This window comes from Larkinella punicea, from assembly GCF_003334855.1.
GTDB lineage: Bacteria > Bacteroidota > Bacteroidia > Cytophagales > Spirosomataceae > Larkinella > Larkinella punicea.
In genome coordinates this window covers 173,014-230,684 of the sequence record NZ_QOWE01000004.1, presented here as the reverse complement: position 1 = coordinate 230,684, position 57,671 = coordinate 173,014, and the positions used below count along the sequence as shown (strand labels likewise).

Annotated in this window: 47 protein-coding genes, 1 tRNA gene and 1 pseudogene (2 of these 49 only partly in view); 30 read left to right on the top strand and 19 right to left on the bottom strand. The window is 50.6% G+C overall.

Features of this window, described 5'->3' with window-relative positions:
- The 4 genes in view from cas3 to DUE52_RS06220 are tightly spaced (at most 21 nt apart) and all read right to left on the bottom strand, a layout consistent with a single transcriptional unit that may run on beyond the window.
- Positions 1–1,382: the 5' portion of a CRISPR-associated helicase Cas3' gene (cas3, locus tag DUE52_RS06235; protein ID WP_114405114.1), read on the bottom strand. The gene continues 1,075 nt to the left of window position 1, outside the view; the window shows 1,382 of its 2,457 coding nt (coding positions 1–1,382); the start codon lies at positions 1,380–1,382; its stop codon lies off the left edge, out of view.
- Entirely contained in the window at positions 1,379–2,149 is a 771-nt protein-coding gene (gene cas5 / locus DUE52_RS06230; RefSeq protein ID WP_114405113.1) for a CRISPR-associated protein Cas5, read from the bottom strand. Before cas5 ends, cas3 begins: the two co-directional genes overlap by 4 nt.
- A gap of 8 nt (positions 2,150–2,157) precedes the next feature.
- Positions 2,158–3,162: a type I-B CRISPR-associated protein Cas7/Csh2 gene (gene cas7b / locus DUE52_RS06225; protein ID WP_114405112.1), complete on the bottom strand. Its 1,005-nt coding sequence runs from the start codon at positions 3,160–3,162 to the stop codon at positions 2,158–2,160.
- A gap of 21 nt (positions 3,163–3,183) precedes the next feature.
- Entirely contained in the window at positions 3,184–5,199 is a 2,016-nt protein-coding gene (locus DUE52_RS06220) for a TM1802 family CRISPR-associated protein (protein WP_165840872.1), read from the bottom strand.
- Between the two features lie 264 nt (positions 5,200–5,463).
- On the opposite strand from DUE52_RS06220, the gene DUE52_RS32325 reads away from it, so the two are divergent.
- Both DUE52_RS32325 and DUE52_RS06215 read left to right on the top strand, forming a co-directional pair.
- The gene (locus tag DUE52_RS32325) at positions 5,464–5,634 is read left to right on the top strand and encodes a hypothetical protein (protein ID WP_165840871.1); all 171 of its coding nucleotides are present in this window, start codon (positions 5,464–5,466) and stop codon (positions 5,632–5,634) included.
- Between the two features lie 38 nt (positions 5,635–5,672).
- The gene (locus tag DUE52_RS06215; RefSeq protein WP_133299776.1) at positions 5,673–5,990 is read left to right on the top strand and encodes a hypothetical protein; all 318 of its coding nucleotides are present in this window, start codon (positions 5,673–5,675) and stop codon (positions 5,988–5,990) included.
- 8 nt (positions 5,991–5,998) lie between these two features.
- Here DUE52_RS06215 and DUE52_RS06210 read toward each other — a convergent pair whose 3' ends face one another.
- Entirely contained in the window at positions 5,999–6,889 is an 891-nt protein-coding gene (locus tag DUE52_RS06210) for a helix-turn-helix transcriptional regulator (RefSeq protein WP_114405109.1), read from the bottom strand.
- 473 nt (positions 6,890–7,362) lie between these two features.
- Positions 7,363–8,082, bottom strand: coding sequence for a beta propeller repeat protein (locus DUE52_RS06205; RefSeq protein WP_114405108.1), 720 nt, complete (start codon positions 8,080–8,082; stop codon positions 7,363–7,365).
- Positions 8,083–8,452: 370 nt separating this feature from the next.
- Between DUE52_RS06205 and DUE52_RS06200 the strand changes: the two genes are divergently transcribed.
- The 6 genes from DUE52_RS06200 to DUE52_RS32745 all read left to right on the top strand — a co-directional run bounded on the left by DUE52_RS06200 (position 8,453) and on the right by DUE52_RS32745 (position 12,606).
- On the top strand, positions 8,453–8,719 hold the full coding sequence (locus DUE52_RS06200; RefSeq protein ID WP_114405107.1) for a DUF892 family protein: 267 nt from the start codon (positions 8,453–8,455) through the stop codon (positions 8,717–8,719).
- A 90-nt stretch (positions 8,720–8,809) separates the two neighbouring features.
- Positions 8,810–9,451, top strand: coding sequence for a cysteine hydrolase family protein (locus DUE52_RS06195; protein ID WP_229312081.1), 642 nt, complete (start codon positions 8,810–8,812; stop codon positions 9,449–9,451).
- Positions 9,444–10,205 (top strand): OBAP family protein, encoded by a 762-nt coding sequence (locus DUE52_RS06190; RefSeq protein WP_114405105.1) that lies wholly within the window; start codon positions 9,444–9,446, stop codon positions 10,203–10,205. The genes DUE52_RS06195 and DUE52_RS06190 overlap by 8 nt, the downstream gene beginning before the upstream one ends.
- 141 nt (positions 10,206–10,346) lie before the next feature.
- Positions 10,347–10,706: a four-helix bundle copper-binding protein gene (locus tag DUE52_RS06185; protein ID WP_114405104.1), complete on the top strand. Its 360-nt coding sequence runs from the start codon at positions 10,347–10,349 to the stop codon at positions 10,704–10,706.
- 453 nt (positions 10,707–11,159) lie between these two features.
- Positions 11,160–12,167 carry a hypothetical protein gene (locus DUE52_RS32750; protein WP_114405103.1) on the top strand — a complete coding sequence of 336 codons (1,008 nt, stop codon included), beginning with the start codon at positions 11,160–11,162 and terminating at the stop codon, positions 12,165–12,167.
- Positions 12,160–12,606: a glycosyltransferase family protein gene (locus DUE52_RS32745; RefSeq protein ID WP_310587787.1), complete on the top strand. Its 447-nt coding sequence runs from the start codon at positions 12,160–12,162 to the stop codon at positions 12,604–12,606. The genes DUE52_RS32750 and DUE52_RS32745 overlap by 8 nt, the downstream gene beginning before the upstream one ends.
- Positions 12,607–12,915: 309 nt before the next feature.
- On the opposite strand, the gene DUE52_RS06170 is transcribed toward DUE52_RS32745, so the two are convergent.
- Together DUE52_RS06170 and DUE52_RS06165 are read right to left on the bottom strand one after the other, a co-directional pair.
- Positions 12,916–13,419, bottom strand: a complete 504-nt coding sequence (locus DUE52_RS06170) for a hypothetical protein (protein WP_114405102.1) — start codon at positions 13,417–13,419, stop codon at positions 12,916–12,918.
- 7 nt (positions 13,420–13,426) lie between these two features.
- Positions 13,427–14,581 (bottom strand): zinc-dependent alcohol dehydrogenase, encoded by a 1,155-nt coding sequence (locus DUE52_RS06165; RefSeq protein ID WP_114405101.1) that lies wholly within the window; start codon positions 14,579–14,581, stop codon positions 13,427–13,429.
- 144 nt (positions 14,582–14,725) lie between these two features.
- Between DUE52_RS06165 and DUE52_RS33050 the strand changes: the two are divergent.
- Positions 14,726–14,824 (top strand): annotated as a pseudogene (locus tag DUE52_RS33050) (integrase core domain-containing protein); the annotation flags it as partial.
- A gap of 373 nt (positions 14,825–15,197) precedes the next feature.
- On the opposite strand, the gene DUE52_RS06155 reads toward DUE52_RS33050, so the two are convergent.
- Positions 15,198–15,518, bottom strand: coding sequence for a thioredoxin (locus DUE52_RS06155; protein ID WP_114405100.1), 321 nt, complete (start codon positions 15,516–15,518; stop codon positions 15,198–15,200).
- A 754-nt stretch (positions 15,519–16,272) separates the two neighbouring features.
- Here DUE52_RS06155 and DUE52_RS06150 point away from each other — a divergent pair.
- From DUE52_RS06150 to DUE52_RS32315, 3 genes are all read left to right on the top strand, one after another.
- Complete coding sequence (locus tag DUE52_RS06150) at positions 16,273–16,956, top strand: hypothetical protein (protein ID WP_165840870.1); 684 nt, start codon at positions 16,273–16,275, stop codon at positions 16,954–16,956.
- Positions 16,957–17,089: 133 nt separating this feature from the next.
- On the top strand, positions 17,090–19,552 hold the full coding sequence (locus tag DUE52_RS06145) for an autotransporter outer membrane beta-barrel domain-containing protein (RefSeq protein ID WP_114405098.1): 2,463 nt from the start codon (positions 17,090–17,092) through the stop codon (positions 19,550–19,552).
- A gap of 317 nt (positions 19,553–19,869) precedes the next feature.
- Positions 19,870–20,013 (top strand): hypothetical protein, encoded by a 144-nt coding sequence (locus DUE52_RS32315; protein ID WP_165840869.1) that lies wholly within the window; start codon positions 19,870–19,872, stop codon positions 20,011–20,013.
- 64 nt (positions 20,014–20,077) lie between these two features.
- Here DUE52_RS32315 and DUE52_RS06140 read toward each other — a convergent pair whose 3' ends face one another.
- Together DUE52_RS06140 and DUE52_RS06135 are read right to left on the bottom strand one after the other, a co-directional pair.
- Positions 20,078–20,779, bottom strand: a complete 702-nt coding sequence (locus DUE52_RS06140; RefSeq protein WP_114405097.1) for a P-loop nucleotide/nucleoside kinase family protein — start codon at positions 20,777–20,779, stop codon at positions 20,078–20,080.
- Between the two features lie 64 nt (positions 20,780–20,843).
- Positions 20,844–21,698, bottom strand: coding sequence for a universal stress protein (locus DUE52_RS06135; RefSeq protein ID WP_114405096.1), 855 nt, complete (start codon positions 21,696–21,698; stop codon positions 20,844–20,846).
- A 470-nt stretch (positions 21,699–22,168) separates the two neighbouring features.
- On the opposite strand from DUE52_RS06135, the gene DUE52_RS06130 reads away from it, so the two are divergent.
- Both DUE52_RS06130 and DUE52_RS06125 read left to right on the top strand, forming a co-directional pair.
- Positions 22,169–23,224, top strand: coding sequence for a response regulator (locus DUE52_RS06130; RefSeq protein ID WP_114405095.1), 1,056 nt, complete (start codon positions 22,169–22,171; stop codon positions 23,222–23,224).
- A gap of 435 nt (positions 23,225–23,659) precedes the next feature.
- Positions 23,660–26,845, top strand: a complete 3,186-nt coding sequence (locus DUE52_RS06125; RefSeq protein WP_114405094.1) for a PQQ-binding-like beta-propeller repeat protein — start codon at positions 23,660–23,662, stop codon at positions 26,843–26,845.
- A 189-nt stretch (positions 26,846–27,034) separates the two neighbouring features.
- Here DUE52_RS06125 and DUE52_RS06120 read toward each other — a convergent pair whose 3' ends face one another.
- Entirely contained in the window at positions 27,035–27,301 is a 267-nt protein-coding gene (locus tag DUE52_RS06120; RefSeq protein WP_114405093.1) for a hypothetical protein, read from the bottom strand.
- Positions 27,302–27,369: 68 nt separating this feature from the next.
- Positions 27,370–27,612 (bottom strand): hypothetical protein, encoded by a 243-nt coding sequence (locus tag DUE52_RS06115; protein WP_114405092.1) that lies wholly within the window; start codon positions 27,610–27,612, stop codon positions 27,370–27,372.
- 385 nt (positions 27,613–27,997) lie between these two features.
- Here DUE52_RS06115 and DUE52_RS32050 point away from each other — a divergent pair, with 385 nt between their 5' ends.
- On the top strand, positions 27,998–28,438 hold the full coding sequence (locus DUE52_RS32050) for a hypothetical protein (protein ID WP_133299775.1): 441 nt from the start codon (positions 27,998–28,000) through the stop codon (positions 28,436–28,438).
- A 647-nt stretch (positions 28,439–29,085) separates the two neighbouring features.
- Positions 29,086–30,279 carry an ATP-binding protein gene (locus tag DUE52_RS06110; RefSeq protein WP_229312080.1) on the top strand — a complete coding sequence of 398 codons (1,194 nt, stop codon included), beginning with the start codon at positions 29,086–29,088 and terminating at the stop codon, positions 30,277–30,279.
- A gap of 175 nt (positions 30,280–30,454) precedes the next feature.
- Here the strand turns inward: DUE52_RS06110 and DUE52_RS06105 are convergent.
- The 4 genes from DUE52_RS06105 to rpoN all read right to left on the bottom strand — a co-directional run bounded on the left by DUE52_RS06105 (position 30,455) and on the right by rpoN (position 33,630).
- Positions 30,455–30,528: transfer RNA gene (locus DUE52_RS06105), tRNA-Arg, on the bottom strand.
- A gap of 72 nt (positions 30,529–30,600) precedes the next feature.
- Entirely contained in the window at positions 30,601–31,395 is a 795-nt protein-coding gene (locus DUE52_RS06100) for an enoyl-CoA hydratase/isomerase family protein (RefSeq protein WP_114405091.1), read from the bottom strand.
- A 22-nt stretch (positions 31,396–31,417) separates the two neighbouring features.
- Entirely contained in the window at positions 31,418–32,107 is a 690-nt protein-coding gene (locus DUE52_RS06095; RefSeq protein ID WP_229312079.1) for a hypothetical protein, read from the bottom strand.
- Between the two features lie 68 nt (positions 32,108–32,175).
- Positions 32,176–33,630 (bottom strand): RNA polymerase factor sigma-54, encoded by a 1,455-nt coding sequence (rpoN, locus tag DUE52_RS06090; protein WP_114405090.1) that lies wholly within the window; start codon positions 33,628–33,630, stop codon positions 32,176–32,178.
- Positions 33,631–33,885: 255 nt separating this feature from the next.
- Here rpoN and asnS point away from each other — a divergent pair, with 255 nt between their 5' ends.
- The 5 genes from asnS (at position 33,886) to DUE52_RS06065 (ending at position 43,335) form a co-directional block, all read left to right on the top strand.
- Positions 33,886–35,340, top strand: coding sequence for an asparagine--tRNA ligase (gene asnS, locus DUE52_RS06085; RefSeq protein ID WP_114405089.1), 1,455 nt, complete (start codon positions 33,886–33,888; stop codon positions 35,338–35,340).
- Positions 35,341–36,121: 781 nt separating this feature from the next.
- Complete coding sequence (locus DUE52_RS06080) at positions 36,122–39,328, top strand: SusC/RagA family TonB-linked outer membrane protein (protein WP_114405088.1); 3,207 nt, start codon at positions 36,122–36,124, stop codon at positions 39,326–39,328.
- A 78-nt stretch (positions 39,329–39,406) separates the two neighbouring features.
- Positions 39,407–41,053: a SusD/RagB family nutrient-binding outer membrane lipoprotein gene (locus DUE52_RS06075; RefSeq protein ID WP_114405087.1), complete on the top strand. Its 1,647-nt coding sequence runs from the start codon at positions 39,407–39,409 to the stop codon at positions 41,051–41,053.
- Between the two features lie 54 nt (positions 41,054–41,107).
- Entirely contained in the window at positions 41,108–41,674 is a 567-nt protein-coding gene (locus tag DUE52_RS06070) for a hypothetical protein (RefSeq protein WP_114405086.1), read from the top strand.
- A 461-nt stretch (positions 41,675–42,135) separates the two neighbouring features.
- Positions 42,136–43,335 (top strand): cytochrome-c peroxidase, encoded by a 1,200-nt coding sequence (locus tag DUE52_RS06065; protein WP_114405085.1) that lies wholly within the window; start codon positions 42,136–42,138, stop codon positions 43,333–43,335.
- Between the two features lie 6 nt (positions 43,336–43,341).
- Here the strand turns inward: DUE52_RS06065 and DUE52_RS06060 are convergent, their stop codons facing one another.
- On the bottom strand, positions 43,342–45,255 hold the full coding sequence (locus DUE52_RS06060) for a S9 family peptidase (protein WP_114405084.1): 1,914 nt from the start codon (positions 45,253–45,255) through the stop codon (positions 43,342–43,344).
- Positions 45,256–45,544: 289 nt separating this feature from the next.
- Here DUE52_RS06060 and DUE52_RS06055 point away from each other — a divergent pair, with 289 nt between their 5' ends.
- From DUE52_RS06055 to DUE52_RS06040, 4 genes are all read left to right on the top strand, one after another.
- On the top strand, positions 45,545–46,762 hold the full coding sequence (locus DUE52_RS06055; protein ID WP_133299774.1) for a carboxypeptidase-like regulatory domain-containing protein: 1,218 nt from the start codon (positions 45,545–45,547) through the stop codon (positions 46,760–46,762).
- Between the two features lie 169 nt (positions 46,763–46,931).
- Complete coding sequence (gene recQ, locus DUE52_RS06050; RefSeq protein ID WP_114405082.1) at positions 46,932–49,064, top strand: DNA helicase RecQ; 2,133 nt, start codon at positions 46,932–46,934, stop codon at positions 49,062–49,064.
- A gap of 146 nt (positions 49,065–49,210) precedes the next feature.
- Positions 49,211–50,293 carry a lytic transglycosylase domain-containing protein gene (locus tag DUE52_RS06045; RefSeq protein ID WP_133299773.1) on the top strand — a complete coding sequence of 361 codons (1,083 nt, stop codon included), beginning with the start codon at positions 49,211–49,213 and terminating at the stop codon, positions 50,291–50,293.
- 447 nt (positions 50,294–50,740) lie between these two features.
- Complete coding sequence (locus DUE52_RS06040; protein ID WP_229312078.1) at positions 50,741–51,943, top strand: lytic transglycosylase domain-containing protein; 1,203 nt, start codon at positions 50,741–50,743, stop codon at positions 51,941–51,943.
- Positions 51,944–51,965: 22 nt separating this feature from the next.
- On the opposite strand, the gene DUE52_RS06035 is transcribed toward DUE52_RS06040, so the two are convergent.
- Positions 51,966–53,558 carry a sensor histidine kinase gene (locus DUE52_RS06035; protein WP_114405080.1) on the bottom strand — a complete coding sequence of 531 codons (1,593 nt, stop codon included), beginning with the start codon at positions 53,556–53,558 and terminating at the stop codon, positions 51,966–51,968.
- 146 nt (positions 53,559–53,704) lie between these two features.
- Here DUE52_RS06035 and DUE52_RS32575 point away from each other — a divergent pair, with 146 nt between their 5' ends.
- The 5 genes from DUE52_RS32575 to DUE52_RS06010 form a co-directional block, all read left to right on the top strand.
- Entirely contained in the window at positions 53,705–54,559 is an 855-nt protein-coding gene (locus DUE52_RS32575) for a hypothetical protein (RefSeq protein WP_179954868.1), read from the top strand.
- Positions 54,560–54,667: 108 nt separating this feature from the next.
- Positions 54,668–55,219, top strand: a complete 552-nt coding sequence (locus DUE52_RS06025; protein ID WP_114405079.1) for a hypothetical protein — start codon at positions 54,668–54,670, stop codon at positions 55,217–55,219.
- A gap of 241 nt (positions 55,220–55,460) precedes the next feature.
- On the top strand, positions 55,461–56,582 hold the full coding sequence (locus DUE52_RS06020) for a hypothetical protein (RefSeq protein WP_114405078.1): 1,122 nt from the start codon (positions 55,461–55,463) through the stop codon (positions 56,580–56,582).
- A 45-nt stretch (positions 56,583–56,627) separates the two neighbouring features.
- Positions 56,628–57,518 (top strand): hypothetical protein, encoded by an 891-nt coding sequence (locus tag DUE52_RS06015; protein ID WP_114405077.1) that lies wholly within the window; start codon positions 56,628–56,630, stop codon positions 57,516–57,518.
- 58 nt (positions 57,519–57,576) lie between these two features.
- Positions 57,577–57,671 carry the start of a vanadium-dependent haloperoxidase gene (locus tag DUE52_RS06010; RefSeq protein ID WP_114405076.1) on the top strand. 1,453 nt of this gene lie beyond the right edge of the window, so only the first 95 of its 1,548 coding nucleotides appear in the window; its start codon is at positions 57,577–57,579; its stop codon lies off the right edge, out of view.

Here is a 57,671-nt window from a genome sequence, read left to right as displayed (position 1 = left end):
ACGTCACCTTCCTTCGCAATGATTTCACGGTTAGCTAATTCAAACGTTTTAGGCTTAGTGGCTGTCATTAGGATAATTCGTGTGTTCAGAAACTTGGCGGCATAAAACAGCGCAGCTCCAATTAATGGTAACTGTTCCAGCCTGATTGTTTGCACTTCGTCCAGAATGACAATGGCACCAGCGTAGTGGTGAAACTTCTTCAATAATTTATTCCGATTGCCAATCAATGTCTGTAGAAACTGCACAAATGTCGTAATGACTACATCGCTTTGCCACGTATCGAGCAGCATCGTTTTCTGATTCCAGCTCTGATTCTCTTCATCATCCTTTTTACTTGATAATTGCTCAAGGGCATCCGCAAATTGATAATGAGCCAATACTTGCCCGTGATCGCCGATTACTCGCTTGTATTCAATAATGGCTTGCTCAATGATGTTGATAAAGGGCAGAGCATAAATAATTTGGGCTTCATACTGTTCCTGGGTACGTATTTTCGCTTTAAGCCGGAGTGCAAAATCGAGGGCTGTTAGCGTCTTACCTATACCGGTTGGGGCAGTCAGAGTGAACAACCGCTTTTCGAGAATATCCGACTTTTCCAAATGCTGCATTACCGCCCCGCGTACATAACTGCGCAACTCGTTTTGGCCCAGGGTTGTCAGTTCTTCCGGGGTATACGGCTGGAACAACACTGGTTGTAGCCGCAGATCGACTAAGGTTGAAGAGAGCGGTTTGCGGGTGTAGATTGTTGTGTCAGAAGCATCTAACTTGTCGGATTCAATGAGTAGTGAAAACAAGTAGCTTATCAGAAAGTAATTCTGAATATTCGGTTTTCGCTCTAAATCCCGAACGGTTTTGATCAGTTTTTTATCGGGGTATTTAAGATAACTTTCTAAAGCGGGCTCATTCAACTCAACCGCAATCTGCTCCAATGCGGATTGAATCGTTTTAGCTTGCTGATTAAAAATGTATTCTTCAGTACTGTCCTCCACTGCATAACCTTTTAAATCATTGATATCTGTCAGACTTTTATGGTGGTGAATAATCAGGTAAGCCGCCCACAGAGCTACATTATCGAGACCCAGCGAATGGTACTTCTGGTAAAGTGCAAAACCGCCAAACTTGGCGTGTTGCTTCAACTCCTGATTGAATTCCCCCGATTTGAGCAGATAGTTTTGGAAGTGAGTGGTATACTTACCGAGGTCATGATACAAACCAACCAGCCGTAACACATCGGTCAGTGGCAGGTTCGTTTGCATCGTTACGTGTGTGTGAAATGACCGTAAGGCCTTGTCGGTTACGGCCATTGTGTGGTCGACAAGATGCTTGGAGCCATACGTTGTACCGTCTGGATTCTGCTTGCTATGGGAGTAGAAGATAGTCATTCCATAAACAGAATATGCTGGATTTCGCCAGCCTGAATCAATCTGTAATGCGGTTTGTTTAGCCGCACTCGTATACCCGATGCCGTTGTCGAAAATAGCACCCGATCCATCCGCCGGAGTTCGCGGTCGAAATTTGCCACAAAGTCACCGGGTAGCAATTCTTCTTCAATTGATTGAAGCGTATCTTCCGTTCGTTGCCGGTCAAAATCCAGTTCATCAACCGCTTCTGAAGGCATGGCCGAATGCATGTGTACCCAATCGTCCGAGTCTGTCAGTTGGACATCCGTAATAAGAGTTGCTGAAAGTAGGGATGCCGTAAAATTCGCAGTGCCAAATGTGAGGGCATACTGAAACTGACGTTCTAATACGGCCTGTTTCAACGACTGGAAAGTCTCATCACCCATTTCGTGGCAGGCAACATATAGCCGGTATATCACCATGTCGCGGCTGATACTCAATCCACTCACGATTTCAAACGGGGTTTGAATCCGGCCATTTGAACCGTCAAAATCACCTTTACCGACAATCTTCAGGAGATTAAGCCGGTGAAACGTTTTCTTAATTGGCTGCATCACGCGGACACCGATTCGGATTCGCTCCGAAGCCAGTTCGTCGTAGTAGCTATCGCGGGATCGCCCCAACATACTGGCCAGCATACCCATCAGGGTCGTACGGGGCGGTATGCTGAAACTCATGGCGGTATTGTTCGCATAGTATTTGCGAAAGTGAGCGAGTTTACCACCTACATCGATTTGCAGTACTTCCATACGACCGGTTAGTTTGCGGATAGCTTAATACCGGTAGCTGCTTTGATATAGGCCGATTTAATGGATTTCCCCTCGCCCGTATTTTCAGTTAACAAACTTTGGAGAGCTGATACATCCAGCGTCAAATCTTCAAAACGTCGGATTTGCTTTTCTTCTAATTGGCCGGTTGGAGATACCTTGACATAATTGCGCAAGTCGCCGAAATTACCGTTGAAAAACCCGTCGTTGTACGTGATTTCGACGTAGAGTTTGGGATACTGATTCAGTTTTGACCGTGTCGGCATGGCCGGTACACTTTGCCAAACCGCATCTCGGAACATCTCGATATCTGCATCAGTCAGGCCGGTACTTTGAGCCGCAAACTTGTTAATGGTCCCATTGAAAGCCAACAGGCTATAATGAACCCGATAATCTTTACCAAAGGTGCTGCTATCATCGTTCATTGTCGTCACAATCGAACTCGACTCCATCAATTGAACTTTATGCAGTGAATACCCCCAGTTGATTTGAACGGGTCCCGTATAAGCTCGGGTAAAGCCTTCAACGGCAAAAGCGCTACCGAATAATCTAATGTCTACAAATTTCTGCTTAACCATCTGCGCCAATAAATAGACGCTCAATGACCGGTTTGCCTTGTCCTGTAGTTTCTTAAAAATCTTCTCAGGTGTTTTCTCGGTTTCAACGATTTTCGCCAGAGCGTCGCCCATTGGGGCGTTTTCGACAAACAGTTCACCTATGGTTTCGTCGTTAGCCAAGGCTCTTTTAACAACGGCTTCTAGTTTTTGCTCGGGAGAAACTTTTCGTCCGTCTTCCATATCGACAAAAATTTCGGTACCCGTCATTTTTAGGTAATCACGGATATAACGCTTCAGGCGGGTATCAGTCACCAGATTTGTGTCAGTATCATAATCCATGCGGGGCTTGTTTTCCTGATCAGGATCCCCATTGGGATTACACTGCGTCGCATCATACAGAAACAAAAAATCGGCATTGTTCGTAATCGTAGTTGCCATTGGCTTGTGGAGAGGTTTAGGTTATTCGTTGGTTGTGATTTTCTTTTTAGAACCGGCAAAAAAAGAGTAGCCTGACAGAATGAAAAATAGAGCCTCGTCGGGTTTCATCGTCCAGTTTTGATGGTTAAATAGCATCATGAACCGGCTTAACGTGCTTTCAGTCAGACGATGAATGCTATATTGTTGGGTCTTCTCGACCAGATCACGATGCAACCGCCGAATGTCATCCCGATCCATGCCGTTGTAATTCAGTTTTTTAAGAACCGGCTTTGTTTTGTGTTCTTTTTTGTACTGCGTTTGCGCCACTGTGTTGAGTACCCGCCCCAAGTAAAAAAGAGCCTTGTGTTCCGGTTTGTAGCTCATGCGCAAAAAAAACTCCTCTATTTTTTGTTGATAGTCGGGCAAAATCTGCTCTTCCGGCGCAGCGTCAAGGGTAATCTCTTCAAGGTCATCAAGTTGATCCACTTCCATAGGATTGATTAGGTTAAACTGTTTAAGAATCTGGATAAAGGCGAGGTACTGAAATACCGCATTACGAATGGCAAAATCGAACTCGGTATTTTCACGAATATTGGTGTAACCGGCGTATCTCCCGTAGTAATGGCATAGGATCAATTCTTTAAAATAGCCAAAGAGTTTTGCTCGCTCAACTGGACGTTTTTCGAGTACCTGTTTGAACAAATTGAGTGCTTCATTTTTCTTTTCTTTGTCTCTCCGAACCGGGATCATGGCATACACCGTGAACAGATTGAACACAAGCGGAGTTTGCTCTTTGCCCATGCTCATAATACTTGTCCAATTAATGCCCGATACGGCTTTCCACTCATTATTGAGCTTGCGGAAAGCGCCGATCAACCGCTCGAAGTGCGTTCGGCTAACGTCTTTGATGACGTTGATCGTTTTGAAAAACTCACCTTTCCCTGATTCAAAGGCCAAAAAGGAAATCCAATATGGGTTAGCTGTTTCTATCTCTAAATCACCAACGATCTCTTGATAGGTTTTGAATTGGAAGAGTAAATCAGACTCACGGCTCAGTGTGCGAAGCGTAGTTTCTACATCGGCATCGTCCCAACTTAGTAAGTGAGGTATTATGCAATGTTTGATTCCTGCAATTCTTGTAGTGTAATTCTCAATTAAGTATTTTGAACTACGTTCAAGATACAACTGAGTTTCTGCACCAACTTGGTAAGCCTTGACAAATGCAGTTTCAGTTGTTCCTAAAGAAGAAGCATAATTTTTAGTCTCTGTTACAAACATATCTGTGATGGTAGCCCGTCCTCTAATAACTCGTTTGAACAAGCCAACATTTGAAGCATGTTCTCCAGTAGCGTAGCATAATTTCTCATCAGTATTCGTTTTTTCCAGTTTATCTTTTCGCGGAAACTTCTTTTTTAAAAAGTGTTGATAACCATCAATCTGACTAAATAGCGTTGGTTTTGCAAACCCTTTTTCTGACCAAACTACCTGCGCCACAACCAATGCAAACCGCTCTGATGGACGCAATGCAATTGCTTTCAAAAACCGCTTTTCATCGTCCGATAACTGTTCTTTATCGGTATCCGTAAGTTTGGTATTGTTCAATAAATTAAACCGGTTTTCGAATTCATTACGAAGCGTGAAAATTTCGTTGAGTGTTTCATAAAGCGGTGTAGTCCGTAAATCAGCAAAACTCGTTTCAATAGCATCCGTAAATTGTCCCCGATCTGGTTCTGTACCTCTCTTATCGGGAATCCCAAAGAATGTCTTGCGCAGTTGTTCCAATTTTTTCCATTCCGCACACGTATAAATAGCCTTATTATTACCGCCCTGAATTTTAATATTGAAAAACCGTTCAGGTGATTCGTCAGGATCATACTCTAATAGACCACCAAATTCGACCCGGCGTTCATCCAGATTGAAAATGAGCGGTATTACATAGTTGGTAATAGGATCGCCTTTCTTGGTTTCCGTTTCAATCTTTGGGCTATCCAGAATATCATCCCAGTCACCCCGATTCTGACTGAGTTGCTGGCCTATACGAATCAGGGTTTGTAGCATATGTTTTGCCTTATAGAAAAAGATGAATGAACATGGCAGTAAGATCATGGTGAGAAGACCGAATGCCCATGTCAACTGGGCAAAAGTGCATTCTTGTTCGAAAATTAACTGTCAAATTTGGGATAAATTTCGTCGAATTTGGGACATCTGACTGTAGAACTCAAGGAAAGGAGTGAATGTATTTTACTAGAACAACAATTCCCGGTTTTTGCTAATATCTTTGAATTACAACCCCTTACATTTACCACCAACTAAAAATCGCCGATGAACAAGAAATCAAAAGATTTTGGTGCGGTTAAAAACACCATTACCGGAAAAACCATCCGGGAAATGACCTGGGAGGAAATCCTAAGCTTGCCCACCGAACGGCTGTCGCAAGAGGAAGCCATGCGTCAAATTGCTGAAGCAAGACTTGCCGCAAAAAGCAAAACGTAACCTCTCATTCTATTCTTTGCGTTTTTCCTCTGCCTACTTTGTCTGTCATTGTGTTCGGTTTAAAACCTTTCTATGCCTATTTTCGTATTTTTGGTAGTTCAACCGATTCCAAATATGATATGACTCCTCAACAACCAACCATCATCGAAACCCCTGACGCCTTCATTGTCAACGGAATCCTCGTTGCTAAAATGAAGAGAGGCCAGTCGAATAGTTATGATCCGGCTATTATCAAAGCCGTTGGTGCTGACTTATTCTTTGAGTTGGTTGGCCCCAAAGAACCGCTTCCAATACCTGACCTCGGTTTCACCGATGCCGAATGGGACGAAATGGAAAGGCAAGTTCGCGAGGATTAATAGCTCCTTCACATCCCAAACTCCCCAATCCGCCCCCGCAAATACCCGCGAAACTCCTCCGGTTCATCAATTCGGACCTCTCCCGGAATCCCGAGTACAAACCGCCCGATCCCCCGGAAATCCCGGACTTCACCTTTGAAAAAATAGGGGAAACCGGTATCGTTACGCTTACCTGTATACGCACGTGCCAACGGGTAGTCTTCAATTAACAGGCGATAGGCCCGATGGGTGAGTGACAATTCCACGATTTTTTTCTGCGGCCCCGCCCAGCCGAACAAATCCAGCGGCTCACCGGCACCCCGGTATTGGCAAACCGTGTCCAACACCGCCACGGCCTCGATGCGCCGGGTTTTGAACGTCTTTTCCTGACCCGCAGCCGGTTCCCAGGCATTCAGCGTACTGAAGTCATCCGTAAACGACACGGGCTCCACCAGCCGGTCGGTAACGGTATTCGAGTTGGGCGATTGATAACCGACCAGCCGCACCTGTCGGCCATCGCGCAGGGCTTCGGCCAGGCGCTCCACGATCTGGCCCTGATGAATGTCTACCAGCCCATCCGCCAGCGGGAGCAGGGTGGACGACAGAAACAGTTTCTGCCGGATACCGGCCAGCAGGGGATGAGTCGCTGAAACGCCCGCCAGTGCCTGCCGCACCACCTGCGCTTCCTCTTCCGTAAATGGCGGTTGTTGCCGGGTCTCGTTCTCAAACAGATAATACCGGGGCGGGCTGCCCAGACTATCCACTTCATACCCCACCTCCTGTAGCAATTCGAGGTACCGGTACACCGAGCGTTTGTCTTTTTCCAGAAACTGAGCCAGTTGATCGACGGTTTTGCCGGGGCGTTGCTTGAGCAGGCGGATCAATTTGAACACCCGAAGCATTTTTTGTTGGGGAGCCATGCCATCTCATCAATTAAATAGGAACCTATTTACAACTTTACAGGCAATAACCAACTGCCTTTTGAGTATGCGGTCAAAGGATCTTTGAGTTTACCTCATTCATGTATATTTAAATTTATTCTGACAATATGCATGAATAAAGTGATTGATCGTGGAACCATACGCTACCCATACCGTCATACGCACTTAAGCGACCAGGTCGACTACTAGGTCATGTGGCGGCTCAAAGGTGATCGGTCGATGACTTCGACCTGGGATTTATCTAAACGCTTTACAGCTATTCGCCATTTTTTAAAACTGGAAATTTCCAAACCGCTACAGGGCGGGCTTGATTGACTGAAATTGGGAGAGGGTTGAGGTATGGTAACGCACTGATTTACAGTGTATTGTTAAGAGGAAATGGTGCAGCTTTTTTTGTTTGATCAGGAAAGTAAGCTTCTCCATAGCATCCAAAGTCGGGCGTAACACTAATTCTAAGGTATTCGACGTTTTGACACATAGATAATACCCGGTAAATTTTCCGGACAACAATAAAACGTGTTTCTTTCTGGTTGATAGGAACCTCCCGAAGCAGCAACATAAAGGCGCCCTTGGGTATCGAGGTGCAAATTCATCAAATTGAGTTTGTAGGGAAAACGGACTAAGGACTGACTCAAGCCATTCTGCTTAACAATTTCACCAGGGTTTATATAATAGGACGACGAACCTGGGGCAGTGGGTGTTTTATTTTCTTTTATTGTATAAATAATCCCTTCCGCTGATTTTACCATACCCACTGGCTTGATGGTGTCCATATATTCCTTGTAGAATTTGAAATAACTTTTCCAATTTTTTCCGTAATCCGTTGTAAAATAATGAATTAGGCTTGAGCCTAAAAGCTTGCCTTGTTGATCAAAAGAGCGTGCCTCCATCGAGAAAGTTGTATCGTTACGAACCAACAAACCCGGAACAGGGCCATTGAAATCTTTTGATTCTTGCCAGGTTTTACCTTTGTCTACTGAATAGTATGCCTTAGTCCAGGTGGTAACCAGCAGCGTTTTGTCTAGGTCTCCAGCAATTGCATATACTTCACGACCATTTGGAACTTCAATTTTTATCCAGTCTGGATCTTCTGCGGGAGTAACCGATGAGGTATTTTGGTCACATGATAGAATGGTAACCAATGTGACCAGGAAAATAATTGCCTTTTTCATAAGAAATTATGATTATTCTATGTATTTGTATTACTATTTTGTAATTAAATTATCGTCCTATTAAGATAGCTTTGCAAAGTAAATATTCTCTCCATTTTTTTTAGCCTGAAAACAGCCAGTGGATCTGTGCCCTAAGATGATTCGCTCTGCCCGGAGCTTGGCGAGTTTCTTTTCCTCCCGAAAAAGACGGATGTTATTGATTCGTGTCCTGTAATTATTCAGCGTCCCTTCGTCATCATAGGAGGAGCAGGATCTCTGAGTTAGTCGAATCACGAATCAACCACGTTTCGCCCCTCCTGAATGGTTACGGAATTCTCGTCAGGATTGTGCCGGTTTTGTGTGCAGGAACCGATCCTAAATTTTAGAAACAATGCTGACCTTTCCGGGTTCAAAGGCTAAATCGCCAGCGCAGATACAGTTTAGCGAACGACGATTTTGGTATGTTTCATTCAAACAACATTTAAAAATGGCAGTTTCAAAAGGTGAATATGGGACCCTGCGGATGTTGGCCGGCGGATTGGGCTATTCGAAAGCCGCTGAATTACTGGAACAAACGCTGGCTGAAGAAAACAAAACGGATGCGCATTTGACGGAAATCGCCGAAGATTCCGTCAATGAATCTGCTAAGCAGGAATAATTGACTTTTGGGTATCGGATTTCGTAGCCAATCGAGTTGGTTTTGAGGCAATTCCTTCGGGCTAATCGAAGCCGTTTTTGAATGCATACCATGAAGAAGAGTGAAGATTTACACGGCAATGTCCCGGATCAGTTCCCCATAGCACTGTTGATTATCGACATGATCAATGACCTGGAATTTCCGAATGGGGAGCAGCTTTTAAAACCGTCTGTAAAGGCGGCCAAACAGATTGCGGCCCTGAAACAGCGATCCCGGGATTTGACGATTCCGGTTATTTACGTCAATGACAATTTTGGCCGCTGGCGATCCGATTTTAAAGAAGTGGTGGAGCATTGCCTGAAAGACGGCGTGCGGGGTCAGCCGCTGGTCGAACTGCTGTATCCGGCCTCCGATGACTATTTTGTACTGAAGCCCAAGCATTCCGCTTTTTTTGCCACTACACTGGACACCTTACTGGAGTACCTAAACGTCAAGCACTTGATCTTGACCGGTATCAGTGCGGATATCTGCGTCCTTTTTTCGGCCAAAGATGCCTACATGCGGGAGTACAGTCTGAGCATTCCGGGCGATTGCCTGGCGGCCGATACAACGGCCCACACCAAAATGGCCCTGACGTATATGGAACGGGTTCTGGGAGCCGATACCACGCCTTCATCCAGGCTCGACTTGGAATTCTTAAGTAGAAATGTCTTGTCCGCAGTGGGGCCCAAATTAACTTCTACCAATGATTAAACTTGGATATTCAACCCTGAGCTGGATGAGCATCCTCCTTTTGACGGGCTGCGGGGGGGGAAATACATCTTCCAATGTCGAGTCGCCGGGGGGTGACAAAACCACCAAAACCGAAGCACTTGAAACCGGAGCGGATTTTTTGCAAAACAAAGCTCCGCTCAAGGCCATGAGCATGTATCTGGATGGTTTTCATTTTTATAATGGCAACATGGCGGGACAGATGGAAGCCCATCATTACTGCACCCAACTGAATGAAGACGTCGTTCAGTGTATGATTTTCGACGGCAACGGCAAGGACGCCAAAATCATGGGCGTCGAATACATTGTATCCGAGCGCTTGTTCAAAACCCTGCCCGACGAAGAAAAAAAACTCTGGCACAGCCACCACCACGAGGTGAAATCAGGGACCCTGATTGCCCCCGGTTTGCCGCTGGTAGCCGAACACGAATTGATGGAGAAACTGGTTTCTACGTATGGAAAGACGTTTCATACCTGGCATACGGATCGGGATCTGAAATTGCCCCTCGGCCATCCGCTGGTGATGATGGGATTTACCAAAGAAGGCCAACTGGCCGATAGCCTGATCCGAAGGCGGGATGAGCGATTCCGGATTTCTACGCCGGAGAAACGCCGGAACCGGGCGGATATTCCGATGCCCAAAGTTCAGCCGGGGGCCAACGCCTGGGAGCAGGGCGAAATCCGGCAGTTGAAAGTAAGTACGGAAAAAGAACCGCTCCCCAATCACGGGCATTAAGCTTTTTACGCCAGCCAATAGCCCCAATACGAAGTGTCGTCCTGAAACAGCGGACGCGCCAACTCAAAATCCGGACACAACCGGACCGAATCCTCACTTTTTAGAAAAAGGCCAACTATCAATTCATAAATCACTTACGTTATGATGAACCAACATCCGTATCAATCCTGTCTTGAAGCGTGTCAGGCCTGTCTGGTTGCTTGCGACCAATGTGCTGATGCCTGTTTGCGCGAACCGGAAGTCGCTATGCTGTCCGATTGTATCCGTCTGGATCGGGAATGCGCGCTGATTTGTGCCACCGCTGTCCAGTTTATGGCTTCCAACAGCCGGTTTACCGGGTCAGTCTGCGAACTGTGTGCCCGTATTTGCGAAGATTGTGCCGCTGAATGTGAAAAACATGCCGATAAACATGATCATTGCCGGGAATGTGCGGAAGCCTGCCGCCGGTGCGCCGATGAATGCCGGGCAATGGTCGATTTAACCGATGTTGCGCATTCCTGAACGAACAAGTAGCGAACTAAAACACGACAGAAAGCCCCGGTTATCTATAAAAACCGGGGCTCAGTTTTTTTAAAATGCTGTTTTAAGGGGCAATACCCGGTTGAATCGATAGCCAAATCAATCCTTTTTCAGAAACTTAACCGAGTTGGGTTGATGTGCATCAAAAAGAATAGCGAACCGTGGGCAGGCTAGCAGTGCTCCACCAGGATTGGCGTAAGCCGTCGAAACGTTCCAGCCATTGTCCTGCGTTAATCGACAGAAGAAGCCCGATATGTCTGGTAATGTATTTCAGAGTGAGACAAAGGCCCCGGCGGGAAGAGCAATTCGTATCGGGCTTCATGGGCTTCACACAACCCGAGAAGTGCCGTTACCTTACTTTTTGGTAAAAAAAACAGGCCGGTTTGACGTATAGTGGTTTGAATGGGTACAGTAGGTTTAAAACCAGCGTAGACCATGCAAACAAAACCCTATAACAGTCTCACCTATTGGCAACCATTTACAAAAACGGAAGAAACCTCACAGTGGGTAAATGGGCTCGGCCAGCAACTTAAACAGGCTACCCGTTGGGCTGCCGTTCCTTTGCCATTTGAATCGGGCTCGCTCAAAATCGGCCTGACGACCAACTCCCTCTGGCTGATCAGAGAATGGGGGAAGGCAGGTAAACTGGCAATTCGCACCTGCTTCGATCCGCAGGGAATTCAGGGTTATAAACCAATCCGGACGACGGAAACGGAGGTCGAATACCGGGTGCAGGGCGCTCTGGGAACGTTTCGGGTGGTGATCGAACGACCGCTTCCGCATGAACCTCTGCTTCGTTATACCACCTCTCTGAAGCCCAGGCAGCCCTTCACAGTACAGGCTTTTCCCCGGGATCTGTATCTGCTGGATACCGATTATGACCCCTTAACAACCGAAGGAATGGTGTATGTCACCCAGAACGGACCAACCTCCGGGATGACCTATCTCTCCACCATTCAGCCTACAGAAGGGTCGATTTTATACTTTCAGAACTTTACGGCGCTCAACGACTACTGCCAGGACACCCGGACCGAACCGTCTAACACGGTCAAAGTGCAATGGCCGGAAGCCGGTTTTACCCTGCCTTCTTCTGAAAAACCGTTGGAAGCCGGGAAAGGAATTGTGCTATCAGATGCCTTCATTTATCAAAATGAATCGGTTCCGCAGAGCGAATTTGAAGCCGCCGACCAGTTTCTGGAAGCCATGGTCTGCCTTTACAAACACCTGCCCAAACCCGAAACCGATTATTTTGACTGGCCGAAGATCGCTGAACGGACGATTCAGGCCCTCACCGAATCGGAAGATCGACGGACGGTTTTTTGCCCTCACCCGGCCGCTGGGCGATTTGTATTTTGCCGCCCGCCCGGACAGTGCCTATTATCCCGGTCCGTCGATCAACCTGGCGTCGTCGCCCGATGGTTTTCATTGGAAACCGGTGGATGACCCGTTGATCCGCGCCCGGAAAGGGGATTATGGTACGTGGTATTATACACCCATGGCATTGGCTTTTACCGATCATCTCCGGCCCCGGGTTACGCTTTATGACTGCATGGATGAACTGTCAGCCTTTCAGGGGGCTTCGCCCCAGCTTCGGGAACAGGAAAAGGAGTTGTTACAACGGGCTGATCTGGTCTTTACGGGCGGTTATAGCTTATTCGAAGCCAAGAAGAAGCTACATCCATCCGTCCATGCCTTTCCCAGTAGTGTCGACTTTGCTCACTTTGCCAAAGCCCGTCAGGGCTTGCCTGATCCAACTGATCAACAGGAGATAGCGCATCCGCGCATTGGTTACAGCGGTGTGATTGACGAGCGGGTTGATCTGTCTCTTTTGGCGGAACTGGCGCAACGTCAGCCTACCTGGCAGCTCGCCCCAATCTATTGATTCTGCCAGCGATTGCCCTTGAATCAACCGGTTTCATACCTACTTGTAAATCCATTTAAAACCGTCCATTAACCCGGTTGCCATGAAAACAATGCAGGAATCAGGCTTATTGCCGAAGCCGATGATTTACTGAGCCAACCGGAAGATGGAATGCTTTAAATTGGTTTTCCCGATTATGGGATAGGATCGGGAAAAATAAACCGGCTATTTTCGGCTCCAGCGGCATAAGTTACAGAAAAGTCGATCAGATTACTGGCAAAAACCGGTCGGATTCTGATCGACTTTTTAGGTAAGAACGAAGCGGTTTTCTTATTTCTTTCTTCGGAGAAGCATAAAAACCGCCACGGTGACCGCTGTTCCGATGAGCACTTTTTGGGTTAGTCCCTGCGGGTCATGTTTCCACTCCGCTTTCCAGCCTCTTTCGGCAAAAATATTGGGAACATGCCCCCGCCTGAAATCATCGATGATGCCTTCCACCATATTGACACGGTCGGCCAGCAGCAGTGGGAGCCAGTGACCATATTCGGACTCACTGTATTTGAAGGCATACCGGCGGATGGCACCACTCCATCCGGAAGGCGGTGTCGATGTGCCAAAAACCGCACTGATCGTCGGCCGTTCGATGGAACGCAGCACTTCCACATCCACCGGTTGCTGCGTGGGTCGTTCCCAGCTATAGCCCGTTTGTTCATCGTTGGCGCGGTGTTTTATGGGATAAGTGGGGTCGTTTTTCGGATCGGCATCGATGCCCCAGCCTTTGATGTGCGAATAGTCCCGGGCGATAGCCGGTAAATCGTTGGTTTTAGTTTCCATAGGAATTTTACATTTTGGCGGATGGTGGAATAAGAACGGGTTTGATGCAATTGTCGAGCTTACTGGAAAACATGCGATACGCGTCGGCGGCTTCTTCCAGCGGAATGCGGTGGGTGATCAACGCTTTGGGGTTTAAAATCCCATTCTGGACGTGCTCAATGAGCCGCGGCAACAGACGCTTGACCGAAGCCTGATTGGCCCGCAGCGTCAGTCCTTTGTTAACGACATTGCCGATCGGAACCAGGTTGTCGGTGGGGCCATAGACACCCACGATGGACACAATACCGCCTTTTTTGACGGAATTGATGGCCCAGTGCAGCGCCGTGGCCGAACCCGCCTGTAGCAAAGTTTTTCGCCCCGTAATGGTTTGCAGGGCACTTCCGGCCGCTTCAGCACCAACCGCATCGATCACCACATCGGCCCCCATCCAGTCGGTGATTTTCTTGATGAACACGACCGGATCGTCCATTTCTTTAAAATTATAGACTTCGCAATTGGCGTAATTACGAACAAACTCCAGCCGATACTCATACTGATCGAGGACAATGACCCGACCGGCCCCAAACAGCCAGCAACACCGGGCGGCCATGATTCCGACCGGACCGGCACCAAAAACGACCACCGTATCGCCGGGTTGAATACCGCCCATTTCGGCAGCCTGGTAACCCGTTGGCACCACGTCGGTCAGCATCACGGCATCATCCGGGTCCATACCCGGTGGAATGACGGTCGGCCCCACGTTGGCATAGGGAACCCGGACAAATTCGGCCTGCCCGCCATCGTAGCCCCCCGCCGTGTGTGAATACCCGAAAATGCCGCCCACCGCGGTCGCCTGCGTGTTCGATTCATGGCAGTTTCCGAACAGTCCCTGCCGACAAAAATGACACTTGCCACAGGCAATGTTAAAAGGCACCAGGACGTGGTCACCAACTTTTACTTTGTGCACTTCCGAACCAACTTCTTCGACAATGCCGATGAATTCGTGTCCGAAGGTCATGCCGACCCGCGTATCCGGCACATTGCCATTGTAGAGGTGCAAATCCGATCCGCAGATGCAGGAGCGGGTCACCCGCACAATCGCATCTTCGGGATGCTTGATTTCGGGCATGGGTTTGTGGCTGACGCGAACCCGTTGCGGGCCGCGGTAATTCATGGCTAGCATAGCAATCGCTTTTACGTTTGTGTTTTCGGAACTGGTTTCCGAATGAATAACTACCCAAAAACAGCAGGGACTTTATTTAGTGAGCATTCGGCCCCTGGCGAAATTTCCTGGGATAGCTTCCACCCTTAACGAAATTCAACGGATGCCTGGCAACAACTGGACCGCTATATCCGCTGGTATAACGAAGAGCGAACGCATTCGTCTTTGGGGGGCCGCACCCCCAAGCGGGTCTTTGAAATGTAAGGGGTGGGTGGTAGTTTTGCCCCCACCTCTGGATCGGCTTCTAACGACAGGCCGGGCTGGCGCACCAGCGGTTTACCCGTCCTTCGTTTCAAGCAAGGCTTCTTGGCGTTGGAGCCAAGTCATACCCTCTCGCATGCCGTAGGCTTTTCATTATAAAATGCCCTTTTACTGTCCATACAATGGGGAGTACTTCACTGAGAGCCATGGCAGTTTACTCTGGAAACATCCCGTAATTTTGTCGGAGCAACTGGCTTCACGGACTAGCAACTGATGAGATTGTATGTTTATAGGAGAAACAATCGTAGGTGTAAGTAAGGGGACGCCGGTTATAAAATCGGTAATCAGCCCAGTTACTATTTTCATCGCATTCGGATCAGGTCGGAAATAAACGTTTAGATGCAACCGTTAGCAGGTTTTCCTCCGGTATTCCTTCCTGTCTCCAAAGTTCATGGCCCTCCCGTAGCAACACAAAAGTGGGATTGATGGTAATTTCAAAGCTTTGAAAAATATCGGGATAGGATTTTTCATCAAGTAGTATTATGCGAAGTAAATCGCCCAGCTCGTGTTGCAGCGAATTGGCCAGAGCCCTGACCTCCACACGCTTTAACTGATCGATCCGTTTGGACGATGTAAAGATCAATAAAACCGCGGATTGAGTAATAAACGGCCTAGTAGTTGGATCATCGCGTTTCATCCTGCTAATTATTTACCATGTTGTTATACTTAAAAGCATAGGGAAGTGAATAACCCACGAGACCTTGGTGCGCACCCTGACAGAATTCAAACAGGCCGGTTTGCTTGAAATGGAACTCTCAGGCGGCATCCGGCTCTTGCAGCACCAGAAACTAAAACAGGGTAGCTGGTAATTTTCTGTATGACGAAAGTCAATACCAGGCTTGACCCCACTCATCGGTTAAGAGGGGAGAGTTGGCTATTATGCATCATAATTTCATGCGTTTGTTTTGGTAGCAGGTTGAAGGACAGTGATTTCCTTTTCCCAAACGGATAAGGCGCTAAACCATCAACTGTTTTCAATTCCTGATTTTATCCCTAAACGCTTCAGCGATACGGTTTTCATCTTGTAACACTTCTTGAGTTATGAAACATATACTACGGTTTTTCTGGATGCTGTATTTTAGTGTGCTTCTTGCGCTTGGTACGGGCGTTTCAGACTATTCCCAATCTCCAATTATTCAATAAGTGACCATTTTCAATTCACAACAAAAATGCAATCCCGACCGATTATGATAAAAACATATGTATTTCGTGGGCTACTCTGCCTGGTATTGACAATTGGATTTTTTAGCTGTTCGGACCACCTTTTTCCGGCGGTTTCGCCCGGGTCGGTCACCGATCGGCAACGCATTAAAAAAATAATCCGGGAGGGGCCAGATCAAACTGCCAAGGTCAGTTTGTTTCAGTACGATACTCTGGGCCGGCTGAGTTCGATGGTTACGTTTCAGACGCCCGACAGCACGGTTTCGCCGGTGGAAACTACCGTCTTCGCGTACAATGCCCGGAACCGGCTTATAGAGGCTCGGCGCGATATCAGCGAACGAACTGGCAGTGCACCTTTTCAGTACGAAATCTATACCTATACTTTAAATGAGGCCGGTCAGGTTGTTGAACTAAGGTATGTCAACAACGTGAGTGAAGATAACATCTGGCTGATAAAGCTTCAGTATAACCCGGACAACCGACTGAAGAGTAGCCTGAAAATCTTTGAAACAGGCGGTGTTTCATATCGTCAGACCAGTACGTTTATATTTACAGCCAATAATATAACCTCTGCCACCATAAATGAAAGCCTGGTTAGGGGTAGTCCTTTGTATGATGTCACCCGAACGGCAGTCTTTACCTACGATTCGAAGATCAATCCTTTCTATGGATTATTTGTCATTCCGGCTCCTTTTACGGGCCGGCTCTCCGATCCGCACTCCGGTAGTTTATCCTACTATACCTATTATGGTGGTGTCGATAACCTGCTCAATTTAAGTCAGAACAACATGCTTTCCGACGGCTCCACCACCTATACGTATACCTATAACAGCTCAAACTTGCCAACGAGTCGAATTCGGGCAACGCCTTATGAAAGCACAGAAACACTGCACTACGAGTACGAGACCTATTGAAATGCAGCAAGGTGTAACCAGTCAGCAAGCTGTACGAGCCAGAACGTTGGGGTTTCAGCACTAGAACGTGCCTATACACACACCTGCCGGTTTTGATTTTTGAAAGTCTATTCCACTCACTACTAAAACTGCTATGAAAACACTGGTAACATTCTGGATGCACCGGGTCGCCCGCGGTCATTGGGGGCTCAATTTCGTGGTCGTGACATTGGCCTTTTGGCTGGGAAGTCTTACGGTTTCTTCGGCTCAACTCATGGATTGGCAGAAAACCCTGGGAGGGACTGATTTAGATTATAGCCGAGCCATCAAGCCAACTTCGGATGGAGGGTATGTGGTGGCCGGAGAAACGAAATCCAACGATGGAAATGTCAGTGGCAATCACGGCGATAATGACGTTTGGGTCGTAAAGCTTAATGGCTTTGGAAATATGGTCTGGCAAAAAGCCCTGGGAGGGACCGGATATGATTTTGCCTCTGCCGTGATTCCGACACCCGACAAGGGTTTTGTGGTGGCCGCAAGCACGTTTTCCAACAATGGCGATGTCAGCGGCAACCACGGGGAAAGTGATTTTTGGGTGGTGAAGCTCAACAGTGCAGGAGGCATTGTTTGGCAAAAAGCCTTGGGAGGAACCGGGACTGAGTATGCCAGAGCCATCACGACGACGGCGGATGGGGGCTTTGTCGTGATTGGGGAAACGCTTTCCAATGATGGCGATGTGAGTGGCAATCATGGGGGGAGCGATATTTGGGTGGTCAGATTGAACAGTATAGGAGGTATTGTCTGGCAAAAGACGTTAGGGGGGACGGGATATGAAGCGGCAACAGCCATTACGACGACGGCGGATGGGGGCTTTGTGTTGACGGGACAAACATCCTCCAACGATGGTGATGTCAGTGGTAATCACGGGGGGCAATCGGATGCCTGGGTAGTAAAGCTTTCCGGTTCAGGGAATGTAGTCTGGCAAAGGGCATTGGGCGGATCAAGTACCCAGGTTGACATCGCTCTTGCCATTACGCCCACGTCCGATAATGGGTATACGATAGCCGGAACAACGTCTTCCGATGATGGCGATGTGCTTGGCAATCACGGCAGGTATGATGCCTGGGTCGTACAACTCAACGATCAGGGAAAATTCATCTGGCAAAAAACGTTGGGAGGAGCGGGCGATGACATTGCCAATGCCATTACGACCACAGCCGACGGCGGTTTTTTAGTGGCAGGATCTACGAATTCCAACGATGGCGATGTCAGTGGCTTTCATGGTGGAATTCTGGATGTTTGGGTGGTTAAGCTCACCCGGTTAGGCCAATTGAGTTGGCAGAAACCACTGGGAGGGACGGATGAGGAGTCCGTCTTCGGCATTGCGCCTGCTTCGGATGGCGGCTACGTGATGGCTGGGTATACGGGATCTAACAACGGAGATGTAACCGGTAATCAGGGAGAACGGGACTTCTGGGTAATCAAGCTCCGTGAACCGCTTCAGATCTTGCCTCCTTTTTACAGTTGCCATACCGGCGAGATCACTTTTCGTACGAAAGGTGGTAATAACACGCCAATCACCTTCACGGCTCCGGGCATTTCGCGTGCTTCAGCCGCCGATAAAGTCGGTATTGTCGAACCCGGCTTACGGAGCGATCCGAAAGTGATTCCCATCACCGCAGTGCAGAGTGGCCAACCAGTTACCTACAATTTTGATTTGGGAGCGGCCTGTACCACGCTTAGGCCCCCGTTTATTCCCAAACTCATCCAACTCATTCCTCCGCAGGTCATGACCCAGGGACAGACGCTGGCCGGAAGAGGCCTCGTTCTGAGCACGTTTATTGTCGACCCTACGCCCTATATGCCTAACTATGCGACCTATGCGTCTGAGTGGGCTTTTCAGGTGAATGGATTGCCGCCAGGTTTATGGTTAACTACCACTACGTTGGAGTATAGCCCATTGGCCGCCATCCAGGGAGCACCTACCCAGGCGGGACAGTTTACGGTTACGTTCAGGGCCAGTACGGGTCAGTTTCGCAATAGGCCAATCCTGACGACCTTTACCATAACGGTCTTTCCGGCAGGCCCACTGGCTCTACAGCCGCCCTGGTATGACTGCGGGAGTGGAGGCTTCCATTTCAATACCAGTGGAGGAGACGGCTCTCTGATCGAGTACATGGCAGCGGGTATCACGCCCTGGACGACCAACCCGGATCAATTTGTTGATTTCTCACTCCGTACTGCCAGTGATGTACAGCCTTTTACACTCAAAGCGCGTCAGCATGGGGTGACGGTGACAACCCAGTGGAACCTGAAAACCGCCTGTGGAAGCGCCCGGTTTGGGTCTGGCGAACAAGATTTATCCTGCCTACAGGTGCGGTTGCTGGGCAATCCACTGGCAGGGTCTTCGGCTGAGGTCGAGATTCGGGGAGCAGAAGGTGAATGGGTGCAGCTACAAGTAATCAACTCCCAGGGACAGGTGTTACACAACAAGCGTATCCAGCAGGCGGGGGCCGTGGAGCAACAGCGGGTGCCGATTGGTTCCGGCCCGGGCCAGTATCTACTGGAAGTGGCAACCCCCAGGGAGCGAAAAGTGCTCAAGGTCCTCAAACCGTAGGTTCTATCGGAGTCAAGGAAATAGATAGGACCGGTATATGAGCATAATCAAGTTTACTGTGAAGCAAGGTCATGGAACGAATAGGAACAAATAGAGAGCTTTGTGAAATGGATGACCTGATTGTCACTAACTAATAGCCGGTTTTATCCCAAACATGAGTCATCCCGAATTTTAGGGGATGTGTTGTTGACCGACTTTTCGGAGGCTTCCATAAAAGCCATCCATTTCGCGCAGAACTTGTTTGATGAGGTCTCGGCGGAGCATACCTGACGACCCATCCGGTCGATTTACTGGTAACGGTTCCGCACCGGAAAACCTTGCTGGATGCGCTCTGGAATCGCAGTCTGACGCGACGGCGGGCGTATAAACCGCGTGTTCCGCTGCTGGCTCTGTATGAGCCGGAACGGGCTGATGAAGATACCCTGTCGGCGACTAAAACGTACAGTGAGCAGGAAAGCTAGCATGATCGGGGTTACCAAAAAGCGGGGTCATTTGATCCCTCTTTTTTTTGCCTTTCGGCAACGATCAACTAGGGCGGGACTGTAAAGCGACTGGTAAGGCAGGATGTGCCTGCTGAATAAGCCAGGGAATAATTTCCTGATCGATGGTATCTCTGGTTAAACCGTGCGTGTTTACCTTCAGCCCATTTTTCACATACTCTTCAATCGCATAGGTAATCTCAAATTGCCCCGGTACATAATCGCTGATTCGTAAATCTGAAACCGATGGCTGCGTTTCCCGTTGCTTCAGGCGCTGGCGGATGAGTTCAATGGGAGCCTCCGTTTGGATAACGAACAAACGAACATTCTTTTTTGGGCAAATTCTTTGAAGATTTTCCAGGTTATCTTGATCCCGGTAGGTCGCATCCAGAATAACCGCTCCGGTTTGCAGCGCTTCCCGCAATCCCCGACTGCCCATTTCCTGATAAACGTTTTGAGTAACCGCCTGGTCGTATAACAACCACCGTTCGGACTCTGGTAACCGATAAAACGGATCGATTCCGGCCTGTTGCTTGCGAATCCGATCGGAGTTTAAAATGGCCAGGCCCAATTCGTCGGACAGAGAAGCCGCCAGAGTTGATTTGCCGGTAGCGGCTCCCCCCATACAAACCAGAATAGCAGGCTGGCTGCCCAGAACGGCATAGCGCAGGGCCAGTTGAAAATACCGCCGGGCTTTTTGCTGGCTCTCCTGCCGGATCAAATCGGCGAGTTGCGGTTCTGAAATCATACTTTCTCTGGTTTTGATTGATAATCAGGGTATTATTGCCATGGATGCGCCCTGATAGTATTGCCTACGCCCGAATGGCATTTTTGGGAATGATCAACAAAGGTACTTTAGCCGTCAGGACAATGTGGCGGATCAGACTTTTATGGAAAACGGTGTCCAGGAAAGACCGCTCATGATGGGCCAGAACGACGATACCCGGATTGTAATGCTGAATATAATTTTCAATTCTCTGATGCGGGTGAGGGTCATCAAACTGCCAGAAATGGATGTCAGACTCTCCCTGAAATGCTTCTTTTAATTTTTCAAAGGCCGGTTCGGCATCCCACTGATTTTCTGAGGCTGAGGCCGCAACGTGAATGACTTTGGTGCTGGCATCCAGGTCCCGGGCTATTTCCACAATCCGTTGAATGCAATCCACTTCGTTTCCTTCGAGGTCAGCAAAGTAGGTTAAAGGACGAATACGGCCCGGGGCGGTTGTGCCCGATATAACCCAGACGGGACAGCTAGCCTTTAGCGTCACCGCCGTGGCTACGGAACCCAGCCAGTTTTCGAGGGTAGTAGAGGCCCCACTGGTACCCAGGATAATGAAATCGGCTTTCATCTCCGTTGCTTCCGATAAAATGGCGCTTTTTGCTGAGCCCGGAATCACTTTTGTTGTAACGGGCACGGAATTCAGGGAAGGGTGTCTCCGCAGTAAATCATCCCGAAACGCCTGTATGTATTCACCATTTTGCTGGTAAAGCGTTTCGTCGCTCCCGGTCGTTTGGATCGGTATCGTATAAAGAGCGGGCATAACCGCAACCGGATAGGCGTGCAGCAAAATGACATGAGCGCCTAACTGACCGGCAAGCCACAGGCCAAAATCAGCCGCAAGCCGGGACGGCGCACTATAATCAACAGGAATGAGAATCGTTTTCATTGGATAGCATTGTTTAGGGGTCAAAGGAAACCAAATCGGATGAGTTGTAACTTTTTAGAGAGCCTGAAATAGAGGAAGCAACGATATGGATTACAGCATTCAATGGTAAGCGATATTCGACTATGAAAGATTGACGATGACCTTGTTGTCTGTATGATATTTGTCACGATAACCTTGCAAAAAGGTTTGTAAATGGCTCTGCGAATAGGACATGAAGATGGCCTCTGAATCCAGTTTTAAGGCCAGGCTCCGTTGAAGGCTTATGATATTAATCAAGCTGGTTTTTGATGCTGGTCATAAAAGTTTAATGATCGGTAGTCCATCTTTACCCTTGCGATGAATTTCTAAAAAGGAGAAGGGGCAAATAAAAATAGAGATTGGAAGAGGAGAAAGGCGGTAGTGCTGGAGTAGACATCGATCCCATCGACTTTCGGGTTATCTAGACAATCCTGTTACCTTATCCTTCCTTTATGAAAAATCTTCTTTTAATTGAAGACAACGAAGCGATCCGCGAGAATACTGCCGAGATCCTCGAACTGGCGGGTTTCAGCGTCCAAATAGCCGAAAATGGCAAGATTGGGATCGAAAAAGCCCTGTCTAACCCACCCGATCTGGTCATTTGTGATATCATGATGCCGGTGTTGGATGGCTATGGAGTCCTGCATATTTTTAACAAAAATCCCGCCTTGTCAGGCATTCCATTCATTTTTCTAACGGCCAAAACCGAGCGTGCCGAAGTACGCAAAGGGATGGAACTGGGGGCCGACGACTATGTAACCAAGCCCTTCGAAGAGTCGGAGTTACTCAGCGCCATCGATGTGCGGCTCAACCGGTTCCAGAATTCAGTACCGGCACCCGTAGGACTGACCGATGACCCGCAGCAGGCAGAACCGTTCCTGAATACTGATTCTAAAAACGGTACTTTGCAAAGCCTGTTAGCTGATCGCAGGGTTCATACCCTGCCCAAAAAACAAGTGGTCTATTGGGAAGGGGAGGAAGCCATTCAGTTGTATTTTCTTAAATCGGGTAAAATTAAAACCATGAAGGTCAATTCTGATGGCAAGGAATTGATTACAAGCTTCTCCCATTCGGGCGAATTTTTCGGCTACCTTCCTCTTTTTGACAACAGCGAATATGTGGACACAGTTATCACATTGACTAAAGCGGAGTTGATCTATATTCCCAAAGAAGTGTTTAAAAAGCTGCTATTAGATAATTGGGAAGTGAGCGAGCAGTTTATTAAACTACTGGCCAGCCATGTCAGCGAGCGGGATGAACAACTGCTGAAAATGGCCTATAACTCCATCAATCGCCGGGTGGCTGATACGCTGCTTCGTTTAGTCAAACAGGAGTCGGGAGGCATCATTCAGTTGTCACGGCATAATCTGGCCGCGATGATTGGGACGGCTCCCGAAACGTTGATTCGCACCCTGAGAAAGTTTGAGGGAGTTGGCTTAATTGGAATGGGCATATTGGGTAGCATTGTGATACTACAACCTCAGAAGCTCCAACAGGGAAACTGGTAATTATTGCATTGATATTGTATTTTCTTCTCTTATTCTTTTAAAGCAGATCTTCGCTCGAGTGGTGTCCATGACCAATCCTGCCCGGTTTAATGCCATCCGCAACTTGACGCCTTCTGGTGCGGCAGGGAACAAAATGGATGTAGATCAGCCTGGGAATTGACCGATTAACAACAATCAAGTTAAACTGTGATTGGGGTCATCTCTTACTGATTTTCAATTGGATACATTCACTGATCGGTTGGCCGGGAAGATTTTGAGTGTCCCTGAAATCATACGTCAGAAACCTTCTATTCCTGGTCTTGACTGGATCTCTATTCTCAATTTTCAATCTTTACCATCATGAAACGATCTCTATTCATTCATCGGTTTTGGTCCGTAGAGCAGACTCTCTATGCAGGGTCATTATGGGCATTAATACTTCTGGTTTTTGTAGGTTTGTTTTCTTTTACTCCCCCCAATCGTTCGACCCCACCCGCCAAAGATCTTCCGGCGCTTCTAACCGAAGCGCCGTCTATACAACCCCAGATTGCCTGGCAAAAAAACTGGGGTGGTTCGGGCGATGATGGAGCTGCGGCCATTACGGCCACGGCGGATGGTGGGTATGTCGTGGCCGGACAGACTTTATCCAATGATGGCGACATCGCTGGTAACCACGGGAGCAGTGATGGTCTGGTATTCAGGGTAAATAGCGCCGGTACTGTCGTCTGGAAAAAAGTTCTGGGCGGGTCGGGTGAAGATCAGTTTCTGGGTATTACGGGAATGGCGGATGGCGGTTTTGTGGTCACAGGAATTACCTACTCCAACGATGGCGATGTGAGTGGCAACCACGGTAGTGCAGACCTCTGGGTGGTCAGACTGACCGGTGGAGGGGACATAGTGTGGAAAAAGACACTGGGAGGCTCTGCTATCGACTGGGGTTTTGCCATTACCATCGCCACCGATGGGGGAATTGTTGTCGCCGGGCGTACCCATTCAACGGATGGGGATCCAAGCGGGTTCAAAGGCGGTTTAGGTGATTTTTGGATCGTTAAACTTACGGATTCCGGTACCATTGTCTGGCAAAAGACCCTGGGCGGCTCGATTGGTGAAGAAGCTTTTGCCATTACGGCAACGAGTGATGGGGGTGTCGTGGCGGTTGGGTATACGTTTTCCAACAATGGCGATGTGACAGACCATAAAGGATCAACGATTACCAGTGATTTTTGGGTAGTCAAACTCAATAGCACCGGGGGATTGGTCTGGCAAAAATCCTTCGGCGGTTCGGGAGAAGAATATGCCCGGTCCATTACAAAGACGGCAGACGGCGGTTTTTTGGTGGCTGGCCGAACCGAATCCAACGATTATGATGTAAGTGGCAACCACGGCTCATTTGACTTCTGGGTGATTAAAATTACCAGTACCGGGAATCTGGTCTGGCAAAAGACGTTGGGCGGTTCTGCTTTTGACGAAGTCTATGGCATTGTGGCCCTGGCCGATGGGGGATGTGTCGTAGCGGGTCATACCTCATCGAATAATGGCGATGTGATTGGTTACCACGGGAATCAGGATACCTGGGTGGCGAGATTGGCGGGTGACGGAACGCTGGCCTGGCAAAAACCGCTGGGCGGGTCAGGCAGTGACGGATGCCGTGCCCTGGCATTAACTGCTGATCACGGTTATTTGCTGGCCGGTTCAACTAATTCTACCAATGGCGACGTGGTGAATAATCGGGGAAATCAGGACGCCTGGGTGGTCAAACTGCTGCCTCCTCCTCTGGCGATGCTTGCTCCGGTTTTCGACTGCCAAACCGGTGACATCAGGTTCCAGACCAGCGGGGGCGATGGCACACCCATCGAATACTTCGCTGCCGGCGTAACCGTCTGGACGACCAACCCTAGTCAAAAGGTGGAGTCCGGCGTGCTTCTGGATCCCAACACGACGAGCCTCACCTTACTGGCTCGTCAGAGTGGTCAGGTGGTTTCCTATCCGTTCAATTTCCGACCCTTGTGCTCGCCACCCCTTTCCCGAACGGCTTATGTTGGTCAGCGAATTGCTGAAACCGAAGGCTGGGGACTTCTGGAGAAAAGCAATGAGGTTTCTATAACGGCGAGCGGTCTGCCACCAGGGGTTCGGCTTGAGCTGGCCCAGATTGAATTACCGGGTATTGGCGGTATTTACTGGGTATTGGATGGTACGCCGACCACCGCTGTCGGCTCGCCTTTCAGAACCGTGCTGACCCGGCACTACAACGATGGCCGGACCACCTTAACGACACTATTGATAACAGTTATCGAACGTCCACAGACGCCTTTGCGGCTATTAGCCCCGCTTTTCAACTGCCAGACGCGCGCTATTACTTTTGTTACCAGTGGGGGAGACGGTTCTCCCATTGAGTATTCGGCAGCGGGCGTTACCCCCTGGACCACCAATCCCAACCAATTCGTTGAAGCAGGTGTGGTGATGGACCCCAACTCGGAACCTTTACTCATACAGGCGCGACAACGGGGCAATTCGGTTAGCTATGTATTTGATCTTCACGCCTTCTGTCATGGCGAAGGCACGGGTTTAAAGCTGTTGACTCCGCTTTTCGACTGTAAAACGGGAGGAATTACATTTCGGACCAGCGGAGGAGATGGCACACCCATCGAATACTTCGCTGCTGGGGTAACCGTCTGGACGAGTAACCCAAATCAGAAAGTAGAACCCGGCGTATTACTCGATCCCAATACCACGACCCTTACGTTACAAGCTCGCCAGAGTGGCCAAACCGTATCGTATACGTTTCCGTTCCGGTCGATTTGTACAGCCCCAATTGCCGTAACGGCTTATGTGGGTCAGCCTATTTGGCAGGCAACGAGTGATGGAACCGGTTATTGGGGTGTCTACGACCCTTCAGGTACCGTAAGCGTTTCGATCGCAGGATTTCCTCCCGGCGTATATCTGGAGTTGGCTCAGGTGGAATTGCCGGGTAATGGTGGTATTTATTGGGTGCTTGGGGGAGGGCCTTCTTCGACAGCCGGTTCACCCTTTCGGGCCACCATCACGCGGAGGTATCAGGATGGGCAAGTAACCCTGACTACTGTGCTAATCACCGTGCTGGAAAAGCCTCTGACGATTCAGTCTCCTTTGTACACCTGTGTAACCGGAGAGTTGACTATTAAGTACAGCGGAGGCAGTGGCACACCGGTGGAGTATATGGTGCCGGGTTTGCAACTCTGGCAAAGTAGCCCATCCTTCACCGTGCCTGAATGGATCCGCAATGACCAAAATGCGCAGCCTTTGCAACTCATGGTTCGTCAGAATGGGAAGACGGCCAGCCTGGCTTTTAATTTCAGATCCTACTGCACAAGCGCAGCCCGAACCGGTCTGCCCAATCCGGAAGGCACTCCGAACCTACAGGTCAATCTGCTGGGTAACCCGGTCAGACAGAATATTGTTGCCGTAGTCACCGGTGCTGAAGGGCAATCGCTACAGATAAAGATAACGGATGTCAACGGGCGGGAAATGGTCCGTCAGCAGATTGAGAAGGCTCAGGCTACCGAGAAACTGACTCTGCCCGTTGCAGGGAACCATACCCGCTTGTTAATGCTGGAGGTTGCCACCCCTTTTCAACGTCGGCTGGTGCGGGTGTTGGTGCAGTAATGAAAACTGCCCGGATTTGAACGCCAATCAAAAAGAACGGGATGAATTTCTTGGATAGGAAATTCATCCCGTTCTTTTTGATTGGCGACCACCTGCTCGTTTCTTGTTTCGAATCAGGTAAAAGCTTGATATGGCACGGGGTTGCCTGATAGCCGTTTACGGAATGTCGTATGGACAAATCGCATGAATTCAATTTGGCGTATACTCCAGCAAATGATAATCCTGATTGATAAAATAGGCTTTTTCGTTTAGACTGGTGCCCACGAAGAACCGGTTTCCAAGGGCATTGTAGGTGTGCCACTGGCTGGTGCCGGGCGTAAAACTGATCAGTTGGCCAGCACTGGTGATGATATATCCCGTGTTTTTAAGCGCAAAAGCCTGATGCGCTCTGGTCAGAGTGGGTAATCCGGCTAAGGTTCGCCAGGCGTTGCTGGGATCTACATGTCGGTAAAACAACTACCTAAAAAGAGCATCAGGGTGAGTAGGCTGAGTAAAGATAAATAACGCATCATAGTCTTGTGTCTTTATTTGAAGTTAAAACCGTCTTTTGGTGCAATAGATGGAGGGGTAGGGTCATGGCTAAAGTTGTGATAGGGACTTCCATAAGCTGACCATTTACGTGCTTTAAGAATACTGATCGAAATGGCTTGTTGCTTGTCCATCCCCTTTTGATGGATCAGGTCGTTTGCTATTTCGATTGCCATGGCGCGTGTACTCGGATTAAGGGATCTCATGGCAGCCGGAAAACGAATACTGTTCCAGGTCATAATCGTATTGTTTACGGGTTTATTGAATTTGAAAAGCGTGGCGTAAAACTAAAGATCTTCTGGGCCGACTTCCGTGACGGGAATCAAGTAATAGATTGATTGATTTCAATTTATAGCAAAAAAAGAGAAGAGAACGACACGGATTACTAACCAAATTCATAAACCGCTCGTCAGAATCGGGTTTACCTTGCAAGGATCGGTAGCATCAAAGTTAAAGTACGAAAGAGGGCCTCTTATGTTCTTATATTTACAAGGTCGGTTAACTGATAGAAATCAGTTTCTAGTTGGATGAATATCAGGAGCTTGTCAAACCATAATTTTTACTTTTGATCGGTTTTCGCCCGCTTCCTGGAGTTCAGGTCCAAACTAATAAACCCTATTCGTTATGAAGATGAAGCGCGTACCCCGGTCATTAGTCTACATTTCTTTTGTCATATTTTCAGCCCTGCCCTGGTCCTGCCTGGAAGATCACCGTCCTCAAACGGATAATGAACTCCGCCTTATTAATTGCCGCTCGGGCTGGAGACCGGTTGGCGTATTTTCCCAGGGTAGTCGGATAGGGGATGCCGCAGCGGGTTGTTACCGGATGATTTTTCTTAAAGATGGCAAACTAATCTTTAACCGGGAGCAATGTACCGGTCAGGATACTACGGCTGTTGTATCGGGGTGGTCTGTTACATCGACAAATCTTTCTCTGCCATACCGACCGGGCAACCTTTATGGGCCACCAAATGGTGGTTTATTAGAAGAATTGACTCTTACTTCTTTGAAATTTAGTTACAGGGGTGATCCCAATAAAATTACTGAAATCTGGGCTTGTCCATAATGGCCAATTAGGTGGCTAATTTTCAATTTCCGCATGCCGTCCCGGATTGTTCTTCGAAAAATTAAACGTATGCTACAAACTTTCGGGTCAAAACATGTGATGTCAATTTGGATACCGGTAGTTATACAGTCAATGCCTGGAGCACTAGATAAATTTGGTTCCGTCACTGATCAGATCATCAAGCTCTGGACATTTCCATATACCCTTCTGATTGATTCTGAATACTAGCGATCGGGCAACACATGGTCGATACGATCGTCCGATACACTTTTTGATAATAGGATTATCCTGAGGGTGTTTATAGAACGATTCGACTATACGAAATTCTTTTCGGCAAAAAAGGGGGCATGAGATTTACTATAGTAGGAGAACCATCCTTTTTGAACAACATCTGACGTCAAAGTTGGAGCAAAGGACAGACCTGACAGGTTGGTTCTTTGAGTATATACCTGTTTCGGGCATTTCAAAAATGGTCCTGCGATAAAAAGCCCCTCAGACATCTTTGTGCCTGAAAGAGCGCTCTTAGCTACGAAAACTTACCATTTTATAGCTTTAAGGGCAATAACCAACCGCTTTCTGATTATGCGGTCAAAGGAGTATTGAATTTAAGTTATCCATGTATATTTGAATTTATTTTTACAATATACATGAATAAAACAATTGCCCGTCTGATTCAAAACCCGATGCAGGAGGCTATTCTGCATTTTCCGGTGGTGGGTTTGGTCGGTCCCCGGCAGGTCGGGAAAACAACACTGGCCCGCTTTTTAACGGAGAATGCTGGCAAACCGACCCTGTACATCGATCTGGAACGGCCGGAAGATCAGGACCGATTGGGCGACCGTCCCGGCTGGCTTCTGGAACAATACGCTACCCATACCGTCATCCTGGACGAAATTCAACGGATGCCCGAGTTGTTTCCGCAGTTGCGTTCGCTGGTCGACCAGGACCGCCAGCCGGGACGCTTTATCCTACTGGGGTCGGCTTCGCCGGATTTACTGGCCCGGAGTGGCGAAACCCTGGCGGGACGGATCACTTTTATGGAGTTGACTCCGCTGGTTCGAACCGAAGTAAGCACCACGCCGTATCTGACCCATTGGTTCCGGGGCGGTTTTCCAGAACCTTTTCTCATCGACTCGGACCGCATTCGAACTCAATGGTACCGTTCCTTTATCCAGAGTTATGTTGAGCGGGATTTGCCCCTGCTGGGGAGACTGGGACACTCGGTAACGGCCACTTTGCTGAGTCGATTACTACGGATGCTGACCACGGTTCAGGGATCGTTACTGAATTATTCGATGCTGGCGGCTTCGCTTGGTGTGAGTGTGACCACGATCCGCAACTACATCGATGTGCTGGAACAAGCCTTTCTGGTTCGGCGGCTCGAACCTTACTTTGTCAATCTGGGGAAACGGCTGACGAAAAGCCCGAAGTTTTACATCCGGGATAGTGGCTTATTACACCACCTCCTCAATCTGTCGTCGACCGACGCGCTGTTATTGCATGCTCAGGCGGGAGCCTCCTGGGAGGGATATGTTATCGAGCAAGTCATTAACCAGCTCGATGGTTCCATTCAGCCGTATTTTTACCGTACGCAGCAAGGTGCTGAACTGGATCTGGTTTTAGTACGGGGCAACGATCCGGTGGTAGCCCTGGAAGTAAAACTGTCGAATTCCCCGACTCTAAAGCGGGGTACATCGGTGGCTCAGGATGATTTGGGACAATTGCCCATCCTGGTGGTAACGCCCTCAGCGGGGAGCTATCCATTTCGGCCGGGTGTGCAGGTGGTGGACATCGATTCGATCTGGGATCGGTTGAGGGAATTCAATGTACTGGCTCACTAGTGCCATTGTACTGGGCTGGAAAATAAGATGTGTCCGAAAAAGGTACTAAGAAAGGCAATTGGATTGGTTCCAGATACCATCTAAAACCCATGAATGACAAGACTTCCAAATAAAGTGAGTATCAAATAAAAAAGCCACTCACAAGTTTCACCTTGTAAGTGGCTGATTATTAATGTGCACTCGTAGGGATTCGAACCCCAAACCTCCTGATCCGTAGTCAGGTGCTCTATCCAATTGAGCTACGAATGCTTTTCCCGTGTTGGGACTGCAAAAGTAAGACAAAAAAGATAAGATTCAAAAAGACAGCCGGAAATTTATTGCCTACTTCCCCGTAAAAACCGCCTTCCGCTTTTGCAAAAAGGCCAGAATACCCTCGGCCGCATCCTGCGACTGACCCAGTTGGTTCTGATACTGAGCTTCTTGCTCCAGTTGCGTCTCCAGATCGGTGTAAACAGATTGATTCAATGCTAATTTCATCAAACCGATGGCCTGCGTGGGAGCCGTCGCGTAATATCCGGCGGTTTCGGCCACCACCACATCCAGTTCCGTCGCCGGAACCGAGCGCGTCACCAGTCCGAGTAGCTCGGCTTCCGGGCCGTAAACCCGCCGTCCCGTGCTGCACAACTCAAACGCTTTTTGGGACCCCAGCAGGCGCGGCAGAAAGAATGTAGAGCCGGCGTCGGGCATCAGACCGATGCCGACAAACAGCAGCGATACATACGATTCATTCGTCGCAATGACCACATCACAAGCCAGCGCCAGCGAGCAACCCGCTCCGGCGGCCACGCCGTTGAGTCGGCAAATCACCGGTTTGGGAAGGTTTCGAATGGCCCGAACCATCGGGTGATAGGTTGCGCGCAGGAGATCGCCCATCGAAAAACCGCCTTCGTTTTGGAACTGACCAGCCGCTTCCTTCAAATCCGCCCCGGAACAGAACGCTTTGTCGCCCGCGCCGGTCAGCACCACCACGCGCACGGCCTCGTCGGCTCCGGCGGCTTCCACCGCACGCGTGATTTCCTGAATCAGCGCCGGGTTGAGCGCGTTGTGAACCTGCGGTCGGTTGAGGGTGATCCGGCCGATACCGTCCGAAACGGAGAAAAGAAGGTGTTCGTACATGTTTTTATTAGGTTTACGGCTATCAAACCAGCCACAGCACCGTCGCCAGGCTCACGACCAGCCCCAGGCCCATCCCGGCGGCAATTTGCGGGGGCGTGTGGGCATTCAGGTGCAGACGGGCACTGGCCAGCAGTCCCGCCAGAATGATGAGGGCCAGCAGGGGATAGAGCAACGTGAGTTCGCCGGATTTGATGGCAATACCGAGCAAAGCCCCCACCATGCCGCTGATGCCGACGCTGTGGGCGCTGATTTTCCAGAACAGACTGATCAGGCCGACGAGCGTTACCGACACCGTGATGCTCCCCAGCACGATGCCGATTTCGGGCGCCATGTCCGAGAGTTGGGGCAGCCGGAAGGCAAACAGCAGCGTTGCGGAGGTGTAGAGCAGCGCCGTCATGAAATACGGTAACCGGCGGTCCTGCAACTCGTTCATGTGCAGGCTGCGGACGTAGCCCGTGCGGTAGAGAAAATAAATCAGGAAAGCCGGAACAAAAAAGGTGCTGATGGCGATCAACAGCAACAGGCTCAGTTTGAATGGGGTGCCGAACGTGCTGACACCCAGCGCACCAGGTGCTATAAACAGCAGGATGCTGAACAGAATCGTGGGCATCAGCAGCGGATGAAAAACCGCCGATAAAGCCCGGGCAAGCGTCGTATTCAACGTTTCAATATTCGGTTTTCGGTCTTCGGCCAACCGTTGCTCGTCAATCATTTCGCAAAATTAACAAAGCCTGGCGATTTGAGCGCATCGACTTCGTAAAACCCAAAAACTGAAAATCCTCACAATTGTTTCCGCAGCCGGGCCACCGGGATATTCAACTGCTCGCGGTATTTGGCAACGGTTCGCCGGGCAATGTTGTAACCGCGTTCATTCAACATTTTTTCGAGTTTATCGTCCGAAAGCGGATTGCCTTTGGGCTCGTGGTCGATAAATTCCTTCAGAATGTTTTTCACTTCGCGGCTGCTGACGTCCTCGCCCGAATCGGTCGCGATGCCTTCCGAGAAGAAGTATTTGAGCGGATAAATGCCAAATTCCGTTTGAACGGCCTTGCTGTTGGCCACCCGCGAAACCGTCGAAACATCCATGTCGATGAGGTTGGCGATGTCCTTCAAAATCATCGGGCGGAGCTTGGTTTCGTCACCTTCCAGGAAAAAATCGTACTGAAATTTCACGATGGCGTTCATCGTTTTCAGCAGTGTGGCCTGGCGTTGTTTGATGGCGTCGATAAACCACTTGGCCGCGTCGAGCTTCTGCTTGACAAACGACACGGTTTCTTTCAGCGAACGGTTATTTTTGTCACTTTTCTCGTACGTATCCAGCATTTCGGCAAACGACCGGCTGATGCGGAGTTCGGGGGCATTCCGGGAATTGAGCGTCAGCTCGATTTTGCCGGCGTTGTTGGAGAGAATAAAATCCGGAATCAGATACTGCACCGCGCCGTCTTCGCCCTCGACCGAACCCGGTTTCGGGTTCAGTTTGGTAATGATCTGAATGACTTTTTTTAGCTGCTCTTCGCTGATGTTCAGTCGTTTCTGGATCTTGTCGTAGTGCTTCTTGGAAAACTCTTCGAACAGGTCCTCGATGATCCGGATGGCCAGCGGAACGGCCGGGTCACCGGCGTCTTTCCGGTGTAGTTGCAGCAGCAGACATTCCTGGAGCGAGCGGGCGGCAATGCCCGGCGGGTCGAAGGTCTGAATCCGTTTCAAAACCGTCTCCAGTTCGTCCGTGTCCGTAAAGATGCTGTGCGAAAACGCCAGGTCGTTCACAATGGCCTGCATCGACCGCCGGATGTAGCCGTCGTTTTCGATGCTGCCAATGAGTTGCATGCCAATGATTTCCTGTCGTTCGTCGAGGTTCAGGTATCCAAACTGCTGCATGAGGGTGTCGGTGAGCGTCGAGCGGTTTGCCACCGGCATTTCGCGGTCTTCTTCGGTATAATTCCCGTCTCCCTGCATTTTGTACCCGTTGTAGTCATCTTCGTTCAGATAACTCCCCAGATCAACATCATCGTTGCGCTCTTTGTAATCGTCGTCATAGTCATCCGAAAACGGGTCGTCGTTGTTGGTTTCTTCGAATTCGGTATCGGGTCCTTCTTCCAGTGCCGGGTTGATTTCCAGTTCTTCTTCAACGCGGGTTTCCAGTTCGGCAGTCGGAATCTGCAACAGTTTTATAAACTGAATCTGTTGAGGAGACAGCTTTTGCTGAAGAGATTGGGTAAGGCTGAGTCTTTGCATAATCACATACTATATTCGGAGACCACAAATTCCTGACTCGGGTACTCGTGGTCGCGCCTATCAAATTCCAGACCAATTTTAAAAAAAAATGTTTTGCGTCCTACTTAATTTTGTGTCAATCAGATAGTGTCTCTGATAATCAAATGGTTATGTGTGAATATTTCTAGTAAGCGGATTTTTCATTCTTGAAGCAACCGCTTCATATTTCACCGAATGGCGTAACTTTACCCCGTCTTTCACTTATTACTTTTCAGAATGAGTCTTCTACCTGTCAAACAATTACTCGCGTCGGAAACGACCGGCCACACCATCACCGTCAAGGGCTGGGTTCGAACCAAGCGGGAAAGTAAAAATGCCATTTTCATTGCCATCAACGACGGTTCGACCATCCACAACCTCCAGGCAGTTGCCGAACCGGGGCAGTTCAATGAAGAAACCATCCGGCTGGTCACCACGGGCGCGTGTGTCGCCATCACCGGAACGCTGGTGGAGTCGATGGGGTCGGGGCAGAAAGTGGAAGTAAAAGCAACCGATATTCACATCTACGGGCCCGCCGATCCGGACAAATTTCCGCTGCAACCCAAGAAACACTCGATGGAGTTTCTGCGCGAAATTGCCCACCTGCGCCCCCGAACCAATACCTTTGCCGCCGTGCTCCGCATCCGGCACGCGCTGGCGTTTGCCGTTCACCAGTATTTCAACGACAACGGTTTTTTCTATCTTCATACGCCCATCATTACGGCTTCGGATGCTGAAGGGGCGGGGGAGATGTTTCGTGTCACGACGCTGGACCTGGACAAGCTGCCGCGCACGGACGAAGGTGCCATCGACTACAAACAGGATTTTTTCGGGCGCGAAACCAACCTGACGGTTTCGGGGCAACTCGAAGGCGAACTGGGTGCGCTGGCGCTGTCGAAAATCTATACGTTTGGCCCGACCTTCCGCGCCGAAAATTCCAACACCACGCGCCACCTGGCTGAGTTCTGGATGATTGAGCCGGAAATGGCGTTCTACGAACTGGAAGACAACATGAACCTGGCCGAGGATTTTGTGAAATCCGTCATCGGCTACGCGCTGGAACATTGCGCCGACGATCTGGCTTTTCTGCAAAACCGCCTGATCGACGAGGAAAAAGCCAAACCGCAGGCCGAACGCAGCCCCATGCCGCTGCTCGAAAAGCTCGATTTTGTGGTGAAAAACGACTTTCAGCGATTGACCTACACCGAAGCAATCGACATCCTGTTGCAGTCAAAACCGCATAAGGAGAAGAAATTTCAGTATCCCGTCGGCTGGGGCATCGATTTGCAATCCGAACACGAGCGGTTTCTGGTCGAGAAGCATTTCAAAAAACCGGTGATCCTGACCAACTACCCCCGCGAAATCAAGTCGTTCTACATGAAGCAGGACGACGAGTCGTCGGCGGCTCCGGGGCCAACCGTTCGGGCCATGGACGTGTTGTTTCCCGGTATCGGCGAAATCATCGGCGGTTCGCAGCGCGAAGACGATTATGAAAAACTGCTGGCGCGGGTTCAGGAGGTCGGCATCGATCCGGCCACGATCTGGTGGTTTCTCGAAACCCGTCAGTTCGGTTCTGCTCCGCACTCCGGTTTTGGCCTGGGCTTCGAGCGGCTGGTGTTGTTCGTGACCGGGATGAGCAACATTCGCGACGTCATTCCGTTCCCCAGAACACCCAAGAGCGCCGAATTTTAAGCAGAAATGCCTGAATATCAGAAGGAGAGAGAAGCCGGTTTTTGGGCTTCTCTCTTTTTTTGGGCTTATTTTACCGTTTTTGCTTCCATTGTCCCGTTCCTGCTGCTGGTAAGTGTCACGCTTCTTGACAAATTGTTTCCTTTTTATTACTTTTAGTAAATCCAGTGCAACATTTTTTCAAATCCGTTCGTACTTGCTGACGAACCGGAATCTACCGATGCCCTTAACCTATGGGTATGTCTTAAATACTTTGACGGGATTTCCAGTAAGAGACTTTTGGTGTCTTTTATACTGAAAAACTGCGTCCAATTCTACTTTCCTAAGCCCCTTTTTTACCTGATTAATTCATGACGATTACTGCATATAGCGGTTATTTATACCCATATGTTGTATCGTTATGAGGTTACCGTGCGCTCGTTAAAATTGATAAAAGTAGAAATAATGCAAAAAATAAATGCTTTTATTCATTTATTAATTTGAACATACGAGCATAAATTTCCATTCCTTATCGTGCTGTTTTCGTTTGGTTAATTCTCGAAAAAATTATCTTTATTCGGGAAAATGGGAGATATATGCCTATTGAATTTTATTTTGTGTTTTGTCAAAATTGCAAAATTTAATAGTTGTTACTGGCTCGTATTTATACACATTTTGCACAGACTTGTATAAAATTGACGAGTTTGATTTGGAAACCGTGTCTTCCTTGTTTTAATGTTTTTTTAATTTTTACATTTAACGGCGTTTGTTTTTAACAGTCGCTTAATCTTAACCATAACTAATGATGAAAAAACATTTATTGTTAAGCCTGTTAATGGCTTGTACGACCTGGGTATGCGCCCAGGCTCAGGATCGAAAGATCAGCGGGGTCGTCAGGTCGGATGAAGACGGGACGCCACTCCCCGGCGTTTCGGTTGTCAGCAAGGGAACCACCATCGGCGGCAACACCGACGCCAATGGAACCTACTCCCTGAGTGTCTCGGGCAGCAATCCGATTTTGGTCTTCAGTTTTGTGGGCATGATCACCCAGGAAGTGCCGGTCGGAAACCGCTCGACGGTCGATGTAGTCCTGGTGTCGGATGCCCGGCAGTTGCAGGAAATCGTTGTAACGGCCCAGGGCATTGTCCGGGAGAAAAAAGCGCTGGGATACGCTGTGACTACGGTAGAAAGCAAACAGATTTCCGACCGTCCCCAAGCCGACGTCGGGCGGGTGTTGCAGGGCAAAATACCAGGCGTCAACATTACCGCCACCTCGGGCGTGTCCGGAACCGGCACCAACATCACGATCCGGGGCTATTCGTCCATCACGGGTTCCACCCAGCCGCTGTTTGTGGTCGACGGGATTCCGTTCAACTCCAGCACCAACTCCCGGGGCGGTTTTACGGGGGGCGGTCAGTCGGCTTCCAGCCGGTTTCTGGACCTGGACCCGAACAACATCGAAAACATCAGCGTATTGAAAGGGCTGGCGGCCACCGTCACCTACGGCGATCAGGGGCGCAACGGGGTGATTCTGGTAACGACCAAAAACGGCAGCCGAAAGGCGCGGGAGACCCAGGTAAGCCTGACGCAGTCGTTCTTTACCAACACCGCTCATCTTCCTGATTACCAGAATAGTTACGTCGGCGGTTTTCAGCAGAACCTGGGCTACTTCTTCAGCAACTGGGGACCCACCCTGGCCGAAGCCGCCATCTATCCGTCGCAGAACACCAACACGGCTCTGACCCAGCACCCCTACGCTTTTCTGAGTGTGGCCGCCACTCGGGCGGCTCTGGCTCCGTATGTCGCGTCGGTGAGTCCGTATGCGATGCAGGTATATCCGAACAACGTGAAGGACTTTTTCCGCACCGGCAAAATATCCAATACGTCGCTGAACGTGTCGGGCGGGGGCGAAAAAGTGAGCTTCAACCTCTCGGCCGGTTACAACAAGGAAGAAGGCTACATTCCGGAAAACGGGCTGACCAAGCTGAACCTGGGCCTGGGCCTGAATGCGCAGTTGAGCAAAAAAGTGAACATCATTTCGTCGTTCAACTTTGCCCGCACCGATCAGTATTCGCCCCCCCTGAATGCCGGAACCGGAAACAACTCCCTGGGTGGATTTCCGTCCGTGCTGGCCAACGTGATGTATACCCCGCGTCAGGTGGATTTGATGGGCTGGCCTTATGAGAATCCGGTCGATGCCAGTTCGGTGTATTTCCGGAGTGGAAATGACATTCCCAACCCCCGTTGGATTTTGAAAAATTACAAGACAACCGGCGTTGTGAACCGGCTTTTTGCTACCACCTCTATTAACTATGATATTGCGAAAGACCTGATTCTTGTCTACAAAGTCGGGTTGGATACCTACACTGAAAAACAGGAATATAAGTTCAACAAGGGGGGCGTTGATTTTGTCAACGGATTCTATAACACCTATGATATCCAGAACACCATCTGGGATAACAGCGTGATCTTGTCCTACAACAAATCGATCAACGATGGAGTCGTTTTGTCGGGACGGATTGGTGGTAACATGCGGAATGACGTGACGACCGGCCTTTTCGTGACGAGCCAGAATCAGTTGGCCCGGAATCTATTCCGCCACAACAACTTCATCGACAACGTAGCCGCGGATGGCATGACCGAACAAACCCGGATCGGGATCTTTGGTGAGATAACCGCCGATATCAAGGACTTTTTGTTTCTGAACCTGGCTGGCCGGAACGACTGGACATCGACCGTAGAAACACCGAACCGCCGGATTTTTTATCCCTCCGCCAGCGTTTCGTTCGTACCGACTTCGGCCTTTAAAGGCTTGCAATCCAGCAGCCTGATCAACTTCCTGAAAGTTCGGGCGGGGGTTGGAACTTCCGCCGGTTTTCCCAATCCATACAGCACCCGCAACGTGCTGAACCAGAACGCCAGAGCGTGGCTGACCTCGTCCGGGGCAACGGTACAAACCCACTCGGTCGACAACGGACTTGGCAATGCCAACCTGAAACCCGAGTTGCACACCGAAGTGGAGCTGGGCATCGAAGGGCGGTTATTCAACAACGCCCTCACTTTTGATGTGACAGCATATCAGCGCAACACCCGGAATCTGATTACCAGTACACCCCTGGACGCATCGACCGGCTATACCGCCACGACGATCAACATCGGGAAAATCCGGAACGAAGGCATCGAAATCAGCCTGTCGGCCACGCCTGTCAAAGTGGGCGATTTCTCCTGGGGCGTAACGGGCGTCTTCTCACGCAACCGGCCTAAAGTGCTTGATCTGGGCGGTACATTACAGGAAGTTCAGGTGGCCGGTTTTGGCGGAACGCTGGGGAATTATGCGGTTGTGGGTCAGCCTTTTAACGTTATCAAAGGCATCGGTTTTCGTCGGAACGACCAGGGGCAGTACCTGATCGATGCCGGTGGGTATTTGCTGGCGACCACCTCGCCGATTGTCCTGGGCGATCCCAACCCGGCGTTTACGAGCAGCCTCATCAACGAATTTAGTTTTAAAGGCTTATCGCTCAACGTGATGATGTCGTACCGGCACGGCGGAGCCATGTATGCCTCCACGGCGGGTGCGTTGCTGGGTCGGGGCATGACCACCGACATCGGACTGGAAACCGGGTTCGACCGGGCGCAAACGCTCGTGATTCCCGGCGTCAAACTGGCCGACGGAACCCCGAACGACATTCAGATCACGGCTTCGGATTTCTACTTCAACAACTACTATTTCTTCGGGGATGAAGGCCGGATTTACGACGGTTCTACCGTCCGTTTGCAGGAAGTATCCTTGTCCTACCAGTTACCAAAGAAACTGCTGGGCAAGACGTTTTTCAAAGGGATCTCCGTTTCCTTGACGGGGAATAACCTGTGGTACAGAGCAATACATATTCCGAAGGGGCTCAACTTCGACACCGACAACCTGGGGTTGGGCGTTGGCAACGGCATGGGCTTCGAGTTTCTGACGGGGCCGAGTTCCAAACGGCTTGGCGGAACGTTGCGACTGACTTTCTAAACAGAAAACCGGCTACAGACGCTGAATGACGCACGTTGAGTGCTTCATCATTCATTCAAAAAATAAATCAATCAACCGATGATCAAGAAAATAAGCACAACCTTGTTGGTTTTGTGTCTGGTCGTACTGAATTCCTGCAAACTGGATTTATTGGATAATCCGAATGCGGTAACGACCAGTAATACCGACATCAACTACCTGCTCAATCAAATCGAGCTGAGTTACGCCGGTCACTTTAATTCGCTGAGTGATCCGGGCATGCGACTGACCCGGATGCTCAACCAGGGGTCGGCCATTTATGACAATGCGGTTTCACCGGGCAACTTCGACGGTGCCTGGACCACGGCGTACGCGGCCATTCTGACGGACGTGAAAACCATTATTCCCCTGGCCGAAAAGGCGGAATTGTTCGTTCATGCCGGCATTGCCCGGACGTTGCGGGCCTCCGTTCTGATCAATCTGGTGGATGCCTTTGGGGATGTCCCGTACACGGAAGCGATCGACCCGACCAACTTCAACCCGGGTGTCGATGCGGGCGCTACCATCTACAAATCGGCATTGGCGGAACTGGACGAAGCCATCAAGAACTTTGCCGCTACCTCCAAAGCCGGAGCTACCAACGACTTGTTGTATGCCGGGAATGCCGATAGCTGGACGCGGTTTGCCAACACGCTGAAATTGAAAGTCTACCTCAATATGCGGTTGACCGACGCTGCGGGTTCAACCACGGCCATCAATTCGCTGATTGCCGGGGGAAAATTGATTTCGACGGCGACGCAGAATTTTGCGTTCAAATTCGGGTCCAACCTGACCAATCCGGATACCCGCCATCCCCGCTACGGAGGGCAATATTCATCGACCGGGGGCGGTGATTATCAGTCGAATTCGTATATGGGAACCCTGTATTCATCCAAAGGTTTTCCGGACCCGCGCATACGGTATTACTTCTACCGCCAGACGATCAAAAATCCGACGGATGTCAATGCCTTGCGGTGTGTGAACAACTCAAAACCGGCGCACTATTCGGATTCGGATGTGTTCTGTCTGCCCTCGACAGTTGGCTATTGGGGTCGCGATCACCTGAGCAACGAAGGGATTCCACCCGATGGGTTGTTGCGGACAGCCTGGGGCGTTTATCCGGCGGGTGGTTCCTTCGACAACGACGCGGGTGTCCCGGTTTCGCTGGGTGCCGGTGGGGGTGGAGCGGGCATTCATCCCATCATGATGCGGTCTTTTGTGGATTTCATGCTGGCCGAGTCGGCCCTGACGTTAGGCACAACCGGCGTGGCGAAAGACCTGCTGAAATCGGCGATTGAAAAATCGATGGCGGATGTGCGAACCCTGGCGCTGGGCACCAACGAAGCCGGCAAAATCGCGACCTTCGAAGCGGCAAGCGGCACGGTCTGGGCCACCGAAGTGACGAAGTATGTCACCAAAGTCCTGGCCGACTACGATGCCGCCACGACTAATTCCCAGAAACTGAACGTGATCGGAACGGAATACTGGCTGGCTTTGCACGGAAACGGCATCGAAAGCTACAACCTGTATCGCCGGACGGGCAAACCGTCCAACCAGCAACCGGCGCTCGACCCCAGTCCGGGCGGTTTTCCCCGCTCATACTACTATCCGGCTTCCTACATCACCCGGAATGCCAAAGCGGTGCAGAAAGCCAACGTGACCACTTCCGTTTTTTGGGATAATAACCCGGCCGGAATGCTAAAATAGCCCCGTTACCAGTACAAAAGAGCGTTGATTATTCATTCAAAAACATACTTATAGATGAAAAAATATATGGTCTTTCTGTTTTTAGGGTTGTTCGCAATGGCCTGTGAAACAGACGTAATTGATCGGATCGATGAACCCAGCATGGAACAGGGCGGGTATGTCCGAACGGTGACGCCCTATCCCGTTACCAACGCGACCTTTAGTGCCAGTAAAGCCAATATGAGCGGTACGAAAATGGAAATTTTGGCCGAGGCTGTCACTCCGAATCAGGGTGCGTTGTTTGCTTCCTACGATTTGTCCATTGCCTTTGTGGACGCGACGCCGGCCAACGGAACCAAAACCACGACGGCGGTCGTCCTGAAGTCCATTGCTGCTTCGGCGTTTGCGAAAGATGCCACCACGGGGTATCCGCGAGCCACCATTTCCGTAACGGGAGCTGAGGCATTGGCCGCTACAAAACTGGCACTGACGGACATCTCAGCCGGTGATCGGTTTGACATTACGGCCGTGATGAAATTGACGAATGGGAAATCGTATACGGCCAGCAATACCGGTGTCAACATTACCGGCGGAGCTTTTTACAGTTCACCCTTTGCCTATCGTTTGAATGTGGTGAATTAACGGTTTTATGATTTTTAAAAGGGCGAATCTTCCTGAGATGATTCGCCCTTTTATTTTTATATCTATATTCGTATAAAACAGGATTCTATGAATACGTATCTATGTAAATAAAATAAAGCTTAAACCCAGAAAGTTTAAGCTTTAAAAATATCATTAACCTAAAAAAATATAGTGAATATAATGAAATATAGTTATTAAAAATGAATACATAAAGTATATAATAACTAGTAGATGTTTTTTATAAAATATGGTTGAAATTGTTATATAAATAGCAGGATAAACTAATTTAATTCTTTCCATTTTTGTAGATATTTTTTTCTTCGTTAATCGTCTTTGCATTATTCGTTTCTCGAAAGCTAGATCAGGAATAGGCGAAAGGGCGGTGAAAAATCGGCCATTGAAGTAGTAAATTCTGAGAACCAGCGGCTTTAGTCAGGTGTGAATACCCGTATGGATTGCCAATGAAGTGCTGTTTTTTCAATGAATTTCCCGGGCCGATTCTGAGTGTTCTGCTTTTTGTTATGGTCTCCTGTGGCCGTAATCAGGACGCGGAGCAGAAGCGGGAAAAGAAAATCTCGGAATCCATCGCCGTTTTGGGGGCTTTGCCGAAGTCGGTTACCGATCCGCCGGACAACCCGACGAATGCGAAAAAAGTCGAGCTGGGGCGGTTTCTGTTTTATGATCCGGTTTTGTCCGGCAACCGGGATGTCGCCTGTGCCACCTGCCACCAGCCGGAATTTAATTACGCCGAATTTCTGGAAACCTCCATTGGTGTCAACGGAACCGGCAGCGACAGCAAGCGGCAGTTCCGGCTTCCGAACACCATTCCGTTCGTCAAACGAAACTCCCAATCTGTTCTCAACACGGCCTTTAACGGAATCCAGAACCAAGTCGACTATGATCCCCGGCTAGCTCCCATGTTCTGGGATTTGCGGGCCAAAAGTCTGGAAGAACAGGCCTTGCTGCCCATCAAAACACTCGAAGAAATGCGCGGACATTCGTTTGCGGAAGAAGCCGTTCTGGACGAAATTATCGCCCGAATCCGCCGAATCCCTGAATACCAGACGCTGTTTTCCGAAGCGTTTTCGGGCGAAGCAAACCCGGTTCACGCCAAAAATATGGCGAAAGCGATTGCCGCCTATGAACGAACGCTGGTGGCCAACAACTCCCGCTTCGATCAGTACATGCGGGGTGACAGTAACGCGCTGTCGCTGAGTGAAAAGGATGGGCTGAATCTGTTTCTGAGAACCGGCTGTGCCAAATGCCACAACGGCCCGATGCTGTCCGACTTTAAGCTGCACACCCTGGGCGTTCCCGACACACAAAACCGGAAAGAATCGGATACCGGTATTAACAACGACTATGCCTTTCGGACGCCAACCCTGCGCAATCTTCGCTATACGGCCCCCTACATGCACAGCGGAAAGTTCGTCACGCTGGAACACGTTCTGCAGTTTTACGAAGATATTTCGGGCGGAAAAATTCTCAACCCGCACGTTTCAGCCAGCCAGATGGACCCACTGGCCACCCAGATGAACGTGAATTTCCGCGACATTTCCGGCATCGTTGAATTCCTGAACACGCTTAATGACGACACCTTCGACAAAACCGTGCTGACGCGTGTCCCCAGCGGCCTGAAAGTCAAAGGCAATATGGATTGAGCGGGTTTACTTCAACGTCTCCTTCAACCACGAAAAAAACTCCCGCTGCCACACCAGCGCATTCTGCGCACTCAGCACCCAGTGGTTTTCGTCGGGCAGATAGAGCAATTTGCTTTTGATGCCCCGCAACTGGGCGGCCTGAAACGCCTGCAAACCCTGCTCGATCGGAACGCGGTAGTCGCGGCCCCCCTGAATGATGAAAATCGGCGTGTCCCAGCGGTCCACGAAGTTGCTCGGCGACTGGCTGTAGGTACGCTGGGCGGCTGCGTTCTTTTTGTCCCAGTACGATCCGCCAAAGTCCCAGTTGACAAAAAATAGCTCTTCGGTAGTGCCATACATGCTCTTGAAATCGAAGACGCCATCGTGCGAAATGAAGGACTTAAACCGCTTGTTGTGAACCCCCGCCAGCGCAAAAACCGAGTAGCCGCCAAAACTCGGACCGACGCAGCCCAGGCGGTTTTTGTCCACATACGGTTCGTTGGAAACGGCATCGATGGCGCTCAGATAATCCCGGATCACCTGCCCACCCCAGTCTTTGCTGACCTGCTCATTCCACTGGGTTCCGTGTCCGGGCATACCCCGGCGGTTCGGTGCCACCACGATGTAACCCTGCGACGCCATTAACTGAAAATTCCAGCGGTAGGAGTACATCTGGGTCAGTGCCGATTGCGGGCCACCCTGGCAGTACAACAGCGTCGGGTATTTTTTGGACGCGTCGAAACCGGGCGGATAAATGACCCACACCAGCATCTTTTTGTTGTCGGTAGTCGTTACAAAACGGCGTTCGGTTTTGCAGATTCCGGTGGTTTTCAGCACGGCATCATTCACGTGGGTGAGCTGCGTCATCGCGCCGTTTGCCAGATCGACCGTGAACAATTCGGTTGGTTGGTTCATGTCGGTGCGGGAAACGACGAGGGTATTGGCCGCTTGCCCGACGATGCCGGTGACGTCGAAATCGCCTTTGGTAAGCTGCGTAATGATCGGCATCATTTTCGTAAGCCCCGGATACGTCACCTTGAACAACTGAATCGTGCCGTCGATGGGTGCCGTGAAGAAAAGCGCAGAACCGTCCAGGCTCCACTTAAACCCCTGAACGTGAAGGTCGTCGCGTTGGCCGGTCAGGTTCATTTTGGTGATGCCGTTCCAGACGATCAAATCCTGTTTGTCAGCTTCGTAGCCGTCGCGTTTCATTTGCAGCCAGGCCAGTTGCCCTTTGGCGTTGTATTCAGGATTGACATCGTAGCCTTTGTTTTCTTCGGTCAGATTCTTGGTCGTTCCCGTCGTGATGTCGTATTCGTACAAATCCGTATTGGTACTAACCGCGTAGGCCGTGCCGGTTTTCTTCTTGGTCACATACACGATGTGTTTGCCGTCGGGATTCCAGATAAAATCTTCGTCGCCACCGAACGGTTTTTGCGGGCAGTCGAACTTTTCGCCCGGCATAATGTCCTTGCCCGCTCCCGGTTTTCCGTTCACCAGTGGAGCCACAAAGACGTGGTCGTATTTGCCGTCTTCCCACGTATCCCAATGGCGGTAATTCAGTGAGGTGTAGACGTACGCATTCGATTTTTTCAGATCGGGATATTTGTCGGTGCTGGTAATGTCTTCCAGTTTTACGGCCTCACTGCTGATGATAAACTTGCCATCCGACGAAATTTTCGTGTTGACCAGCAAGCTGTCGGCGTTCGGGATTTCGGTTGCGGTTCCACCAGTCAGCGGTATTCTATAGGTTTTTCGAATGCTTTTGTTTTCCTCCGCATTGGGTGTACTGACGGAATAGATAACCGAGTTTTTGTCTTTGGAAGTGCCCAGCCCCGACACCCGTCCCCATTTCCAGAGTTGTTCGGGGGTGAGCGGATTTTGCGCCTGCGTGGCCAGTGAGAGCAGCAAAAAGCCGCCAAGCCATCCTGTTTTTTTCATGGGAAGTCAGAAGAAGTCTTTCGGCTTCAAACTTACGGATAATCCGGCATTTTTGGACGGCGCGCCCATCGACCCGTTTCCGGTCTGTAGAATCGCCGGGTGTAACTGATCAAAAGTAGGTCGCTACTTGGAAAAACTATTGTTATTTTTTGTACAGGCAATCAAAAACTTGCCTTATGTTTACAGTCCATTTTAGGGGAAAAACGGGCCGGATTTCGTATTTTTGAAAACTGAACCAGGCTCGTCCGGCTCCCCTGAACTCGGTTTTGGGTTCTTTAATTTTTACCGGATGAAGCGGTTTTTAGGCGTATTTTACCTCCTGTTGGCGGGCATACAGGGTTCATTTGGCCAGGGCTATCAGCAGGTGAAGGGGCAGGTTGTGGACCAATCGACGGGAAAACCGGTCGAATTTGCCTACATCAGCGTCAGTGGCAAAGCCTGGGGAACCCTGGCGAATCGGGAAGGGCGCTTTTCGCTGAACTACCCTAAAATCGATTCGCAGAAAGATGGTGTCATTTCGGCAGCGGGTTACCAGAATGTCATCGTGCCCTTTCGAAACCTGAAACCGGTCGATTCCGTTGTTATAAGGCTGGAACCCGTGGTCAGGACCCCACTGGCGGTTTCGTTCCGGAAACAAACCGACGGGCGGTTGCTGGTTTTTTCGGCCCTGAAAGCCATTCGTACCAATTTTCAGGCGACACCCACCGCGTTAACCGGTTTTTACCGCGAGACACTTTCGACCGACACCGCTTGCTGGAACGTGCGGGAAGCCATTCTGAAAGTGGAAAAGCTGCCCAGTGTACAAAACGAATTGCCGGAAAAAGTAAAGCTGGTGAAAGGGCGGCAGGCTGTACGGAATCCGCTGCCGAAAGCGTTGGAAGGCTACGCGTTTCCGAACGGAGCCACCATTGTGACGCGCAGCATGGACCTGGGGCCGCCGGAGTACTGGGACGGCGACAACCTGAACGATTACGAATTCCGGCTGGATTCGGTTCTGACGGGCTGCGACAACCGCCCGGCTTACCGGCTGGCGTTTGCCCCGGTGGCGGGTCGGCGGGTTCGGGTGGCCCGGAAAGGCGAGGTGCTGATCGATACCGCCAGCCGGGCCATCGTCCGGATTGCGTATGAATTTACACCCGAAGCCACAAACGAAGTGTTGAAAACCAATCTGAAAGCGGTTTTTGAGAACTTGAGCGGGCGTTCGAAAAAGGAAGTAAAGCGGATTTATAGCCATAGCCAATACCGCCAGTTGAATGGCAAATGGTTTTTGCAGGACGCACGGCTGGTGCTGGAAACGCAGTTTTCAGTTGCCGCGAATTCGCCGATGATGGCGGTTATTGACTTGCATTTTGGCACCGGTGAATACGCCAGATCCAACGGTCAGGCCGTTAAAGAAATGGAAGTGCTGACGACCACCGAAAACCTGCCGAAGCAGAACGGCCGATTGGACGACCGCTTCTGGGGGAATTTCAATACCATTCTGCTGACGGATGCCGAACGGCCCTGAAGCCCGCCCTGACAGCGGTCGAAGACCCTGTCAGCGGCAAGTCAGATTGAAAAAGGACCCGGCAGCGGCAGGTCAGATTGAAAAGACCCTGTCAGCGGCAAGGCAGATCGTAAAGGGCCGCTGACAGGGTCTTCGACCGCTGTCAGGGCGGGTAAAACCAACAAAACCAATGAACGAAACAAAAACACTGAAACCTGTTGATGTTCTGAAGCAATACTACGGCTACGACCGGTTCCGGCCCATGCAGGAAACCGTCGTCCGGACCTTGCTGGATGGCCGCGATTCGCTCGTGCTGATGCCGACGGGCGGAGGGAAGTCGGTGTGCTTTCAGATTCCGGCGCTGATGAAACCGGGTGTTTGCCTGGTGGTGTCACCCCTGATTGCGCTGATGAAAGACCAGGTCGAAGCCCTGTTGCTGAACGGAATTCCGGCGGCTTTTCTGAACAGCACCCAGAGCAGCCGCGAGCAGCGGGAAATTGAGCAGGATTGCCAGGCCGGCAAATTGAAACTCCTTTACGTTTCGCCCGAAAAAATGCTGTCGGAATCGTTTTTCGTATTTCTGAAGACCTTGCAAATCAGCCTGTTTGCCGTCGACGAAGCCCACTGTATTTCATCCTGGGGGCACGATTTTCGCCCGGAATATACGCAGTTGGCGATGCTGAAAAAGCATTTTCCGGACGTGCCGGTGGCGGCTCTGACCGCCACCGCCGACAAACTGACCCGCCAGGACATCATCAACCAGCTTCACCTGAACGATCCGGCGGTTTTTGTGGCGTCCTTCAACCGCCCGAACCTGAGCCTGAAGGTATTACCCGGACTGAAACGCATTCAGCAGATCGAACGGTTTTTGGCCCTGCAGCCCGATAACTCCGGCATTATCTACTGCCAGAGCCGGAAATCGACGGAAAGCCTGGCTGCCAAACTGCAGGAAAAGGGCTACCGGGCCGGCTACTACCACGCCGGGATGAGTGCCGAAAGCCGCTCGCAGGCACAGGAAGAATTTGTTCGGGACGACATTCGCATCATCTGTGCCACCATTGCCTTTGGCATGGGCATCGACAAATCCAACGTGCGCTGGGTGATTCATTATAACATGCCCAAAAACCTGGAAAGTTTTTACCAGGAAATCGGTCGGGCCGGGCGCGACGGTTCTGCCGCCGATACGGTTTTGTTCTACAGCTTTGCCGACGTGGCAAGCTGGAAGGAAATGTTGTCCGAAAATGCCCCCGCCAATCTGGGGTTGCAAATGGCGAAACTGGAGCGGATTCAGCAGTATGCCGAAGCGCATTCGTGCCGGCGTCAGGTTTTGCTGAGTTATTTTTCGGAAGAACTGAGCGAACCCTGTGGCAACTGCGATGTTTGCCAGAATCCACGGGTGATGTTCGACGGCACCGTGCTGGCCCAGAAAGCCCTCTCCGCGATTGTCCGGCTGAAGGAACAGGTGCCGGTCAATACGCTGATCGACGTCCTGCGCGGTTCGCGGAACCAGACCGTGATGCAGAATAATTACCACCTGATTAAAACCTACGGCGCGGGCAGTGATCTGAAATTTGACGAGTGGCGGAGTTATATCCAGCAACTCATCAACATCGGGGTTATTGAGATTGCTTACGACGACCACTATTCGTTGCGACGCGGGATTCTGGCGGATGCGGTTTTGTTTCAGGATCGAAAAATCCAACTGATCAAGCCGGAAGATGCGGCCCAGCTCAAGTCCGAACAAAAACCGAAGACCAAAACCGAGACGGTTCGCGACGATCTCTTCGAGCGGTTGCGGGTGTTGCGGAAACAACTGGCCGACGAACAGAATGTGCCGCCGTATGTGGTTTTCACGGATTCGTCGCTGGAGGAAATGAGCCGCCTGCGCCCCACTACGCCCGAAGCCTTCCGAAATGTGAGCGGGGTGGGCGACCGGAAGCTGCAATTGTTCGGGAAACGGTTTATGGAAGTCATTGCCGGGTTTTTGACCGGCCAGGCGCGTGAAGGCACGACCTTGAAAGGTTCAACGCATTTACTAACCTTCGAACTCTACCAGCAGGGCAAAACCGTTGACGAAATTGCGGAGGAGCGGAAGCTGTCTTCGTCGACCATCGCGATGCATTTAATCTACCTCGCCGGCAACGGATATGAGGTCGATCTGGCGGCTCTGGTCGACACCGCCGACCGCCTTGAGATTGAGCGGGCCATTGCCCGGGTGGGGGTGGAAAACAACGCGTTAAAGCCCGTGTATGATGCGTTGCAGGGGCGCTACGATTACACCAAAATCCGGATTGTGGCCGCCCTGCTCGGCCGTATTCTCTGAGTATTCTATGGCGTTAGTAGGATTGCCGTTTAGTAATTTATACAGACCTGAATTTGGTAAAGTCCAGAAAATCAACTAGCTTCGTATGAATGACTTTTTATTAAACCGTGACCGTCGTGTTGACGTAAACAACAACTAAGTCTGTTTTGATAAAAGAAGCAAGTATTATTCTGATGCTGTCGACGCTTAAAACCATTGGTTTGTCGGCACCTCTGGACGTACATTCAAGAGAGTTTACGTCCCACTCCAATGGCACCGTTAGTGTAAGGTTGCCGGGAACTGAAACCATCCAAAGTTTACAACCCGTTCAATTTTGCGGGGAGTTTGTTCCCCTTCGGCAGTCCAATGTTACCAGACGTTGGGTAACGGTTTTGCTTAAACAATCCCGTCATCGGGATTATCTGCTCCGGCTTCGGAAACGGGCGGTTAAGTTTTTTCCGGTCATCGAACCCATTCTGGCCAAGTACAACATTCCCAAAGACTTTAAGTACTTGCCATTGGTTGAAAGCGACTTGTCGGGCACCAGCACATCCCCCAAGGGTGCAGGTGGCTACTGGCAGTTGATGCCCCAAACCGCCCGCGACAATGGCCTTATTGTCAGACATGGACTCGACGAACGGAGGGATCTTTACAAGTCGACCGTGGCCGCCTGCCGGTACCTGCGTGAGTTGCACCGCGAATTGGGTTCCTGGACGCTGGTTGCGGCCGCTTACAACAGTGGCGTTACCCACGTTCAAAACCGCATCGACCAACAGGGCATCCGGAGTTATTACAACCTGCGGCTCCACCGCGAAACCAGTACGTATCTGTACCGTGTGTTGGCCTATAAAGAGTTGCTGACCCGCCCCAGGATGTACAGCGATATGTTGAGCCCCGCCGTGCTGGCCGATCTGACCCGGCCTTTACCGGGCGAGCGTTTCCAGCCGGGTGTTGAACCCATTATTCATGCCTCCGGCGAACCGGGTCTCGAACCTGAGCCTACCTGGGGACCACGCAGCCGGAATCTACTGGAAGAAGCCCTCGCACAAATCATTGGTGAATCGGAAGATACCAGCGGTGCTTCGGATGCCGGTTCCACGTCCATGACGGCTTCTGCCGCCCAAACCCCGACGGCGATGGCCGGATTGCTGGGTCTGCGGGTGCTGCGGTTCCGCCGAACGCGGCTGTGGCAGGTTTTCCTGGCCGCCAAACGCAAAATGCAGCCCCTCTTCGATTGGGATTGGGTGTAGTAATCGAAATGATTTCAGTATAAAAAAGGGACGCTTGCGTCCCTTTTTTATTGATAATAAATTGATTGTCAAGTTATTTTAGGGGTGACAGAACAGGAGGGACAGGAATGGATTTTGCCCTGTCAGGGGCTTAACAGCGAAGCATCGGTAGGTACAAAGAATGACCCGATTTCTTTGCGTGCCATCAGGCACGCGACAGCCCTGTCTCTACCGAATGCTATGTACCTGACGGCACATTGAATGATTGAATCACCTGATCGATCTACCGACGCTGCGCTGTTAAGCCCCGATAGGGCATCATCTTTGGTAAATAAAGGAATGAAGCCAGTAGAAAAGTAACTTTTAGTGAACGAATAAACTGACTTCCGAAATCGATTTTCGAAGCTGTGCGGTTTCGGCGTTACTCTCCATCATTCCCGGCGTCTAAGCATAAATTTCCTGGTCGCTATGCGTTTGTGGTTCGGAATGATGTTGATAGTCGGGATCAGTATTGGTTCGGGAGCCTACGGCAACAATAGCCTGGTGGACTCCGTCGGAATGTTGCGGGAGAATGAATTACCGCCCCTGTCTTTCTGCGGAGAAACCGTGCCGACACAGGAGCAGCAGGTTGCCCGGCGGTTGATGAAGGCGCTGGCGGACCATGCGACCCGGAACCGGGCGTTGTACCGGTTGCGAATTCGGGCGGCTGGTTTCTTTGCTGCCATCGAACCCATTCTGGCCCACTACCAGATTCCGCCGGATTTCAAGTACCTGCCACTGGTCGAAAGTGCGCTGCGAAGCCGGGCGGTGTCGCCGAAAGGGGCGATGGGCTACTGGCAATTGATGCCGGCCACCGCCCGCGAACTGGGGTTGACCACCCGGGTTGGTCGGGATGAACGGCAGGATCTGCAAAAATCAACCAATGCCGCCTGCCGGTATTTGCGGTATCTGCACGATCAGTTGGGGTCGTGGACGCTGGTCGCGGCTGCCTACAACATGGGAATCGGCAATTTGCTGAAAAACATCCGGCGGCAGCAGGAGACGGATTATTATTACCTCAAACTGAACCCGGAAACCGGCCATTACCTCTACCGGATCGTGGCGTTTAAAGAACTGCTTACAAACTACCGGGCTTATGATCACCTGATCGACAGCGAAACGATTGCCTATCTGAGCAGTCCGTTGCCGGGCGAAGAGGTGGATGATCCCGACGCCGATTTGCTGTCGGAGACGCTGGCTGAGGAAGCAGTAGGCCCGGCGGGCACTACCGCACTCGCCTTGCCTGCGCTGCCGGACGAATCGCGCCGGAAAGTGGATGAGATGCAGTTGGCTAAGCTATCGGCACTGGTTCACAACGGTTTACGGGCGAAGTTGGTGGAAGCGGGCAAGGTAGAAGTGGGGCAGGTGTGGACGTTCACGCTGATTCGGGGAGTCGAGTTAGAGGGCATCCGTTTTGAGGAGGGCGATTTGCTGTATGCCTTGCTGGAGGACGTGGACGTGACCAACGGCAGGATGTATTTTCGCACCCGGAAGGTCTGGTCGTTGAAAAACCGCACGCTAACGTCTCTGCCCCTGATCGCCGTCGATGTTTCAACGGGAGAAAGTGGAATCCCGTTGCCGGATCTGGAAGCGTTAAAAGCGGGGTGGATTGTGACCTGGAAGGCCTTATAACATCTCTTATAAACGTTTAAAATCAATAACTCGTCGGCAGGTAAATCCGAAAAACCGCCCCCTGGCCTTCCCGGCTTTCTGCCAGAATCGCTCCAAAGTGGTTTTCGACGACTTTTTTTACGATCGCCAATCCCAGGCCGGTTCCGGCGTACTGGCTGTTCTGGCTGTGTAAACGCTGGAAGGCTTTAAAAATCTGGTGGCGGTATTCGGTTTTGAAACCAATCCCGTTGTCCTGAACGCTGATTTCAAAAAACCGGATCGTTTTCTGGAGCGGTTTCAGCGCGACGGGCAGAACCGGAAAGACCAGCCCCGCCGGTAAGTCACCCAGTCGCACCTCCCGAAACGAAATTCGAATGTGAGGGGGCGTGTTTGGGAACGAGAATTTCAGGGCATTGATGAGCAGGTTCTGAAACAGTTGCCGCAACTGGCTGACACTACCGTTGATGGTGGGCAGTGAATCGACTTCAATGACGGCGTTTTTATCCTGAATCATTAGTTCCAAATCCGACAGCACATCGTTGATCAACGAATTTAGTGATACTGCAACCGGAGCGGGTTTTTGCGTAGAAAGCCGGGAATACATCAGCAAATCCTGAATCAACCCGGACATCCGGCTGGCGGCCGACTGCATTCGCTGCAAAACCGTGGCGCCATCGCCTAACTGACTCCCATACTGATCGAGAAGCAGATCGCCGAACGCCTGAATTTTCCGCAGCGGTTCCTGCAAATCGTGGCTGGCACCATAGGCAAACTGTTCCAGCAGTTCGTTGGATCGCAGTAAATCCTCATTGGATTTCTTCAACCGCAGTTCCTGCAATTTGCTCTCGGTGATGTTCATAAACGTGATCACAATCTGGTCGGTGCTCTGCCGGACAGCGGCCACCGTGAACCAGGCTTCCAATCCGTTTGCGTCGATGTAATACTGCGTCGTTTGATCAGTTTTTCCCGTATCGGCCACCCGCTGGTAGAATTCGAACAGGCCGGATTCGATGTTGCCGGGAAAAACCGCCAGCAGCCGGTGTCCGGCAATTTTCTCGGGTGGCAGAAACAGATCCCGTTCGACAGCCCGGTTGGCGGTTTGCATCAGGAAGTCGATGATCTGCCCGGAGTCGTCCCGTATCGCCCGCATGGCGATGGTACTATTCAACGATGCATCCAGCGTTGCCTGCAAGAGTTCAGCCTGTTCCTGCTGGGCCACTCTGGCCCGTTTCTGGTCGGTAATATCCACAAATGAAAGCACGATACCCTCCTGCAGAGGAGTGGCAGTAATGAGGAAACAACCGTCACAAGCCTGGTCACCATAGGGAAATTCAACAATTCTGGACTCTTTTGTTTCAATTACGTCGACATACTGTTGAAACAAGCCCAGTTCCCTTGCGTTCGGAAACCAGTGCGTCAACGGCTTTTCCATGATCTGGCTCCGTTCGATACCCAACAACTGAGCGAGACCCTGGTTGGCAATCCGATACGAAAAATCAACGATTTGGGCCTGCTCGTTGCGCATCGGGACACAATACGCCATGACATTTTGTGAGGCATCCAGGATGGCCTGCATCAGGACAAGCTGTTCCTCCGCAGACGGGCTATTTCTAAAGTGGGTTGGGGTAGAACTCATAGCGTGTGGATCGGTGCGACTTCCTTCCGAAATAAACTAATGGAAACCGTCTTTTGTGTCGTCCGGTGGCTAAAAAAGTAGCGAAGAAGCGGAGCGATTGTCGTTCGCTATGCCTTTCCACGAAAAAACCGTACCTTAGCACGCCTATGAAAACGGGTGAAAATCCGTTCATTCCCTACTCCTCAACTCAGGCAATGAAACGAAACGCATTGATCGGTATATTGATATTTCTGGCCGCCGGGGTGGCCGTGGCTCAAAAATCGGTTCCGGTAAAAAGTACCTGGACCAGTGTGCCAACTGCTACCGGAGCAACCGCCGACAGTACGTCGCGTCCGGAAGTTTTTCTGGAAAACGCGAAAGTCCACGTGGTGGCCGTGAACAATGCAGACAAATTGTTCCTGACATTCCAGTTGGACAACGACCAGGATCAGTTTAAATCCCTGCTGTTCGGCAGCACCATCTGGCTCGATCAGAAAGGCAAGAAAAAAACCTGGCGCGGTATTCAGTTTCCGCTACCCGAAGAAATGGACCCCGCAACCGGGCGCCCCGTGGCGTTGGGCGCCAAAGCCGGCCCCACGGATCGGTCGACGATGACGAAGCAACTGATTGACCGGAAAATCGAGATGAAACTCATCCACCTTGTCGCCGAAGACGAAATGCTGGTGTCGGCCACCGGCGATCCGTCCGGCATCACGGGGCGACTGGAAGACAAAGCTGGTCGGCTGGTCTACCATCTGACGATTCCACTGGCCTTGCTCAATGCCAAACCCGGTTCGGGAACACCCCTCGCCATCGGTTTTGAATCCGGCGTTCCGGAACGGCCCAAGCAGAGTTCGTCCAATTCGAGCAACATGGGCATGGGCGGCATGGGTGGTGGCATGTACGGTGGCGGGATGTATGGCCGACGCGGCATGTACGGCGGAGGGGGTGGAGGTGGTTTTAGTGGCCCCACAATGGCTCCGACCCGGTTTGCGTTAACGGTGGAACTCGCGGCTCAGTAAGCGTAATAACGACCTGAAACCGCAAAATTCAATTTGAAAATTTTCGCACAAAGTAGCAAGATTCCAAGGATATAGTATATTTGAGTAAATTTTACCGAATAAAGATTTGTGAAACGGTTTATCTCCTTCGGTTTATTCGTTGTCTTGCTTTACCACATGCTGGGGCATCTGCTGGTGCTTGTCGGTGTGCAGTGGCAGGAACAGCATGAATTGTCGGAACGGGTTACGGTTTTTTCATCGGTCGATCACATTGTCGAGTTTCAAATACCGCTTCAAAAACACCCCAATGAGGCCATTCTGACGCAGAGCAAACCGGAAGGGTTTAAATACCGGGGCAGTTTCTACGAAATTGTTAATCTGGATGTCTCGGGCGATACGCTGCACATCTCCGGCTACGTCAACCAGGCCAAATCGTTCTTTCAGCGCGATCTGCTTTCCTTCGTGAAGGAGCAGTTTGCCACCGGCGCATCCGAATCGGCTAAAAAAGCCAATAACCTGCTTAAATTGTTTTTAAAGGAATATTCGCCCATCAACCGCGCCCGTACCTGGTTTTTCCTGTACGACTGGAACGAGAAGCTGGTGCGAATTCCGTCGTTTACTTCCCATTTGTCGACCCGCAGTCTGCCGGTTTATTCTCCTCCCCCCGAGTTGTTGTCCTGATGGATTCATTGATTCGCCGGTTTCCTGCGACCCCCAGGTCGTGGCTGAATCGTGCGCATTCATTCTCGTAACCCGCTAAGCAGTTGTGGTTTATCCTTCGTGGCCCCGAAATGGGTTCGACGGTACATTCCGTACGCTGCCGGGTATTCATCACTGGTTTCTTATCCATCCGTTGGGCGGTTGGTGGGCTTTTGGCCGCACCCGCCACCCACGTCATGACCATCTCAGACAACTCAAAACAATGAAAACGTTTTACCGATTTTCAATGGCCTTTTTGTGCCTTTCAATCTTGTATTACCAGGCATCGGCGCAGGGCTGCGTAGCCGTTCGGCACATGGGCTGTGCCGTTCCGGGCAATGCCACCTCGGCCGATTTTTTCAAACAACGCACCGGCCAATGGCAGGTGAACATGGGCTACCGGTATTTCCGGTCGTTCCGGCATTTCAAGGGCGACGTCGAGCAGAAAGAACGCCTGGAACAAAACACCGAAGTAATCAACCTGTCGCACGCCCTCGATCTGGGCGTCACTTACCTGGCAACGCCCCGTTTATCCTTTTCTGTGAACCTGCCGATTCAGTACAACGACCGCTCGTCGCTGTATGAACATTATGGTAATTCGCTGACCGCCAACCCCGAACAAAAGCGTTTCCATACCTATTCGCAGGGTATCGGCGATGTACGGATTTCGGGCAGCTACTGGCTGGTGAATCCGGCGAAACTCTCGAAAGCCAACCTGGCGCTGGGGGTGGGTGTTAAACTGCCGACCGGCAATCCGGGCGTAACCGGCGATTTTCACAAACTGGACAAGGAAAAACGAGACTACATCGTCAACAAACCGGTCGATCAGTCGATTCAGTTGGGCGACGGCGGTGTGGGCTTCAGTGTGGAAGGTCAGGGCTATGCGCAGCTTACCGGCGGTCTGACGGCGTATTTTTCCGGTTATTACCTCTTCAATCCCCGCGAAACGAACAACGTGCTCCGCAGCCCCGAAGCAACGACCATCGATCTGGTGACGGGCTATTTCTCGGTGGCGGATCAATTTGCCGCCCGGGTGGGTCTAAGCCAATCAATATCCCTGATTCCGGGGCTGGCCGTGATGCTCGGCGGTCGGGTAGAAGGCATTCCGTCTTCGGATGTTTTTGGGGGAAGCAAAGGATTCCGTCGTCCCGGCTACATCGTGGCTGTTGAACCCGGCCTGGCCTACATGCGCGGAAAATTCTCGGCCACGGCGACTGTCCCGGTGGCGCTCTACCGCAACCGGATCAAGAGTTACTCCGACAAACTCGATCCGCTTGGCGTTCGTCACGGTGATGCGGCTTTTGCCGATTATTCCGTGTCCGTTTCGCTCAGCCGCTGGTTCTAGACATCTCTTATCGGTCTTTCCGACACGTATCCACCATTTAATATCATGAGGAATTTTATCAAATTGCTGATAGTCAGTGCGGTATTTGCCGTGGTCGAGGCAAAGGCGCAAATGCCGCACGATGCCATTTACATGGGCAAAGGGGCGGTCTGCGTGGCCGCGATGTATGGCAAAAGCACCTGGACCGACTACTGGGAAAACTCGCTCAAACGCTCCAATTCCAACATCGGCACGCATACGACCCAAAACGTGATGCTGATGCCTGCCATTGGAATCACCAACCGGTTGAACGTCATTCTGAGCCTGCCCTACGTCTGGACGGAAACCAGTGCCGGCAACCTGCTGGGCCAGAAAGGTCTTCAGGATCTGTCGGGCTGGTTGAAATACCGGATTCTGTCGACGCACGGTTTTTCGCTGCATGCCGTAGCGGGAGCCTCGTTGCCGGTGGGCAATTACGTTCCGGATTTTCTGCCGATGTCGATTGGGTTGCAGTGCCGGACGGTTTCGGGGCGGCTGATTGCCAATTATAAACACCCGAAAACCGGTCTGTACATTAATGCACACGGCACCTACCTCTGGCGGAGTAACATCAACGTCGACCGCGATGCCTACCAGGCCGACGACCGGGTGTACAACACCAACGAAGTAAGCGTTCCGAACGCCTATGATGCGGGGCTGCGGCTGGGGATTCTGCGAAAAAAATGGCAGACCGAACTCTGGGCCGAACGCAGTTCCTGCACCCACGGCGACTACATCCGGCGACACGACATGCCGTTCCCGACCAACAACATGCAGGCGACGACAGTGGGATGGTACGGCAAATTGCAGCCCAAAAACATCGGCGTCAACACCCGGGTGGGCTACGTTACCGACGGCCGGAATGTCGGGCAGAGCACGAGTCTGATGGTCGGGGTGCTGTATCTGTTTAAGTTGTAAAAAGGATGGACGGGCAACCGCGTTCGATTCGTTGCCCTCCGATTAACCAGGAAAAAGTATGAAAACCTATAGGAGCAGGCTAAAAAGAGCGGTCGGCGTTTTTGCCACGGTGGCTGTTTTGACGTCTTGTGACAAAACCATTGAAGAACCTCA

What these genes read in the sequence shown, in the direction of transcription:
- cas5 (WP_114405113.1), bottom strand. Translation starts at nt 2,149, where the DNA reads ATGGAAGTACTGCAAATCGATGTAGGTGGTAAACTCGCTCACTTTCGC.
- cas7b (WP_114405112.1), bottom strand. Translation starts at nt 3,162, where the DNA reads ATGGCAACTACGATTACGAACAATGCCGATTTTTTGTTTCTGTATGAT.
- DUE52_RS06220 (WP_165840872.1), bottom strand. Translation starts at nt 5,199, where the DNA reads ATGCTACAAACCCTGATTCGTATAGGCCAGCAACTCAGTCAGAATCGG.
- DUE52_RS32325 (WP_165840871.1), top strand. Translation starts at nt 5,464, where the DNA reads ATGAACAAGAAATCAAAAGATTTTGGTGCGGTTAAAAACACCATTACC.
- DUE52_RS06210 (WP_114405109.1), bottom strand. Translation starts at nt 6,889, where the DNA reads ATGGCTCCCCAACAAAAAATGCTTCGGGTGTTCAAATTGATCCGCCTG.
- DUE52_RS06205 (WP_114405108.1), bottom strand. Translation starts at nt 8,082, where the DNA reads ATGAAAAAGGCAATTATTTTCCTGGTCACATTGGTTACCATTCTATCA.
- DUE52_RS06200 (WP_114405107.1), top strand. Translation starts at nt 8,453, where the DNA reads ATGCTGACCTTTCCGGGTTCAAAGGCTAAATCGCCAGCGCAGATACAG.
- DUE52_RS06195 (WP_229312081.1), top strand. Translation starts at nt 8,810, where the DNA reads ATGAAGAAGAGTGAAGATTTACACGGCAATGTCCCGGATCAGTTCCCC.
- DUE52_RS06190 (WP_114405105.1), top strand. Translation starts at nt 9,444, where the DNA reads ATGATTAAACTTGGATATTCAACCCTGAGCTGGATGAGCATCCTCCTT.
- DUE52_RS06185 (WP_114405104.1), top strand. Translation starts at nt 10,347, where the DNA reads ATGATGAACCAACATCCGTATCAATCCTGTCTTGAAGCGTGTCAGGCC.
- DUE52_RS32750 (WP_114405103.1), top strand. Translation starts at nt 11,160, where the DNA reads ATGCAAACAAAACCCTATAACAGTCTCACCTATTGGCAACCATTTACA.
- DUE52_RS06170 (WP_114405102.1), bottom strand. Translation starts at nt 13,419, where the DNA reads ATGGAAACTAAAACCAACGATTTACCGGCTATCGCCCGGGACTATTCG.
- DUE52_RS06165 (WP_114405101.1), bottom strand. Translation starts at nt 14,581, where the DNA reads ATGCTAGCCATGAATTACCGCGGCCCGCAACGGGTTCGCGTCAGCCAC.
- DUE52_RS06155 (WP_114405100.1), bottom strand. Translation starts at nt 15,518, where the DNA reads ATGAAACGCGATGATCCAACTACTAGGCCGTTTATTACTCAATCCGCG.
- DUE52_RS06150 (WP_165840870.1), top strand. Translation starts at nt 16,273, where the DNA reads ATGGTTACGTTTCAGACGCCCGACAGCACGGTTTCGCCGGTGGAAACT.
- DUE52_RS06145 (WP_114405098.1), top strand. Translation starts at nt 17,090, where the DNA reads ATGAAAACACTGGTAACATTCTGGATGCACCGGGTCGCCCGCGGTCAT.
- DUE52_RS06140 (WP_114405097.1), bottom strand. Translation starts at nt 20,779, where the DNA reads ATGATTTCAGAACCGCAACTCGCCGATTTGATCCGGCAGGAGAGCCAG.
- DUE52_RS06135 (WP_114405096.1), bottom strand. Translation starts at nt 21,698, where the DNA reads ATGAAAACGATTCTCATTCCTGTTGATTATAGTGCGCCGTCCCGGCTT.
- DUE52_RS06130 (WP_114405095.1), top strand. Translation starts at nt 22,169, where the DNA reads ATGAAAAATCTTCTTTTAATTGAAGACAACGAAGCGATCCGCGAGAAT.
- DUE52_RS06115 (WP_114405092.1), bottom strand. Translation starts at nt 27,612, where the DNA reads ATGACCTGGAACAGTATTCGTTTTCCGGCTGCCATGAGATCCCTTAAT.
- DUE52_RS32050 (WP_133299775.1), top strand. Translation starts at nt 27,998, where the DNA reads ATGAAGATGAAGCGCGTACCCCGGTCATTAGTCTACATTTCTTTTGTC.
- DUE52_RS06110 (WP_229312080.1), top strand. Translation starts at nt 29,086, where the DNA reads ATGAATAAAACAATTGCCCGTCTGATTCAAAACCCGATGCAGGAGGCT.
- DUE52_RS06100 (WP_114405091.1), bottom strand. Translation starts at nt 31,395, where the DNA reads ATGTACGAACACCTTCTTTTCTCCGTTTCGGACGGTATCGGCCGGATC.
- DUE52_RS06095 (WP_229312079.1), bottom strand. Translation starts at nt 32,107, where the DNA reads ATGATTGACGAGCAACGGTTGGCCGAAGACCGAAAACCGAATATTGAA.
- rpoN (WP_114405090.1), bottom strand. Translation starts at nt 33,630, where the DNA reads ATGCAAAGACTCAGCCTTACCCAATCTCTTCAGCAAAAGCTGTCTCCT.
- asnS (WP_114405089.1), top strand. Translation starts at nt 33,886, where the DNA reads ATGAGTCTTCTACCTGTCAAACAATTACTCGCGTCGGAAACGACCGGC.
- DUE52_RS06080 (WP_114405088.1), top strand. Translation starts at nt 36,122, where the DNA reads ATGAAAAAACATTTATTGTTAAGCCTGTTAATGGCTTGTACGACCTGG.
- DUE52_RS06075 (WP_114405087.1), top strand. Translation starts at nt 39,407, where the DNA reads ATGATCAAGAAAATAAGCACAACCTTGTTGGTTTTGTGTCTGGTCGTA.
- DUE52_RS06070 (WP_114405086.1), top strand. Translation starts at nt 41,108, where the DNA reads ATGAAAAAATATATGGTCTTTCTGTTTTTAGGGTTGTTCGCAATGGCC.
- DUE52_RS06065 (WP_114405085.1), top strand. Translation starts at nt 42,136, where the DNA reads ATGAAGTGCTGTTTTTTCAATGAATTTCCCGGGCCGATTCTGAGTGTT.
- DUE52_RS06060 (WP_114405084.1), bottom strand. Translation starts at nt 45,255, where the DNA reads ATGAAAAAAACAGGATGGCTTGGCGGCTTTTTGCTGCTCTCACTGGCC.
- DUE52_RS06055 (WP_133299774.1), top strand. Translation starts at nt 45,545, where the DNA reads ATGAAGCGGTTTTTAGGCGTATTTTACCTCCTGTTGGCGGGCATACAG.
- recQ (WP_114405082.1), top strand. Translation starts at nt 46,932, where the DNA reads ATGAACGAAACAAAAACACTGAAACCTGTTGATGTTCTGAAGCAATAC.
- DUE52_RS06040 (WP_229312078.1), top strand. Translation starts at nt 50,741, where the DNA reads ATGCGTTTGTGGTTCGGAATGATGTTGATAGTCGGGATCAGTATTGGT.
- DUE52_RS06035 (WP_114405080.1), bottom strand. Translation starts at nt 53,558, where the DNA reads ATGAGTTCTACCCCAACCCACTTTAGAAATAGCCCGTCTGCGGAGGAA.
- DUE52_RS32575 (WP_179954868.1), top strand. Translation starts at nt 53,705, where the DNA reads ATGAAAACGGGTGAAAATCCGTTCATTCCCTACTCCTCAACTCAGGCA.
- DUE52_RS06020 (WP_114405078.1), top strand. Translation starts at nt 55,461, where the DNA reads ATGAAAACGTTTTACCGATTTTCAATGGCCTTTTTGTGCCTTTCAATC.
- DUE52_RS06015 (WP_114405077.1), top strand. Translation starts at nt 56,628, where the DNA reads ATGAGGAATTTTATCAAATTGCTGATAGTCAGTGCGGTATTTGCCGTG.